Below are 57671 nucleotides of genomic sequence, written 5' to 3'. Positions count from 1 at the left end.
ACGCTGGATGGCACGTTCGGTAATCCGGCCTCGCGATCGCACCGTTTTGGCTGGCAGTCTGAAGAAGCGGTTGATGTTGCGCGTAATCAGATCGCCGAGCTGGTCAATGCCGATCCGCGTGAAATCATCTTTACCTCAGGCGCCACTGAATCCGATAACCTCGCGATTAAAGGCGCAGCTCACGCCCACCAGGCGCGCGGCAAACATATCATAACCAGCCAGACAGAACATAAAGCGGTGCTTGATAGCTGCCAGCAGCTTGAGCGTGAAGGCTTTGCTGTCACTTATCTCACCCCGGCGGCTAACGGCATTATCTCGCCTGACCAGCTGCGTGCGGCGCTGCGCGACGACACGATTTTAGTCACCCTGATGCACGTTAATAATGAAACCGGGGTGATTCAGGATATCGCCGCCTTTGGCGAACTCTGCCGCGAACGTGAGATTCTGTTTCATGTGGATGCGACCCAGAGCGTCGGCAAGCTGCCTATCGATCTCAGCCAGTTACCGGTCGATTTGATGTCCTTTTCTGCCCACAAACTCTATGGCCCGAAAGGCATCGGCGCACTCTATGTCCGGCGTAAACCGCGTGTGCAGATTGCTGCGCAGATCCACGGCGGCGGACATGAGCGCGGTATGCGATCCGGGACATTGCCGGTGCATCAGATTGTCGGCATGGGCGAGGCGTATCGTATCGCAGCAGAAGAGCGCGAAACCGAGATGGCGCGGCTGCAGACTCTGCGCGATCGTCTGTGGCAGGGCATCAGCACACTGCCCGACGTCACCCTCAATGGCGATCTGCATCAGAGCGCACCGAACATTCTTAACCTCAGTTTTGCTGACGTTGAGGGTGAATCACTGATCATGGCGCTGAAAGATCTGGCGCTCTCTTCCGGCTCGGCCTGCACCTCCGCCAGCCTGGAGCCTTCCTATGTATTGCGGGCGCTGGGCCTGAGTGAAGAGCTGGCGCACAGTTCGCTGCGCTTCTCGCTGGGACGCTTCACAACCGAGGAAGAGATCGACTACGCCATTGCCCTGGTGCAGAAATCAGTGACCCGTCTGCGGGCCTTAATGAAATCCTGACACCCGGTCATAGTCCGGAAATTGCGCCTATATTTGCACTTCGCTGGCAACACCTGACGGAATCTGTTATCAGGTCTCTCTGCGAATTATATTTAACATCTTATTAAAGCCGTTATAACAATCAGGCTGGATGAAACAGATAACGATTATGGAGCTTTTCGATGACCACACAACCCATGAATATTACGCTTAGCAGCCAGCCCGCCGATGCGCGCTGGGGCGAAAAAGCGATTCTCAGCAGCAACGACAGCGGCATGACACTGCATCTGACCGGCGCGGATGCGCTGAATAGCATTCAGCGTGCGGCTCACAAAATCGACAGCCAGGGGATCCGCCATGTGGCGCTGACCGGCGAAGGCTGGCACCTTGAGCAGTGCTGGGCATTCTGGCAGGGCTTCCGTGGTCCGAAAGGCCAGCGCCAGGTTGAGTGGCCGGCGCTGGGCGAACATGAGCAGGCGGAGTTTGATCGCCGTCTGAAAATTATCGACTGGGTTCGCAACGTTATTAACCTGCCTGCGGAAGATCTGGGGCCGGAACAGCTGGCGCACAATGCAGTCGATCTGATTAGTGAAGTGGGCGGCAGCGCCGTCAGCTATCGCATCACCAAAGGCGACGATCTGCGGGTACAGGGGTATATGGGCCTGCACACCGTTGGACGCGGTTCAAATCGTCCGCCGGTATTTCTGGCGCTCGATTACAATCCGACCGGCGACGACGATGCCCCGGTCTACGCCTGTCTGGTCGGTAAAGGCATCACCTTTGATACCGGTGGCTACAGCCTGAAGCAGAGCAGCTTCATGGACTCAATGAAATCTGACATGGGCGGCGCGGCGACCGTCACCGGCGCGCTGGCCATGGCGATTTCGCGCGGTCTTAACAAGCGCGTCAAACTCTACCTCTGCTGTGCCGATAATATGGTCAGCAGCAACGCCTTTAAACTGGGCGACATCATTCGCTATCGCAACGGTAAATCGGTGGAAGTGATGAACACCGATGCGGAAGGGCGTCTGGTCCTGGCCGACGGTTTAATCGACGCCAGCGAGCAGAACCCGACGATGATCATCGATGCTGCGACGCTGACCGGTGCGGCCAAGACGGCGCTGGGCAATGATTACCATGCGCTGTTTACCTTTGATGATGTGATGGCACAGTCGCTGATGGGCAGCGCGGTGAGTGAGAACGAACCTTTCTGGCGTCTGCCGCTGGCCGAATTCCATCGCAGCCATCTGCCGTCTAACTTCGCCGATCTCAATAATATCGCCAGCCCGTCACATGCGGCGGGTGCCAGTAGCGCGGCAGCGTTCCTGTCACACTTCGTCAGTAACTATCAGCAGGGCTGGCTGCACATCGACTGCTCCGCGACCTATCGCAAAGGCGCAGTTGACCAGTGGGCGGCGGGTGCAACAGGTCTTGGCGTGCGTACCCTCGCCAATCTGTTACTGAAATAAGCCGATCTCAGCGGTGGCTGATGCCGCCGCTGTTCAAAGGAAAACTATGAATCGTCTTGAAGAGGTGCTGAAGCTGGCGGCCACTGAGCCTGCCCATCGGCCCGAATTTTTTCAGCTGTTGCTGGAATCTGATGCCTGGGTGCCAGGTGAAAGCACCACGCAACAGCTTGATGCCAGCACGCCCGTTGATCTGCAGCACTGGGAAAAAGAGGATGGTAGCAGCATCATTCCTTTTTTCACGTCAGAAGAGGCGATGAGTGAAGCGGTGAGCGGTGAGCAGTCCTGGCTGCGTCTGCCGGTACGAACGCTGTTTGAGATTACACGTGGCGAGACGCTGTTTCTCAATCCCAAACTGCCTTCCGGTAAAGAGTTTACTGCGGCCGAGATCACCCATCTGCTGGCTGAAGAGGGCAGTGCACTAAGCCAGCAAACCGTGCTGGAAGGCGGACAGTCACTATTGCTGTCTGAGGTGGCTGAACCCCCTGCGCAGATGATCGACTCACTGACTCAGCTCTTCAGCAAGCATAAGCAGGTGCGTCGCGCGTTTATCGCCAGTATCCGTGAGCGGGCTGACGAAGCGCCCAATCTGCTGATTGGCATTGAAGCGGACAGCAATATTGAGACGATCATTCAGGCGGCGGGCAGCGTGGCAACCGATACGCTGCCGGACGATGCGCCGGTTGATATCTGTGAGGTGACGCTGAACGATCGCGGCATCAGCCACTTCTTTACCGCCCACATCACGCCATTCTACGAGCGTCGCTGGGGCAGTTTCCTGCGCGACTTCAAGGGCAGTGAGCGGATTATCTGAGACAACAACGTAAACAGGCGGCTCATGGGCCGCCTGTTTTTTATTTCGCGATAGGTAAGTCGTCGCGACTGCCCCATTCGCCCCAGGATCCGTCATACAGCGTGACATCCCGTGCGCCCAGCGCCGTCAGCGCCAGAATCACCACCACCGCCGTCACGCCTGAGCCACAGCTGGCGACCACCGGTTGGGTAATATCGACGCCCGCATCGGCAAACAGCGTCTGAAGTTCCGCCTCCGGCTTGAGTTTTCCCTGTTCAACCAGGCTGTTCCACGGCACGTTCAGGCTGTTGGGAATGTGTCCGCGATGCAATCCGGGACGTGGTTCATCCACTTCGGCGTTAAAGCGATTGGCAGGACGCGCATCAATAATCTGTGCGCCGCCTTCATGGCTGATCAGCAGTACGTCCGTCAGGCGTTTCACCCGGCTTTCATCTGCGTGGGCCTCAAACTCACCTTCCGGCAGATTCACTTCGCCGGTTGCCAGCGCAAAACCAGCTTCTTTCCAGCCCTGCAAGCCCCCGGCCAGAATCGACACCTGAGCCACACCAAAGGTTTTCAGCATCCACCAGGCGCGTGGCGCAGAAAAGAGATTACCCTCGTCATACACCACCAGGTGCTTATCACTGCTGACACCCAGTTCACGCATCGCGACGGCAAAACTTTCGGCGCGGGGCAGCATATGGGGGTAAGGGCTGGTGTGATCGGAAAGCGCTTCAATATCGAAGTAAGGGGCGTCGGGTAAATGACCCGCCAGATATTCGGCCTGGATATCGCGAACCGCTTCCATACCGGGTGGCAACAACCGTGCATCCAGCACCTGAAGCCGCTCATCGTTGTAGTGCTCTTGTAACCAGTCGGCGGACACAAACAGTGGCGTCGTCATAACAACCTCATCTCAGCAATCTGTCATACCAGTGTCAGGGAATGTGCGCACCATCTCAAGAGAAGCGTTGATTAAATGCGAGCATTGATATGAAATTGCGCTGCGTAATCAAACGACACTCCCTGCGTCCCGGTGAAGGAACTACCATGAAGAAACGCAATACCCGGCTGCTGCTCAGCATGCTGATCGGTGGCTCGCTGCTGTCAGCGACCCTGTTACCTGTTTTGCCTCTCCAGGCGGCAGAAGCACCCGCAACCTCCCAGGTCAGCAAACCGCTGACGATTATCGATCTCTCGGAACTGCAGATCGATAATGCCGCTGCGCTGGTCTTAACCTTCAATCAGCCGCTTGATGATAAACAGGATATCGCGCAAAAAGTCAGGCTGACCGACGATAAACAGGGCCGGGTGGATGGCGGCTGGGAGCTTTCTGCTAACCGCAAAACGTTGCGCTTCCGCCATCCCGAGCCGTCGCGTCACTTCACCGTCACGGTGGATGCGGGACTGCGCGCGGCCAGCGGAGAGACGCTTGCCGCCGATTACAGTCAGAAAATCGCCACCCGTGATATCCAGCCGATGGTGGGCTTTGCCAGTCGCGGTTCACTGCTGCCGCTGCGTATCACGCAGGGACTGCCGGTGCTGGCGCTGAATGTTGACCAGGTCGATGTCGATTTCTTCCGGATAAAGAATGCCGGCCTGGCGGAATTTCTCTCGCAGTGGAATTACGGCAACAACCTCTCAAACTGGCAGTCGCAGGAGCTGCTGAAAAGCAGCCAGCTGGTCTATAGCGGACGCTTTGAGCTCAACCCGGCGCGTAACACGCGTGAAAAACTGCAGCTACCGATGCGTGACATTACCGCACTTCAGCAGCCGGGCGTCTATCTGGCGGTGATGAAGCAGGCCGGTACTTATCGCTACAGCCAGCCCGCCACGCTTTTCACCCTCAGCGATATTGGCCTGTCACTGCATCGCTTCCCGACCCGGTTTGAACTGTTCGCCCAGAGTCTGGCAGACGGTCAGCCGCTTTCCGGGGTCAGCGTCAGGTTGCTGGATGAGAAGGGGCAGGTGCTGCAAAGCGGTACCAGTGACAGCACCGGTCATCTGAGCCTCAAGGCGGATGAAAAAGGCAAGCTCCTGCTGGCAATTCAGGGAGAACAGACCTCAATGATCGACCTGGCGCGTCCGGCGCTGGATCTCGCTGAATTCCCGGTCGCGGGGCCGCAGGGCTATGACAAACAGCTGTTTGTTTTTGGTCCGCGCGATATCTATCGTCCTGGCGAAACGGTCATCGTGAATGCGCTGCTTCGCGATGCCGACGGACACCCCTTGCCCGCGCAGCCGATCAAAGCGGAGCTGGTGCAGCCCGATGGCCAGGTGATGCGGACTTTTGTCTGGCAGCCTGAAGCGGGATTCTACCAGCAGCGACTGGCGCTGTCCGCGTCGGCCATGACCGGCGACTGGATGTTGCGACTGAATACCGGCGATAACCTCAAGCGAGAGTGGAAGTTTCACGTCGAAGATTTTCTGCCGGAGCGTATGGCGTTAACCCTGAAAAATGACCCTCAGCCACAGGCCGCTGATGCCAGTGTTGAGTTCGGTATTGAGGGGCGCTATCTCTATGGCGCCCCAGCGGCAGGTAACACGCTACAGGGTCAACTCTATCTGCGACCGGCACGCGAGGCGGTGACTGCACTGCCAGGCTACCAGTTTGGTGACATCACCGAAGAGGGGTTAAAGCGGACGCTGGATGAGGTGGATCTCAAGCTCGATGCCAGCGGTAAAGCACAACTCACGGTAGAAAATCAGTGGGATCAGCTCCACTCTCCGCTCAATCTGATCCTGCAGGCCAGCCTGCTGGAAACCGGCGGACGTCCGGTCACCCGTCGTGCCACCCAGGCCATCTGGCCCGCTGAAGCGCTGCCGGGTATCCGGCCGCTGTTTGGTAACAAGGCGGTTTATGACTACCGCAGTGACAGCTATCACGATGAGCCGACCGTGCCGGAACAGAGCCTGGCCGAATTCGACATTGTCTATGCCAACAGTCAGGGCAAAAAACTGGCGGCAGAGAAGCTGGATGTTCGCCTGATCCGTGAACGCCATGATTACTACTGGAGCTTCTCTGACAGCGAAGGCTGGCAGTCGCAGTATAGCGACAAGGATCTGCAGGAAGATGAACGCGCCATCTCTGTCCCGGCTGATGGCAGCACCAAAGTCAGCTTCCCGGTCGAGTGGGGCCACTACCGGCTGGAAGTGCAGGCGGGCGAGAAGATCGTCAGCAGCGTCCGGTTCCAGGCGGGTTATGACTGGCAGGATAACACCAACGGCACGGGTGCATTGCGCCCGGATCAGGTCAGACTGAAGCTGGATAAAGCGGCTTACCAGCCGGGCGATACCGTGCATCTGCAGGTTGAGTCACCGGCGGCCGGTAAAGGTTACCTGATGGTGGAGTCGAGCAGCGGCACGCTCTGGTGGCAGCCACTGACCGTACCAAAGGGCGGCACAACGGTGGATGTCCCTGTTGCTGAGAGCTGGCAGCGTCACGATCTCTACTTCAGCGCCATCGTGGTGCGTGACGGCGATAAGGTCAGTGGCGCAACGCCAAAACGCGCGGTGGGGCTGTTGCATCTGCCGATGGCGACGGAGGCGCGCCGCTTAAATCTGACGCTGGATGCGCCCGATAAAATCCGTCCTGAGCAACGCCTGACGGTAAAAGTCCACGCCAGTCGTGATGGCGGCCCGCTGCCTGAAAAAGTGAATGTACTGCTGTCAGCGGTGGACAGCGGCGTTCTGAGCGTGACGGATTTTAAAACGCCCGATCCGTGGCAGGCTTTCTTTGGCCGTAAACGCTACAACGTCGATCAGTACGACGTCTTTGGCCAGCTGATCGAAGGCGGTGGCCGGCTCGCGGCGCTGCGTTTTGGTGGTGATGGCGAGGATGAATCGATGACGCGCGGCGGCAAAAAGCCGGTGACGCACGTCAATATCGTGGCGCAGCAGTTACAGGCAGTCACACTGGATAAAGAGGGCAACGGATCGATTACGCTGCCGATCCCGGCCTTTAACGGCGAACTGCGGCTGATGACTCAGGCCTGGAGCGACGACAGCTTCGGCGCGGCAGAGCGCAAACTGGTGGTCGCGGCGCCGCTGATCAGCGAACTGGCCACCCCGCGCTTCCTTGCCAGCGGCGATACAGCCTCACTGGCGCTGGATCTCACTAACCTGACCGATCTGCCGCAAACTCTGAAGGTGGATCTGAGCAGCAGTGGCTTAGTGGATCTGGCCGGGGCTGCCAGCCAGAGTGTGACGCTGGCCAAAGGCGCGCGTACCACACTTCAGATTCCGGTCATGGCGAAAACCGGCTTTGGTGATGGCGAGGTTGCCGTGCAGATTTCCGGTCTGAACCTGCCGGGCGAGCAGGTGAAGCCCAGCAAACAGCAGTGGAAAATCGGCGTCAGGCCACCTTATCCGGCCCGGACGCTGAATTTCGATGCCGTCATCAATTCCGATCAGCCCTGGCAGGTCGCGGCAGCCGCGTTTACCGGGCTGGATGCTCAGACCCTGAGTGGACAACTGACGCTGAGCAATCGTCCGCCGCTCAATATCGCCAGCTATATCAGTGCGCTTTATGCCTATCCCTACGGCTGTCTGGAACAGACCACCAGCGGCCTCTGGCCGTCGCTCTACACCAGCCATGCCGAGCTGACCGCGATGGGGATAAAAACCAGCAGTGATGAGGCGCGCCGGGCCGCCGTCGACACCGGCATTGCCCGTCTGGCGGGCATGCAGCGGGCCAACGGCAGCTTCGGGCTGTGGGACAAGCAGAGTGAGGAGGAGTTCTGGCTGACGCCTTACGTGACCGATTTCCTGCTTCGCGCCAGCGAGGCGGGCTATGCGCTGCCGGATAATGTAGTTGATCGCGCTAACGCACGGCTGCTGCGCTATCTGCAGGATCCCGCGCAGATCAGCGGCGGCGGCAGTGATAACAACGCCGCGCTGCAGTTCAGCGTGCAGGCTTACGCCGGACTGGTGCTGGCGCGTCAGCAGCGTGCGCCGCTGGGTGCGCTGCGCGCCTTGTATGAAAAGCGTGAGAAGGCCCGCTCCGGCCTGGCGCTGATGCAGCTTGGCGTGGCGCTGAAGCTGATGGGTGACGGGCAGCGCGCATCGCTTGCGATCATGCAGGGTGCCAGTCTGACGCGCTCAGATAAAGAGTGGTATGGCGACTATGGCAGCACGGTGCGCGATGAGGGGATGATGATAGCCCTGTTAGCAGAGAATAAGCTGCAGCCTGATTTGCAGAATAGTCTGCTGCTGTCGTTGTCAAAAGAGGTCAACGGCAAGCGCTGGTTCTCGACTCAGGAGAATAACGCGCTCTATTTAGCGGCGCATACGCTGCAGCGTGCGCAGGGCGGAAGCTGGCAGGCGCAACTGTCGGGCAATGCACAGCCTCTGCAGGGCGATGCGCCACTGAATAAAGGGCTGGGGGCTGAACGACTGTTGCAGGGCTTAGCCGTCAGTAATCCGGGCAGTGCGCCGCTGTATGGTCGTCTGGATGTCACCGGTTATCCGCTGGCCGCGCCACTGCCGGAGAGCAATGTGCTCGGGATAAAACGTGAATACTTTACGCTGGATGGCAAAGCCGCCGATCTCAGCAATCTGCGCAGCGGCGAGTTGCTGGTGGTGCGTCTGACCGTTTCGTCGAAGCGCAGCATCACCGATGCGCTGGTGGTGGATCTGCTGCCTGCCGGTCTGGAGCTGGAAAACCAGAACCTGGCAGACAGCAGCGCCAGCCTCGGCGACAGTGCGGATGCGCTGAAGGAGAGCATGGGTGACATGCAGCAGGCTGACATCAGACACATTGAGTTCCGTGACGATCGCTTTGTGGCGGCACTGGCGGTGGATACTTATCGTCCCGCGACGCTGGTCTACCTGGCGCGGGCGGTCACACCGGGGCGCTATCTGATGCCACCACCGCAGGTCGAGTCGATGTATGTGCCGGAGTGGCGCGCCACCGGCAGCACGCCGTCGCAGCTGCATATTCAGTAAGTGACGCGACGCGTGGTAAACGTCAGCAGCATCAAAAAGTGGTGGCTCGCGCTGCCGCTTTTTTTTCTGGCGCTGTGGCTGTCTATATGGGGGCTGGATCGGCTTTTCCCGTTGCCGCTTAAACAGGTGCAGCCTGCGCGGGTGGTTGTTGCCAGCGACGGTACACCATTGTGGCGCTTTGCTGACAGCAAGGGGATCTGGCGCTATCCGGTCACGCCAGAGGAGGTGGCTCCGGCCTATCTGCAGGCGCTGCTGACCTACGAAGATCGCTGGTTCTGGTATCATCCCGGCATCAATCCCCTGGCTCTGCTGCGTGCCGCCTGGCAGGATCTGCGCCATCAGAGCGTGATTTCCGGAGGCAGCACGCTGACCATGCAGGTGGCACGCCTTATCGACCCGCAACCCCGGACGCTGCGCGGCAAGCTGATTCAGGCGTGGCGGGCGCTGCAGCTGGAGTGGCATCTTTCCAAACGTGACATCCTGACGCTCTATCTTAACCGTGCGCCCTTTGGCGGCACGCTGGAAGGGGTGGGCGCGGCCAGCTGGAGCTGGCTGGGAAAAGCCCCGTCACAGCTGACGCCGGGCGAGGCGGCGCTGCTGGCCGTTTTGCCGCAGGCACCCAGCCGTCTGCGACCCGATCGCTGGCCGGAGCGGGCAGAAGCCGCACGCAACAAAGTGCTGGATCGGCTGGCGGAATACCGCATCTGGTCCGCTGAACAGGTGGCGGAAATCCGCCAGGAGCCGGTGTGGCTGCCGCCGCGCCAGATGCCACAGATGGCGCCGCTGCTGGCCCGGCGGCTGCTGTCGATCAGCCACAGCGATAAGATTGTCTCTACGCTTGACCCCTCACTGCAGCGCGAACTGGAAAGCCTGGCGCTGAATGTTAAAAATCAGCTTCCACCACGCACCTCGCTGGCGATGCTGGTGGTGGATCACACCACCATGGCGGTTCGCGGCTACGTCGGCTCGGCTGACTTTACCGATGACAGCCGTTTTGGCCATGTGGATATGATCGCCAGCGTGCGTTCGCCAGGCTCGGTGTTAAAACCCTTTATTTACGGCATGGCGCTGGATGAGGGGCTGATTCATGCTGAATCACTGCTGCAGGATGTGCCGCGTCGCTTTGGTGATTACCGGCCAGGCAACTTCGATACCGGATTTCACGGGCCGGTCAGCGCCAGTGACGCACTGGTGCGGTCGCTGAATCTGCCTGCGGTGCAGCTTCTGGAGGCGCTGGGGCCGAAAAACGTTGCAGCGCGCCTGCGCAATGTCGGTCTGAACTTGCGTTTTCCCCCCGGCGCTGAACCTAATCTTTCCCTGATTCTCGGCGGCACCGGAGCGCGCATGGATGAGATCGTGGCTGCCTACAGCGCCTTTGCCCGCCACGGTAACGCCGGCCAGCTGCGCTGGATGCCCGATCAACCCTTACAGCAGCGGCCGCTGCTTTCGCCTGAGTCGGCGTGGATCATCCGGCGTATCCTGGCCGGGGAAGCGCAGCCCGCGGGCAATGGCAGCGTACCCGATGTGGTGCCACTGGCCTGGAAAACCGGCACCAGTTATGGCTACCGCGACGCCTGGTCGGTGGGGATCAATCCCCGTTATCTGATTGGCGTCTGGGTCGGAAGACCGGATGCGACGCCGGTTGCCGGGCAGTTTGGTTTTGCCTCTGCCGTGCCCGTCATGAATCAGATCAACAGCCTGCTGATGAGTCGCCTCGGCAGACGTGACGTTCCGGGCGATCCGCGGCCGGCCTCGGTGACGGTGGCGACCATTTGCTGGCCTGGCGGTCAGCCGTTGCCCGCCGGAGACGAAAACTGTCGCCAGCGGCGGCAAAGCTGGGTTGCCGCCGACACGCTGCCGCCTACATTGCTGGCTCCCGGTCAGGAGAGCCTCAGCGGATTACGCCTGGGCTACTGGCAGAATGCGCAGGGACTGCGCGTCGCAGCAGACTGCCCCGACGCCACCCGCCATGAACGGCTGGTCTGGCCGCTGCCGCTGGAGGCCTGGCTGCCGCCTCAGGAGCGGCGGGCGCAACGTCTGCCCCCTGTCGATGCCCGGTGTCCGCCGTTACAGCAGGGCAGCAGCGCACCGCTGATCGTTACCGGCGTGATTGAGGGGCAAATTGTCAGACCGCTGCCGGGCAGGAGCGCGCTGACAATGCCGGTCGCGGTGCAGGGAGGGCAGGGCACACAGCGCTGGTGGTTCCTGAATGGTGAGCCTCTGATGACGCAGAACGCCGCAGACAGCCTGTCGCTGCAGCTCGATCATCCGGGCGAGTATCAGCTGGTGGTGATGGATGAAGAGGGGCAACTTGTCTCCGTCACCTTCAGCCGGGGCTGACGCTTTTTTGCGCTAAATCATAACTATGGCGCGTCTGCTTCGACTCAGATCAAGAATTTTCATCAAATTAGGGATCTCTGATAGGCAATGCCGGACTCAGCCCCTATAATCGGCGCCGTTTCTTAACCGGGGCGGACGCCACCGGTTTCTTCAGAACGTTAAGACAGAGGTCATCATGGCAATCGAACGTACTTTTTCTATCATCAAGCCAAACGCCGTCGCTAAAAATGTGATTGGTGCTATCTACAACCGTTTTGAAAGCGCTGGCTTCAAAATCGTTGGCGCAAAAATGCTGCAGCTGAGCAAAGAGCAGGCTGAAGGTTTTTACGCTGAGCACCAGGGCAAGCCATTCTTCGATGGTCTGGTTGAATTCATGACCTCTGGCCCGGTTGTTGTTTCCGTGCTGGAAGGTGAAAATGCCGTTCAGCGTCACCGTGACCTGATGGGTGCCACTAACCCGGCAAACGCACTGGCTGGCACACTGCGTGCTGACTACGCTGACAGCTTCACCGAAAACGCCACGCACGGTTCAGATTCTGCTGAATCCGCTGCCCGCGAAATCGCTTATTTCTTTGGCGAAAACGAAATCTGCCCACGTACCCGTTAATCGCCTGGCGATAAACGTTACGTCGGCTTTACAAAAATCTGCGTAGGGGAGGTCACTCCCGCCTGTTATCAGGCTGCAGATGTTGTACAATATTGCGCCTTCATTGACTCAGCTTAATGAAGGCGCAATTTTTTTCACCTATCCCTGAACAGCGCCATAACGTGTAACAACGAGGCCAGAGAATATTATGTCCGAACAGATTGTGACGTCCGCGTCCGCATCCCCTATTGTCGTCTCCCCCAAAAGCCAGAAAATAAACCTGCTGGATCTCAACCGTCAGCAGATGCGCGAATTCTTCCTGTCGCTGGGCGAAAAGCCTTTCCGCGCCGATCAGGTCATGAAGTGGATTTATCACTACTGCTGCGATGACTTCGAGCAGATGACCGACATCAACAAAAAGCTGCGTAACCGGCTGATGGAGCTGACGGAGATCCGTGCGCCAGAAGTGGCAGAAGAGATGCGCTCTACCGACGGCACCATCAAATGGGCCATTCGCGTGGGCGACCAGCTGGTGGAAACGGTCTATATCCCGGAAGGGGACCGCGCCACGCTCTGTGTCTCTTCACAGGTGGGTTGTGCGCTGGAGTGTAAATTCTGTTCGACCGCACAGCAGGGCTTTAACCGTAACCTGCGGGTGTCAGAAATTATTGGTCAGGTGTGGCGCGCGGCAAAAATTGTCGGCGCAGCGAAAATCACCGGCCAGCGTCCTATCACCAACGTGGTGATGATGGGCATGGGCGAGCCGCTGCTCAACCTCAATAACGTGGTCCCGGCGATGGAGATCATGCTGGATGACTTCGGTTTTGGTCTGTCGAAGCGTCGCGTGACCCTCTCCACTTCGGGTGTGGTGCCCGCGCTGGATAAACTGGGCGATATGATCGACGTCGCGCTGGCGATTTCCCTGCACGCGCCTAACGATAAGTTGCGTGATGATATTGTCCCGATCAACAAAAAGTACAATATCGAAACCTTCCTGGCGGCGGTGAAACGCTACATTGGCAAATCCAACGCCAATCAGGGACGCGTGACCATCGAGTACGTATTGCTGGATCACGTCAATGACAGCACAGATGATGCGCATGAACTCGCCGCATTACTGAAAGAAACACCGTGTAAAATCAACCTGATCCCCTGGAACCCCTTCCCGGGCGCGCCTTATGGCCGTAGCTCCAACAGCCGCATCGATCGTTTCTCCAAAGTCCTGATGGACTATGGTTTTACGACCATCGTGCGTAAAACCCGTGGCGATGATATCGATGCCGCCTGTGGTCAGTTAGCCGGTGAGGTGATCGACCGTACCAAGCGTACGATGCGTAAAAAAATGGCGGGTGAAGCCATCTCTGTGAAGGCTCTCTAGAAGAGTGACTCAGAGCGTTTCCTGAAGTGATGACGCGTGGCAGGCTGCAGCCTGTCAACGTCAACCGGATGGAAACGATTATGCGTAACGGATTACCTGCAGTTTTACTGGCGCTGTTTGTTGTAAGCGGGTGTGTCAGCCAGCATCGCGAACCCGGAGCAGAAGAGGTGCGTCTGCAGTTAGGGATGCACTATCTGGCGGGTGGCGACTATGCCGCAGCTGAGCGAAACTTTCTGCGGGCACAGGCCGCCGCGCCAGAGGATTACCGGGTCTCGCTTGCGCTGGCTCGACTGGCGCAGAAGCAGGGTAATCAGACAGCGGCGCAGGCACGGTTTATACTGGCACAGCAGCAGGCCCCGGATAATGGTTTTGTTGCTAACAATTACGGTGCGTTTCTCTGCGCTTTAAGGCAGTATGGCGAAGCGCATCAACAGTTTAGTCGGGCAAGCGCAGCACCGCAGTTTGATGCACGCAATGACGCGCTTGAACTGGCAGGGTTTTGTTATCTGCAGGCTGGCGATATTGCCGCTGCCCGCAGGACACTACGCCAGGCCATTGAGGCTGACAGACGCAAAGCTGATTCGCTGCTGTCGGAAGCTGAAAAGCAGATGGCAGATAACCATCTGGCGAAGGTGCAGGTTTTGCTTGATGTTTACCAGCAACAGCTGCCCGCAACGGCACGAAGTCTGGCGTTACACTTACGTTTCGCCGCGCTACAGGGAGATGCCGCTGACGTTTCACGTTATGGCGACCAGTTAGCGCGACGTTTTCCGCAATCGATACAGTACCAGCGTTATTTAGCTAATGAATACTGAAGCCACTCAAGAAAACTCTGCATTACATTCAACAGGTGAACGCCTGCGTCTGGCCCGTGAGCAGATGGGGCTGACGCAGCAGAACGTCGCTGAACGCCTGTGCCTGAAACTTTCTACCGTGCGTGATATCGAGGAAGACAAATCGCCTGCCGATCTGGCCTCCACGTTCCTGCGCGGATACATTCGCTCCTACGCGCGTCTGGTGCACATTCCTGAAGAGGAACTGCTGCCGATGATGGCGAAACAGACACCGATTCGGGCTTCAAAGATCGAGCCGATGCAAAGTTTCTCGCTGGGCAAACGCCGCAAGAAACGCGACGGCTGGTTGATGATTTTCACCTGGCTGGTGGTGTTTGTGGTAGTGGGTCTGACCGGTGCCTGGTGGTGGCAGAATCATAAAGAGTCACAGGATGATCTGGTGCCGATGACCGATCAGAACAGCAGCAGCGGTGATAGCGGTCAGTCGATTCCGCTGGGTGAATCCAGCGGTGACAGCGCGGCACCTGCCGCGCCTGACGAAAGCAATACCACCAGTGACAACAGCGCAGCCAGTGCGCCAGCGAGTGCGGCTCCGGCCGCCACTGGCAGCAACAGCGCGACCACCGCACAGCCGGATACCACCAGCAATGCCGTGGTTTCACCGAGCCAGGCGCCCGTGGACAACTCAGCGGCTGCACCTGCGGCCACAAACACGAATACCAATACCAGCACGGCACCTCAGATGCCAGTAGGTGCAGCGGCGGTCAGTGAACCGGCTGCTGACCCTAATGCGGTGGTGATGACCTTTAACGCCGACTGCTGGCTGGAAGTGAGCGATGCCACCGGCAAAAAACTGTTCAGCGGCATTCAGCGCAGTGGTGGTAAACTCAGCCTCGCAGGAACGCCTCCGTATCGTCTGAAAATTGGCGCGCCTTCCGCTGTTCAGGTGCAATATCAGAATCAGCCCGTTGATTTAAGTCGTTTTATCCGTAATAACCAGGTTGCTCGCCTGACGTTGGGTGCGCAATAACAGCGTATCGCGTACCGGGCAATTGTGGAGAAGAAATATGCATAACGAAGCACCCATTATCCGTCGTAAATCCAAACGCATTTACGTCGGCAAGGTGCCGGTCGGTGACGGCGCACCCATCGCTGTCCAGTCGATGACCAACACCCGCACCACTGACGTGGAGGCGACGGTAAATCAGATCAAAGCCCTTGAGCGAGTCGGTGTCGATATCGTTCGTATCTCGGTGCCTACCATGGATGCCGCAGAAGCATTCAGACTGATCAAACAGCAGGTTAACGTCCCGCTGGTTGCAGATATTCATTTTGACTACCGCATCGCCCTGAAAGTCGCCGAGTATGGCGTCGACTGCCTGCGCATCAATCCCGGTAATATCGGGAACAATGAGCGCATCCGTATGGTGGTGGACTGCGCGCGCGACAACAATATTCCGATTCGAATCGGCGTGAACGCCGGTTCGCTGGAGAAAGATCTGCAGGAAAAGTATGGCGAGCCGACGCCGCAGGCGTTGCTGGAATCTGCCATGCGCCATGTCGATCATCTCGACCGTCTTAACTTCGATCAATTCAAAGTCAGCGTTAAAGCCTCTGACGTTTTCCTCGCGGTTGAATCTTATCGTCTGCTGGCGAAACAGATTGAACAGCCACTGCATCTCGGTATCACCGAAGCGGGCGGCGCGCGGGCTGGCGCAGTGAAATCGGCGATTGGACTGGGTCTGCTGCTGTCAGAAGGGATCGGCGATACGCTGCGTATCTCGCTGGCCGCCGATCCGGTAGAAGAAGTCAAAGTCGGTTTCGATATCCTCAAGTCACTGCGCATCCGTTCTCGTGGCATCAACTTCATCGCCTGTCCGACCTGCTCACGTCAGGAGTTCGACGTTATCGGCACGGTCAACGCGCTGGAGCAGCGTCTGGAAGACCTCATCACCCCGATGGATGTCTCCATTATCGGCTGCGTGGTCAACGGACCCGGCGAGGCGACTCTCTCTACGCTGGGCGTGACCGGCGGCAGCAAGAAGAGTGGTTTCTACGAAGATGGTGTGCGTCAGCGCGATCGTCTCGACAACAATGACATGATCGATCAGCTGGAAGCGCGCATTCGTGCTAAAGCGTCGATGCTGGATGCCAGTCGCCGTATTGATGTGCAGCATCTGGAAAAATAATGGCGTACGCGGTTTGCGTGCGTGACTTTTTTGACTGAACCTGTGCGGTTTCATCCTCATAAGGTATGATGCCGGACAGGTTTTTTTGCATTAAGAGATTCTAACGTGGCGAAGAATATTCAGGCGATTCGCGGGATGAACGACTACCTGCCTGCGGATACCGCCCTCTGGCAACGGATTGAAGGCGTTCTCAAGCAGACGCTGGCGAGCTACGGTTACAGCGAAATTCGCTTACCGCTGGTGGAGCAAACCCCACTGTTTAAACGCGCCATCGGTGAAGTCACCGACGTGGTTGAAAAAGAGATGTATACCTTCGAAGACCGCAACGGTGAAAGCCTGACGCTGCGTCCGGAAGGCACTGCAGGTTGCGTGCGAGCCGGTATTGAACACGGTTTACTCTACAACCAGGAGCAGCGCCTGTGGTATATGGGCCCGATGTTCCGCTATGAGCGTCCGCAGAAAGGCCGCTATCGTCAGTTCTACCAGATTGGCGTGGAAGTGTTTGGTCTGCAGGGACCGGACATCGATGCTGAACTGATCATGCTGAACGCCCGCTGGTGGAAAGCCCTGGGTATCTCTGAACACGTTCGTCTGGAACTCAACTCTATCGGTTCGCTGGAAGCACGCGCGCATTACCGCGACGCGCTGGTCGCCTTCCTTGAACAGCACAAAGAGGTTCTGGATGAGGATTGTAAACGCCGCATGTACACCAATCCGATGCGCGTTCTCGACACTAAAAATCCCGATATTCAGCAGTTACTGAATGATGCGCCACAGCTTGGCGACTATCTTGATGACGAATCACGTGAACATTTCAGCGGCCTGTGTGCCCTGCTGGATGACGCCAGGATCAGCTACACCGTCAATCAGCGTCTGGTACGCGGTCTTGATTATTACAATCGCACCGTGATTGAGTGGGTCACCGATAGCCTGGGTTCACAGGGCACGGTATGTGGTGGCGGTCGCTATGATGGCCTGGTTGAGCAGCTCGGTGGCCGCGCAACACCTGCCGTTGGCTTTGCCATGGGCATGGAGCGTCTGGTGCTGCTGGTTCAGGCGGTTAATCCTGAATTTGAACCGACGAGCAATGTGGATGTCTATGTTATCGCTTCAGGTCAGGGCGTGCAGTCTGCAGCAATGCAGCTGGCTGAGAAATTGCGTGATGAAGCGCCAGAACTGAGGCTGATGACCAACTTTGGCGGCGGCAACTTCAAGAAACAGTTTGCCCGTGCTGACAAGTGGGGCGCTCGCGTCGCACTGGTGTTAGGCGAGGACGAGGTCAAAGCCGGTCAGGTCGTGATTAAAGATCTGCGCCGTGGCGAGCAGCAAACGCTGGATCAGGCAGAGGCTGCTGCTGTCTTGCGCTCGCTGTTACAGTAAGCGTGACACAGCACCAACCATAGAAAGGAGAGGGATTGCGTGGAAGTGTATAGCAATGAGAACGAGCAGACCGACGCGCTGCGCAACTTTTTTGCCAACAATGGCAAAGCGTTAGCTATTGGCGTGGTGATCGGCATTGCTGCGCTGGGCGGCTGGCGTTACTGGAGCAGTCATCAGGACGATACGGCGAAGACAGTATCAGCGCAGTATCAGCAGCTCACCAGCGCCATGCAGGCGGGCAAACCGGAGACGCTGGAAGCGGTAAACCGTTTTGCCAGTGAAAACAGCAACACCTACGGTGCGCTGGCTGCGATGGATCTGGCGAAGCAGTATGTTGACGCCGGTCAGCTTGATAAAGCCGCGACGCTGCTGCAAAACGGACTGAAAGATACCAAAGATGCCAATCTGCAGGCGGTGATTAACCTGCGCCTGGCACGCATTCAACTGCAACAGAATCAAGCGGATGCGGCGCTTAAAACCCTTGACGGTGTGAAGGGTGATGGCTGGACAGCCATTGTGGCCGATATTCGCGGCGAAGCGCTGCTGACCAAAGGCGACAAGCAGGGCGCGCGCGATGCCTGGAGTAAAGGGGTTGAATCTGACGCCTCTCCGGCATTGAAGCAAATGATGCAGATGAAGATGAATAACTTAAGCTAAGCCAGTCAAGAGAGAGCGCATGGAATTACGTAAATACCTGCTGCCGGGACTGATTTCAGTCACTTTGCTCAGCGGTTGTTCGCTGTTTAGCGGCGAAGAAGATGTAGTAAAAATGGCCCCGTTGCCGAAGGTGGAAAATCAGTTCACGCCACAGAAAGTGTGGAGCACCTCGGTAGGCGATGGTGTCGGTGATTTCTACTCAAATCTGCATCCTGCCTGGCAGGATAATACGGTTTATGCTGCCGACCGCTTTGGTATCATCAAAGCGCTCGATGCCGCAGACGGTAAAGAAAAATGGAAAGTCGATCTCTCTGAGAAAACCGGCTTCTTCTCTAAAAATCGCTCAGCCATGTTATCAGGTGGCCTGACGGCTGATGGCGATCGGGTCTATGTTGGCAGCGAGCGCGGCCAGGTTTATGCCCTCAACAGCAGTGATGGTAGCCTGGCGTGGCAGACGAAAGTCGCCGGTGAAGCCCTGTCACGTCCGGTAGTCAGCGATGGTCTGGTGCTGGTTCATACCAGCAACGGCATGTTGCAGGGCCTGGATCAGAGCAGCGGTGCCGTGAAGTGGAGCGTTAACCTGGATATGCCAGCGTTGTCTCTGCGCGGTGAATCTGCTCCGGCTGTCGCTTTTGGTGGCGCGATTGTCGGTGGCGACAATGGTCGTGTCAGTGCCGTGGTGCTGAACCAGGGACAACTGGTCTGGCAGCAGCGTATTTCCCAGGTCAGCGGTGCCACTGAGATCGATCGTCTTAACGATGTCGATACCACACCGGTTATCGTCAACGGCGTGGTTTACGCGCTGGCGTATAACGGCAATCTGACAGCACTGGATCTGCGTTCCGGCCAGATTTTGTGGAAACGCGAAATTGGCGGTGTGAAAGATCTGATTGTTGATGCCGGCCGCATCTATCTGGTCGATCAGGACGATCGTGTGATTGCGCTTAACGCTGACGGCGGCGTCGCCATCTGGCGTCAAAGCGATCTGCTGCATCGTAACCTGACTTCGCCGGTGCTCTACAACGGCTATCTGGTTGTCGGCGACAGTGAAGGTTATCTGCACTGGCTGAACACCACGGATGGTCGTTTTGTTGCGCAGCAGAAACTGGATAGCTCAGGCTTCCAGACCGAGCCGGTGGTCGCCAGCGATAAGCTGCTGATCCAGTCGAAAGATGGTGAGGTTTATGCGATTACCCGTTAACGGGTACACGTCTGGCAGGTGAAATCCTCCGTTCCGACGGCTCCTGATTTAATCAGGGGCCGTTTCGTTTTTAGTCAGGCATGGTATTCTTTGCGCCTTAAGCCTGAACTTGACGGCCAGAGCCGTTATAATCACGCCATTCGGGCGGTTAATTATTTATTGAGGCATTTTGTTATGGTACCTGTGGTCGCGCTGGTTGGGCGTCCCAATGTGGGAAAATCTACGCTATTTAACCGCTTAACCCGCACACGTGATGCGCTGGTAGCGGATTTTCCTGGACTGACTCGCGATCGCAAATATGGTCGCGCCGAAGTGGAAGGGCGCGAATTTATTGTTATTGATACCGGTGGTATCGACGGCACCGAAGAGGGTGTTGAAACGCGGATGGCCGAGCAGTCACTGCTGGCGATTGAAGAAGCGGATGTCGTGCTGTTTATGGTCGATGCGCGTGCGGGCATGATGGCCGCCGATCAGCAAATCGCTAAGCATCTCCGTTCCCGCCAGAAAGCGACTTTCCTGGTGGCCAACAAAACTGACGGGATGGATCCTGATCAGGCGGTTGTGGACTTCTATTCACTGGGCCTGGGCGAGATACACGCCATTGCGGCATCGCATGGTCGTGGTGTGAGCAGCCTGATAGAAGAGGCACTGCTGCCATGGATGGACAAAGTTGAGACGGTCGAGCTCACGGAAGAAGAAGAGAACCAGGCGTACTGGGCTGCGCTTGAAGCTGACGAGATTGCTGAGCAGGAAGCCGCCGAGGAAGAAGAAAACTTCGACCCGACGGGCCTGCCGATCAAACTGGCGATTGTTGGCCGTCCTAACGTAGGTAAGTCAACGCTTACCAACCGTATTCTCGGTGAAGACCGCGTGGTGGTCTACGATATGCCGGGCACCACCCGCGACAGCATCTATATTCCGATGGAGCGTGATGGACGTGAATACGTTCTGATCGATACGGCGGGCGTGCGTAAGCGTGCAAAAATCTCTGACACCGTAGAGAAATTCTCGGTGATCAAGACGCTGCAGGCGATTGAAGATGCCAACGTGGTGATGCTGGTGATTGATGCCCATGCCGGTATTTCCGATCAGGATCTGTCGCTGCTTGGCTTCATTCTCAACAGTGGTCGTTCGCTGGTGATTGTGGTCAACAAATGGGATGGCCTGTCGCAGGAAGTGCGTGATGAAGTGAAAGAGACACTGGACTACCGTCTGGGCTTTATCGATTTCGCCCGCATCCACTTTATCTCTGCGCTGCACGGCAGCGGCGTCGGCAATCTGTTTGAGTCGATCACTGAAGCCTATGACTGTTCGACGAAGCGTGTAAACACCTCGCTGCTGACCCGTATCATGAACATGGCGGCAGACGATCACCAGCCACCGCTGGTACGCAGTCGTCGCGTTAAGCTCAAATACGCGCACGCGGGGGGCTATAACCCGCCTATCGTGGTAATCCACGGTAATCAGGTTAAGGATCTGCCAGATTCTTACAAACGCTACCTGATGAACTATTTCCGTAAATCACTCAACGTGATGGGAACGCCAATTCGTATTCAGTTCAAAGAGGGTGATAACCCTTATGAAGGCAAACGTAACCTGCTGACACCAACGCAGCAGCGTAAACGTAAGCGTCTGCTGGCGCATATGAAAAAGAATAAGCGTTAAGAATAGAGGGCCATCTGGCCCTCTTTTTTTTGCCCTGAATAAACCGGAGCAGGGAGAAAATAGTGACTATTATTTGCGAAAAATGTCAGCAACCGCTGTCGCTCAGTGACGGTGAATTTATCTGTAATACCTGCGGTACGCATTACCCCGCACAACCCTGCTGTCCGGCGTGTCATCAGCCGCTTGAGGTGCTCAAAGCCTGCGGCGCGGTGGACTATTTTTGCCGGAACGGACATGGCCTTATCTCCCGCAAGCGCGTCCTTTTCCAGCCGCCAGGTCACTGACGCCGCTTTCAGCTACGCTTAAAACGTCTGAGAATTCAGAGCGACGACTGGCTCATTTTGTAGCAAAAATGCTATTGCGCCGTAACAAATGAGTTGTAGATGTTCACTCTGTAATGTACCAGGTGGTACAATCCTGCCGCGTCGTGGGAGGGGCAAGCCACATCCATGTTCTTCCGGCCCCTCGATCTCACGGACGCGGGTCTGTTTATATTCGATTTGAAACCGAGCGGTGCCTGGCGCGGACTGACTTAACGCGCCGGAGTCCGGATGGCATCTGTCCGGGTGCTCTGTTTATTCAGGAGAGTAAGTATTATGGCTGAAACATCCTCCCGCTCCGGAAAGGGGCTGGGAATAGCATCCGTGCTGCTCGGACTGGTGCTACTTGCCACCGGTCTGTTTTTTGCAATTGGCGGCGGCAAACTGGTTGCACTTGGTGGCAGCGGGTACTTTTTAATTGCGGGTATCGTCACTGTACTCTCCGCAATTCAGTTCTTCCGTCGCAAATCCTCGGCAGTGGTTCTGTTCCTGCTGGTCTTTGTCGGCACCCTGATCTGGTCGCTGTTCGACGCGGGCCTGGAGTTCTGGCCGCTGGTATCACGCCTGATGGTGCCTGCCGGACTGATGCTGCTTGCCTTCCTGATCTGGCCTTCACTGCGTAAGCATGAAGGTAAGCACTCACTGGCAAAACCCTCTTATGCGTTCTCTGCGCTGCTGGCGGCAGGCATGGTTGTTACGCTGGTGCAGATGTTCCAGCCACATCCTACCGTTGCAGGCACGGGCGAAGAGCTGCCGCTGATCCCGGTAGATAAAGCGAAACAGCAGAAAGACTGGGATAACTACGGTAATACCCCGCAGGGCAGCCGCTTTGTGGCGCTGGATCAAATCACCCGCGACAACGTGAAAGATCTGCAGGTGGCCTGGACTTTCCGCACCGGTGATACCCCTGTCAGCCCGACCGGCAACGGCGCAGAAGATCAGCAGACACCGTTGCAGATTGGCAATACCCTTTATCTCTGCACACCGCACAACAACGTCATCGCCGTTGAAGCCAACAGCGGTAAGCAGATCTGGAAACGTGAAATCAATGCCAAAGCGGAAGTCTGGCCGCGCTGTCGTGGTCTGGCTTACTTTGACGCCACAAAACCGCTGCAGCAGCCAGATAAGCCGGGGTCTTCACCTGTGACTGCCGCAGTGTTGCCAGCCGGTGACAGCTGTCAGCGTCGTATTCTGATGAACACCATCGACGCGCGTCTGATTGCGATCAATGCTGACAACGGTGAGTTCTGTGAAAACTTTGGCGATCACGGCATCGTTGATCTCAAAGCGGGCATGGGCAAGGCACCGGATCCGCAATATCAGCTGACCTCAGCGCCAACCCTGGCTGGTACCACTGTGGTGGTCGGCGGTCGCGTAGCGGATAACGTGCAGACGGATATGCCGGGTGGCGTGTTGCGTGGCTTTGACGTTATCACCGGCCAGATGCGCTGGGCGTTTGACCCAGGCAATGTTGACCCGAATGCGATATTGATGCCGGGTAAAGATTATACCCGCAGTACGCCGAACTCATGGGCACCGATGTCTTACGACCCGGCAATGAACACCGTGTTCATTCCAATGGGCAGTTCGTCGGTTGACCTCTGGGGTGCGAACCGTACTGAACTGGATCACAAATATGGCGCATCGGTTCTGGCGCTGGATGCCACGACCGGTAAAGAGAAGTGGGTTTATCAGACCGTGCATAACGATCTGTGGGACTTTGACCTGCCGATGCAGCCAAGCCTGATCGACTTCCCGCAAAAAGATGGCACTACCACACCTGCGGTAGTGATTGGCGGCAAAACCGGCATGATCTTCGTGCTTGACCGTATGACCGGCAAGCCGCTGACCAAAGTCGAAGAACTGCCGATGCCGCAGGGTCATATCCCGAACGAGCAGTACACCAAAACGCAGCCACACTCGACCGGGATGCCGCAGATTGGCAACCAGACGCTGAAAGAGTCTGACATGTGGGGTGCCACGCCGTTTGATCAGCTGGCCTGCCGCATTGGCTTCAAATCCATGCGCTATGATGGCCTGTTCACCGTGCCGGACACCGACAAGTCTCTGAGCTTCCCGGGTTCGCTGGGCGGTATGAACTGGGGCAGCATGTCGGTCGATCCGAACAACCACCTGTTGTTCGTCAATGATATGCGTCTGGGTCTGTGGGTTCAGATGATCCCGGCTGATACCAGCAATATTGCGCGTGGCAGCAACGGCGGCGAAGCGATCAACACCGGTATGGGTGCCGTTCCGCTAAAAGGCACGCCATATGCTGTGAATAAAAATCGCTTTATGTCACCGCTGGGTATCCCATGTCAGAAACCGCCATTTGGTACGCTGTCGGCGATTGACATGAAAACGCAGAAAATCGTCTGGCAGGTGCCGGTCGGCACGGTGCAGGATACCGGACCATTCGGTATCAAGATGCGCGTGAAAATGCCGGTTGGCATGCCAACGCTGGGCGGTACGCTGGCCACGCAGGGCGGCCTGGTGTTCATCGCGGGTACGCAGGATTACTATCTGCGCGCCTTTGATTCTTCAACCGGGAAAGAGGTGTGGAAAGCACGTCTGCCGGTGGGCAGTCAGGGTGGCCCGATGAGCTACGTCTCACCGAAAGATGGAAAGCAGTACATCCTGATCTCGGCAGGTGGCGCACGTCAGTCACCGGACCGTGGTGATTATGTGATTGCTTACGCACTGCCAGACAGCAAGTAACAACGCTTAATGAAAAGGGCCGACATTGTCGGCCCTTTTTTTTGCTTATTTACCGTCGCGCCACAGCGCCTGCAACTCAGGCGGCGCCACCTGTTCCGGAATCAACAGCACTATCGTCCCGACCTCGCGGTGGGTTGCATACTGAATCTGGATGCGAAAATAGCGCTGGTCGCCACTGCCCACCTGCGCGGCTTTCTCCTCAGGTTCGCCCAGCGGCATCGCCTGCTGCAGCGCATGGCAGACGCGCTCTCTTTCTGGCGGCGGCAGCTCGCCCAGCATAAAGCGTCGTTCGGCGCGTAGCCCCGGAATAAAGGCCATGCCGCCTTCACGCGCGACGATGATGGTGGCGTCATCAGTGAGTTCGGGCAGGTCACTCATAGCACGCCAACCTCCTTCCATGCCTGTTCAATGGCACTGCCGACCGATTCGTTAAACCGTTTTTTACCATGCTGAACGGTGAAGCGGGCAAAGGTCTTAAAGTCAGCATCCTGTGGCAGTTCGTCGTCACACACCGTGTCGTACCAGGCATATCCCGCCTGTTCCCACGCATAACCACCCAGCGCTGTTGCTGCCAGATAAAAAGCCCGGTTAGGGATGCCGGAGTTGATATGAACCCCGCCATTATCTTCACGTGTCTTCACGTAGTGATCCATGTGTGCCGGTTGCGGATCTTTGCCCAGCATCGGGTCATCATAGGCAGAGCCAGGTTCAGACATCGATCGCAGACCACGCCCATTGATGCCGCTTACCAGCAGGCCTTCGCCGATAATCCAGTCCGCCTCATCGGCGCGCTGTTTTTTACTGAACTGTTTCACCAGCGAGCCAAACACATCTGACAGCGACTCATTCAGCGCACCGGCCTGCTCGAAGTAGATCAAGCCGGCTTCATTTTCCGTCACGCCATGCGCCAGTTCGTGCGCCACAACGTCAATCGCAATGGTGAAGCGATTAAAGATTTCGCCGTCACCATCACCAAATACCATTTGCTGACCGTTCCAGAAGGCGTTCTGGTATTTGTCACCGTAGTGCACGGTACCGAGCAATTTCAGCCGCTGATTATCCAGCGAATTACGCTGATAAGCCTGCCAGAAGAAGTCATAGGTTACGCCAAGATAGTTCCAGGCTTCCTCAGCCGCCACGTCGTCATTGCCGGGCTGGCCCTCCTGACGAATCAGCTTACCTGGCAGGGTCTGCTGACTTTGCGCATCATAAATTTCACGATCCACGTGGCCGCCTGCCGCGGTTTTTGCCACCGGCTGCTTTTGCCAGTGTTCCGCCATCAGGTGCTGGACGTGTGTCAGGGTGCGACGCGCCTGCTCCTGCTGGTGGCCGGAACCGTGCGCGATGATTTTGCGAAGGATATAGGGAGGAATAACGCAATAAGCCATCTGAAACTCCTTGGCGACAGGGAATGTGCCAGAAAGTATAGACCCGTCAGGCTGGTTAGACCTCATTAGTGAGGCCAGCGTTAAGTGTAAAAGTGTGAGCTGACGGGCAGAGTCAGGAGACGGTTTTGCGGCGGCGCTTTTCTGAGACAACAACGTTGGCAAGCCATCTGAAACGCCCTGGCGACAGGGAATGTGCCAGAAAGTATAGACCCGTCAGGCGGGTTAGACATCATTAGTAAGGCCAGCGTTAAGTGTAAAAGTGTGAGCTGATGGGCAGAGTCAGGAGGCGGTTTTGCGGCGGCGCTTTTCTGAGGCAACAACGTTGGCAAGCCATCTGAAACGCCCTGGCGACAGGGAATGTGCCAGAAAGTATAGAGCCGTCAGGCGGGTTAGACCTCATTAGTCAGGCCAGCGTTAAGTGTAAAAGTGTGAGCTGACGGGCAGAGTCAGGAGGCGGTTTTGCGGCGGCGCTTTTTCTCAGGCAGTAACTGCGTCACCTGGCTTTCAACCCAGCCATCATCAAGACGGGTACGGAGCAGGTCGCCGCTCTGGAGCTGTGCGGTTTTCTTCACCACCTGTCCGGCGGTGTCGGTGGTCACGCTAAAACCGCGCGCCAGCGTCGCCAGCGGGCTGACGCCTTCCAGTTGCGCCACCAACTGACCAAAGTGCTGTTTGCTGGTGCTCAGCTGTTTTGTCATGCTCTGCTGCAGGCGGTAGTGCCAGCTTTGCAGCTGTTTTTGCGCATCGAACAGCCGCTGCTGAGGCTGCTGGGCATTGAGTCGATGCGACAGACGATCCTGCTGACGCGTGGCCTGACGCAGGCGGGTTTCCATCGCTTCTCCCAGTCGCTGCTGCAGGCGGAACAGGGCGGTCTGCTGACGGGCCAGACGCAGCTGCGGATGCTGCTGTTGCAGACGATGTTCAAGGCGGGAGTAAAGCCGCTGCTGACGTGCCAGGTAGTAATCCATCGCCATCTCCAGCCGCTGTTGCTGTGACTGCAACTGACGCAGTAACTCCAGCTGGTTACGGCTGACAATTTCAGCCGCGGCGGAAGGGGTGGGTGCACGTAAATCGGCAACGAAGTCGGCAATGGTGACATCGGTTTCATGACCCACCGCGCTGACGATGGGAATGCGGCTGGCAAAAATGGCGCGCGCCACGCGTTCATCGTTAAAGCCCCACAAATCTTCCAGCGAACCGCCGCCGCGTCCGACAATTAAGACGTCGCACTCGTTGCGCAGGTTGGCGATTTCAATTGCGCGGACGATAGCCGCTGGCGCATCGACGCCCTGAACTACGGTCGGGTAGATGACCACGGGCAGGGAGGGATCACGGCGATGCAGCACGCGTAACACATCGTGCAGCGCCGCGCCGGTGGAAGAGGTGATTACCCCGACCTGACGCGCCGGTTCCGGCAGCGGTTGCTTATGCTGCGGATCAAACAGTCCTTCGGTGGCCAGTTTTGCTTTCAGCAGTTCAAACTGCTGCTGCAGCAAGCCTTCACCCGCCGGATGCATACTTTCGGCAATCAGCTGATAGTCACCGCGTGGCTCATAGAGAGTGATGTTGGCGCGAACCAGCACCTGCTGACCATGCTGCGGACGAAAGGTAACGCGTCGGTTACTGTTGCGGAACATAGCACAGCGAACCTGAGCGCCATCATCTTTCAGCGTGAAGTACCAGTGACCGGATGCCGGTTGCGTGAAGTTGGAGATCTCGGCGCTGATCCAGACCAGGCCCATCTCTTTCTCCAGCAGCTGACGCACTGTCGTATTGAGACGGCTGACGGTAAAAATATTGGCGATGGGTGGCAGCGACATGTGACGAAGATCAAATTCCAAATCAGCAGGTTAATTCATCGATACTACAGGGCTGTCAGTGCGGATCAAGAGTTTTTCGTAAATAATGCTGGAGGCAATCGATTACGGCCTGTATAATGCCGCGGCAATATTTTATCTATTCTCAATCACCCGAGGTGGAGTATTGCCATGTTAAGAATCGCTAAAGAAGCACTCACTTTTGACGACGTTCTGCTCGTCCCTGCACACTCCACCGTCCTGCCGAATACGGCCGATCTCAGCACCCAGCTGACCAAAAATATCCGTTTAAACATTCCTATGCTCTCCGCTGCCATGGATACCGTGACCGAGTCGGGTCTGGCGATTGCGCTGGCACAGGAAGGCGGCCTTGGCTTCATCCATAAAAATATGTCAATCGAACGCCAGGCGGACGAAGTGCGCAAGGTGAAGAAACATGAAAGCGGCGTGGTGACTGAACCACAGACCGTCCTGCCAACCACCCCACTGGCTGACGTTAAAGCGCTGACCGAGCGCAACGGCTTTGCGGGCTATCCGGTAGTTAACCGCGACAACGAACTGGTGGGTATCATCACCGGTCGTGACGTGCGCTTTGTCACTGACCTTTCACAGCCTGTCTCTGCAGTCATGACCCCGAAAGATCGTCTGGTGACGGTGAAAGAGGGCGAAGCGCGCGATGTGGTGCTGCACAGGATGCATGAAAAGCGCGTTGAGAAAGCGCTGGTGGTAGATGACAGCTTCCATCTGCTGGGCATGATCACCGTTAAAGATTTCCAGAAAGCTGAACGTAAACCTAACGCCTGTAAAGATGAGCAGGGCCGTCTGCGTGTCGGTGCGGCAGTTGGCGCAGGTGCAGGTAACGAAGAGCGTATCGATGCGCTGGTTGCAGCGGGCGTTGACGTGCTGCTGATTGACTCTTCACACGGCCATTCTGAAGGCGTGCTGTCACGTATCCGTGAAACCCGTGCCAAATACCCGGACCTTGAAATCGTCGGCGGCAACGTAGCCACCGGTGCCGGCGCACTGGCGCTGGTTGCGGCAGGCGTCAGCGCCGTTAAAGTGGGTATCGGCCCGGGCTCTATCTGTACTACCCGTATCGTAACCGGCGTGGGCGTTCCGCAGATCACTGCCGTCTCTGACGCAGTCACCGCGCTGGAAGGCACCGGTATTCCGGTGATTGCCGATGGCGGTATCCGTTTCTCCGGTGACATCGCGAAAGCGATCGCCGCCGGTGCGTCCTGTGTCATGGTCGGTTCGATGCTGGCGGGGACCGAAGAGTCACCGGGCGAGATCGAACTCTATCAGGGCCGTTCGTTCAAATCCTATCGCGGTATGGGTTCACTGGGCGCGATGTCTAAAGGCTCTTCTGACCGCTACTTCCAGACCGATAACGCCGCTGACAAACTGGTGCCGGAAGGTATCGAAGGTCGCGTGGCCTATAAAGGCCGTCTGAAAGAGATCGTGCATCAGCAGATGGGCGGCCTGCGCTCGTGCATGGGCCTGACCGGTTGCCCGACCATTGATGACCTGCGCACTAAGGCGGAGTTTGTCCGCATCAGCGGCGCCGGCATCAATGAGAGCCACGTGCATGATGTGACCATCACCAAAGAGTCACCGAACTATCGCATGGGTTCATAATCCCGATTTCCCGCCCGGCTTCAGCCGGGCGCTTTTATTGATTAAGTCACCGTTCTGGAAAACCCTCAATGACGACGGAAAATATCCATAAGCATCGCATTCTGATCCTCGATTTCGGCTCACAATATACTCAGCTGGTTGCACGTCGCGTGCGCGAGCTGGGCGTTTACTGTGAACTCTGGGCATGGGATGTCACCGAAGAGCAGATTCGCCAGTTCAATCCAAGCGGCATCATCCTTTCCGGTGGCCCGGAGAGCACCACCGAACTGAACAGCCCGCGTGCGCCTGAATATGTCTTCAGCGCTGGCGTGCCGGTGCTGGGTGTCTGCTACGGTATGCAGACGATGGCGATGCAGCTGGGCGGCACCGTTGCTGGCTCAACTGAGCGCGAGTTTGGTTATGCGCAGGTTGAAGTGACGACGCCAAGCGCCCTGGTTCGCGATATTGAAGATGCGATCAGCGCCGCTGGCAAACCGCTGCTGGATGTCTGGATGAGCCACGGCGACAAAGTCACGGCGATCCCGGCTGACTTCGTGACCGTTGCCAGCACAGAAACCTGTCCGTTCGCCATCATGGCTAACGAAGAGAAGCGTTTCTACGGCGTGCAGTTCCACCCGGAAGTGACCCATACCCGCCAGGGCCTGCGGATGCTTGAGCGCTTCGTTATCGACATCTGTGAATGTGAAGCCCTGTGGACGCCAGCCAAAATCATTGAAGATGCGGTTGAACGCCTGCGTGTGCAGGTCGGCAACGACAAAGTGATCCTCGGCCTGTCAGGTGGTGTTGACTCCTCCGTGACGGCAATGCTGCTGCATCGCGCCATTGGCGACCGTCTGACCTGCGTGTTCGTAGATAACGGGCTGCTGCGCCTGAACGAAGCACAACAGGTTATGGATATGTTTGGCGACCACTTCGGCCTCAACATTATTCACGTTGAAGGCGAAGCGCGCTTCCTCGACGCGCTGGCAGGTGAGAATGAGCCGGAAGCGAAACGTAAAATTATCGGTCGCGTCTTTGTGGAAGTCTTCGACGAAGAAGCGCTGAAGCTGCAGGACGTTAAGTGGCTGGCACAGGGCACCATCTATCCGGATGTTATTGAGTCTGCGGCCTCCGCAACCGGTAAGGCGCACGTCATCAAATCGCATCACAACGTCGGCGGCCTGCCGAAAGAGATGAAGATGGGCCTGGTTGAGCCGCTGCGTGAGCTGTTCAAAGATGAAGTGCGTAAGATTGGTCTGGAGCTGGGCCTGCCTTACGACATGCTCTATCGCCATCCGTTCCCGGGCCCAGGTCTGGGCGTGCGCGTGCTGGGCGAAGTGAAGAAAGAGTATTGCGACCTGCTGCGCCGTGCCGATGCCATCTTCATTGAAGAGCTGCATAAAGCGGATCTCTATAACAAAGTCAGCCAGGCGTTCACCGTCTTCCTGCCGGTACGTTCAGTCGGCGTGATGGGCGATGGCCGTAAATATGACTGGGTTGTCTCGCTGCGTGCGGTGGAAACCATCGACTTTATGACCGCACACTGGGCACACCTGCCGTATGATTTCCTGGGCCGTGTCTCTAACCGCATCATCAATGAAGTCGACGGCATCTCCCGCGTGGTGTATGACATCAGCGGTAAGCCACCAGCGACGATTGAGTGGGAATAACCTGGCCTCAGCCAGTTAATCCCTGATAAGTCTGCAGCCCGCTCCTCAGCGGGCTTTTTTATTGCTCTGACCGTGCGCAGACTCGCTGTTTTAACCTTTCAGCACATCCAGGTCCGTCGCTGGTGTTTTCCTGTTCACTTTGCCGGAAATTACGCTATCCTCCATGCAGTAAAAGCCCGCAACTGACGTCAGTTGTGTCCCGCTTTTATCCGCCGCTTTCACCGATTGTCTGTATCCCAAAGCCGCCGCTTACTGAAATTGCCTGCTGAACAGGCGTTTCGCGATTCTTACGTCACCAGGAATGTTGTCATGCTCTCACTTAAAGTGTTCAGCCTGTTTTTTGTTGCCGTACTGCTGCTATCGCTGGGAGCCAGCATCGCGCAGGCGACGCGTCACAGCGATACCACAGAGCAGGGCGGCTGGTGGTCGGCCCGGCGCGATTCAGCCGGAATAGCGCCCGACCCGCGCGCTTTATATAGCCTGGCTATCGTACAGGTCTATGCTGCGCCGACTTACGGCTGGAAAGGGGCGGTGGCGGTGCATCCGTGGATCATCTTCAAGCGCGCCGGTGAAACGCGTTTCACTCGCTACGAAGTGATTAGCTGGGGCAGCGGCGATAAAGTCCGGCGCAACACCAACCTGCCTGATGGCTACTGGTATGGCGCAAAACCGCGGCTGCTGGTGGAACATCGCGGACCGGAAGCAGAAGCGATGATCCCGCAGATTGAAGCCGCCATTAAATCCTATCCGTGGCCGACAACCTATCGCGCCTGGCCTGGACCAAACAGCAACACCTTCCTGGCGCATATTGGCCGCGAAGTACCCGCTTTAAGGCTTGATCTGCCCGCTAACGCGCTGGGAAAAGATTACCGGCCACTGTGGCGTCCGGTCGGGCTGCCGCCATCCGGGCGCGGCCTGCAGGTGTCGATTCTGGGCGTGGCGGGCGTGACGGTGGGTGCAGAAGAGGGATTTGAAGTCAATCTGCTGGGTCTGAACATGGGAGTCGATTTCACACCGTTCCGGCTGCGTCTGCCGTTTATTGGCGGCCTGGGAAATGACAACCTTCAGCAGGATAAGCCCTGACAGTCTGGCCCCGTCAGGGGCCGTTTCACCTCAGCACACGCCAAAGTCACCCTCTTCGTGATAGAGATTGACGCTCTCTGCTTTCACTTCGATCTCTTTTTTCGCCGCATCATCAACGCGTGCACACCATAAGGTATCGCCTTCTACGCGCAGCACCTGCATTTTCGGGCCGCCGGTTTTCGACTGAACAAAATCCTCTGCTTTAAACATATTGCCTCCGTTGATTATCGCTTCTGCTGCCAGATGACTTCTGGCGCTGATCGTTTTTTGTGTGACGTTTTCCAGTTTATACCCTGACTGTTTTACTGCGAGAAAAAGTCTGCGCATGCTGAGCCGCACTAAGATAATTTCATCAGGTTGTCAGTTGACAACTCATCAATTCGGCGTCAGGATAGGGAAAAACATGGCAAGGAAGCGGCATCCCAACAAAGAGATCGAAACGGCGTTACGTTACGCCGAATCCCATGGCTGGCTGGTCGTCACGGGAGGCCATCATGCCTGGGGCAAAATGTACTGTCCGAAAAATCTGTTGATGTGCCGATGTGGGGAGTTTTGTCTGACCTGTATCTGGAGCACACCAAAAAACGCACATCAGCATGCCCGCGCGCTGCGACGCGTGGTCGACAACTGTCACTATCTGAAGTCCTGATGCAGCACAAGGAGAAGCATATGGAATATCGTTTCACATTACGGTTCAGCCTGCCGGAAGGGCATGCGCCGGTGGATGAACTGCTGGAAACGCTGGCAGCGGCAGGCTGTGATGATGCGCTAATCGGCCTGGGCATGCCGGGCAGAATTGCACTGGAGTTCACCCGGGAGTCCGACTCTGCAACGGATGTATTAAAGCAGGCAGAAGAGGATGTGCTGCGTGCGATACCGGGGGCCACGCTGGTGGAAGCCGCACCCGATTTTGTGGGATTGACGGATGTGGCGGAGATCATCGGCATGACGCGTCAGAATATGCGTAAGCTGATGCTCAGCCACCGCCCGCCGTTTCCGCTGCCGGTGCATGACGGTAAAACCGCCATCTGGCACTTAGCGGATGTGCTGGAGTGGCTGAGTCAGCGTGGTAACTATACGCTGCCTGCGGCGACCCGAGAGCTGGCACAGGTAACGCGGCAGCGCAATCTTAACGGGTCGCTGCAACGTTACGGCCTGCAAGCCTGACGATCAGTGCGGCAGCAGGAAGATTGTCGCCAGCCCCAGGAAAATAAAGAAGCCGCCGGTGTCGGTAAGGGCGGTGATCAATACGCTGGAGCCGACGGCGGGATCGCGATTCATTTTAGTCATGACCAGCGGCACCAGCACGCCCATCAGCGCGGCCAGCAGCAGATTAAGCGCCATGGCCAGCATCATAACGCCGCCCAGCGCCATATTGTCATACATCATCCAGGTGATGCCGCCCATGATGCCGCCCCAGAACAGGCCGTTGATCAGCGCCACGCCAAGCTCGCGGACGATCAAAAACGAAAAGTTGCCCGGTTCAACCTGATGTAAGGCCAGCGCCCGCACAATCATGGTGATGGTCTGATTACCGGTATTGCCGCCGATACCCGCGACGATCGGCATCAGCGTGGCCAGCGCCACGATTTGCGAAATCGTCCCTTCAAACAGCCCGATAACCCGGGAGGCGACAAAGGCGGTGCAGAGGTTAATCGCCAGCCAGGCCCAGCGTTTACGTACCGATTTACGCACCGGCGCGAACACATCCTCTTCTTGGCTGATACCCCCCATTTTACGAATATTGCTTTCGTTTTCGGCATTCACCAGATCGATGATGTCTTCAATGGTCACGCGGCCAATCAGCTTGCCTTTCGCATCGGTGACGGCGGCTGAAATGAGGTTATAACGTTCAAAGGCACTGGCAGCGTCTTCGGCCTTATCATTGAGCTGGAAGGTGGTAGGGCGGGCGTTCATCACGTCGCTCACCAGGGTTTTGGGTTTGTTAAGCAGGATGTCCGTCAGCAGCAGCTCGCCCAGCAGCTGATTATCTTTATTGGTGATGAAGAGTTTATCGGTACCGCCCGGCATGCTTTTGCGCTTGCGCAGAAAGCGTTGCACCGTTGCAAGCGTGACATCTTCACGCACCGTCAGGATATTGAAATCCATTACCCGGCCTACGCGGTCACGGTCAAGCTGCACCATATCGAGCATACGGGCGCGCAGGGCGGGCTCCACCGTTGCCAGCAGGCGTCCGGTCAGGTCACGTGGCAGATAACGCGCCAGCCAGACCTGATCGTCGATATCCAGCGGCTGGATAGCGCGCAGGATATCGCGGTCGCTCATCTCTTCGGTGAGGCTGGCCCAGACCGTTTCAGACGCTTCAACCAGCACATGGCCGCGCCGCTCGTTCGGCACCAGCCGCCACAGCGCCTGACGTTCTTCCTCGGGCAGGGCTTCGAGAATATCCGCGAGGTCAGCGGCATGCAGTTGCAGAATGTCCTGCTCCAGCGCGTCACGCTGGGCCGCATTTTCACGTTGCTGTTCAGGATTGAGCTCGCCCGATTTCTCCAGCAGGGCATCAACCAGATCGTGCTCACTGAGCAGCAGCGTCAGAATGCGATGACGTATTTCACTTAAACGTTGAGAGTGAGAGGCAGACACATTGGATCCCTTAAGTCTGAAAGCACCAGCACGAAGTGTAGCGTTTCGCCTGAAAAAGGGATGCAAAAAAGAGTCCAGTTAGCTGGATAACATTTAAGTTTCAGGTGCGTTTCAGGCGAAATGTCGTTATTGGTTATTCGCTATCGCGTATCGCCTGATGTTATGGCAACCGGTTCAGGAATAGCTTTCTGTTGCTGATGATGCTCGAAGGCAGCAGGCAGGATAAAAATCAGGCGACTAAAAAGAATGATAAAACTAATCAGCAACACAATGCGGGTCATGGTGCCGGTTTTTTGACGTCTTCGGGGAGAAATAGCGCTGTTCACGCGGGGTGGTTCCTGTAATGACCCCATCTGGGGCGACTGCAATATTTAGTCACAGTCGCCTGATGAAATCAATCGCTGTTGAAAAAAACAGCAGATAAAGATCAGTAACTCGCTTTTTGCGCCAGCAGCGTCGCAAACCGACAGGTGATGCGGTTGCCATTTTCATCTGTGCGATGCAACTGGCCAGGGTGCTCGTTGTACTTCACGATGTGCCAGTTGCGGTAGTAGTGGCTGAGCTCGCCTGATTTAAACGCAAAGGAAAAATCAGCCGGACAGGGCATATCGTCCGTGTTCATCGCCGCCACGATCAGGTTAAAACCGTCTCTGACCGTACAGGCCTGCATGTCGGCAATCAGCTGCGGAATGGTCTGCGGCTGCAGGAACATCATCACCACGGTCGACAGCACAAAGTTGAAGCCGCCATTAAAGCGCGTATTGTTCAGATCGCGCTGCTCGGTATGAATGCCGCTGAGATTTTCCTGCGCAATAATCTCCTGCAGGCGCGCCAGGCTTTGCGGATTATGATCCCACGCCGTGACGTCAAAACCGTGCTGATTCAGAAACAGCGTATTGCGTCCCACGCCACAGCCAAGGTCAAGCGCCTTGCCGACGTTGAGCTGGGGCAGCGCCGCAACCACTTCGGAGTGGGGCGGCGTTAAACCATAGGTTTCGGCAAAATAGTTTTCGCCTGAAAGGGGTGCGGTTGGTTGTGTCATATTCATCATTTCAGTTAAACGGGCGCCAGGCGCCCGTGTTGTCAGACTTCTTCTTCGAGGATCAGTTTCCATCCCGTGACGTCATTCCAGTAAACCTGCTCCCGTTCAAGATCGAGCTGAACCAGGTTGTTCTGCGTGAAATAGCCCGCCGGGAAGGTCAGCGTCCAGTGGCCGTCATCGCATTTCAGGGTTAACGCCTCCGGACGCGTGGTGGCCTGTCGCTGATTATTCAGCAGGGTACCCAGGCGAAGCAGGAAGATCAGCGGCACAAACTGCTTTTTCTTGAACAGCGTCACGCGCGGCAGCTCATCAAGTTTTATCGCTTTACGATGAAATCTGACCAGCGCCGCCAGCAGCATCTGCTGATCCTGATTGAAGCCCGGCAGGTTGGTGTTTTGCAGAATATAGGCTGAATGGCGTTGCAGGCCGCTGTGATTGATGGTCAGGCCCACTTCGTGCAGCATCGCCGCCCATTTCAGCAGTGCGGCCAGTTGTGGATTCGCCAGTTTCTGATTCTGCTCGCGCCACTGCAGATAAAGCTGCTCGGTGGTGTCGAGCACGCGTCGTGCCTGATCGCTGTCGATAGCGTAATGGTTCGCCAGACTCTGTGCAGTACGGCTACGAATATCCTGATGGCGGAAACGGCCCTCCATCTCATAGAGCACACCTTCACGCAGCGCACCGTCGGAGAGGCGCAATTCGCGAATGGCCAGCGCATCAAATACGCCGCACAGAATCGCCAGCCCGGGTACAAACACGCCTTTACGCTCTTCCGACAGACCCGGCAGGCTGAGTGCAGCAAAGGATTTGTGTTTCATCACTTCGTCATAGAGCTTTTCGAGGCGCTCAGGCGTAATCAGCTTCTCTTTTTCATCCATCGCCAGCAGCACTTCGCAGGCGGCTTTGATGGTGCCGGACGCGCCCAGCGCATATTGCCAGCCATGCAGACGATATTGCCACGCCAGCGTTTCCAGCTTCTGTGCGGCCGCTAAACGGGCGCGACGGAAGTTTTCACGGCTGATTTCACCTTTCGGGAAATAGAGCTGGGCGAAACTGACGCAACCCATGCGGCGGCTCTCAACCAGTTGCGGTTCAAAATCCTCACCTATGACCAGTTCGGTGGAGCCGCCGCCGATATCGATCACCAGCTTGCGGCCTTTCTCCGGCTGGGTATGTTCAACGCCCATAAAGATCAGGCGAGCCTCTTCATGGCCCGAAATCACCTCGATCGGATAGGGGATCACCTCGGCCGCCCGTTGCAGGAAGGTTTCGGCATTGACCGCCTCGCGCAGCGTGTGGGTACCGACAATCGTCACGTTGCTCGGACTGAACCCCTGCAGGCGCTCGGCGAACAGGGCCAGGCAGGCTAACCCCCGCTCCATCGCTTCCTCGCTGAGGTTGTGCCGGGCATCCAGTCCGTCAGCCAGATGGACGCGCTGCTTAAGGCGGCCCAGTACCTGCATCGCACCATCGACAACCCGCGCAATCACCATATGGAAACTGTTCGAGCCCAGGTCAATCGCCGCAAACTCCTGGGGTTTTGGCGTACTTTTATGAGAAATTGGCATAGGATTTATTCAGGTTGTTCCAGTTTCTTGATGTAATCATAAATGGCCAGCTGCGATCGCACTTTACGACGATTGCCGCGCTGGACGTAATGGTTACTCAACTCTTTATCGACGATGCGGGCTTTCACCGTATCACTCAACTGAATAGCAATAATGTCGAGTATGCGCTGCCGGATGTGGGGATCGAGAATCGCCACTGCCACTTCGATACGGTAATCAATGTTACGTGTCATCCAGTCAGCGGAGGAGAGGAACACCTTCTTATCGCCGCCATTCTCAAAAATATAGACGCGATCGTGTTCCAGATAACGGTCAACAATACTGATGACACGAATATTTTCACTGATCCCGGGCAAGTCAGGGATTAATGAGCACATTCCGCGCACCAGAAGATTGACCTTCACCCCTACGCTGGAGGCTGTATAAAGCCGATCAACCAGACCTTTGTCCACCAGATTGTTGATTTTCAGAGTAATGCCGCAGGGCTTATTCTGCTGCGCATTAGCAATTTCGGTGTCGATTAGCTCATACAGCATCCGGCGCGAGTTCTGCGGCGAGACCATCAGATGATCGAACGTCACGGGCCGGTAGGGATTCTCAATAAAGTTGAACACCCGACGTACTTCATTGGTGATGCGCGCATCCGCGGTCAGCAACGAGTAATCCGTATAGAGACGCGCGGTTTTCTCGTTAAAGTTGCCGGTACCGATATGCGCGTAGCGCACAATCTCTTCGCCTTCGCGGCGTGAAATCAGGAACAGCTTGGCGTGGATCTTCAGGCCTGGTGCGGAGAAAATGACATGCACGCCCGCTTCAGTCAGGCGTTTCGCCCAGTAAATATTGGCTTCTTCATCAAAGCGCGCCTGCAGCTCCACCACCACCGTGACTTTTTTACCGTTATAGGCGGCATGGATCATCGCATCCATGATGCGGGAATGCTTAGCAACGCGGTAGATGTTGATTTTTATCGCAAGCACGCTGGGGTCGAACGACGCCTGACGCAGCAGCTCCAGCACATGCTCAAAGGTGTGGTACGGGTAGTAGAGCAGCACGTCGCGATTGCGAATCGCATCAAAGCCGTTGCGAAAGCCATCAAAGCCGATGTGGCGAATCTGCGGCAGCGGGCGGTTCACCAGGTTATTTTTGCCGACGTTAGGGAAGCCGATAAAGTCTTTGAAGTTGTGGTAGCGGCCGCCTGGCAGGATGGAGTCCAGGTTTGAGATGGAAAGCTTGTGGCACAGCAGCGACACCATCGTGTCTGGCATATCGCGCTGGTAGACGAAACGCACCGGTTCCGCCGTCAGTCGCTGCTTCAGGCTGGAGGACATCAGCTCCAGCAGGCTCGACTCCATCTCCGTGACCAGGTCGTACTCGGCGTCACGCGTCATTTTCATTGAATAGGCGTTGAGCGCGTCGTAGTCGTAGAAACCTTTAAAAATGTCATCCAGGCAGTAGCGCAGAATGTTATCCAGCAGGATCATTGGCTTACGGCGGCGCGGTGGCTCAGCCGGTAAATTGATGAAACGCGGGACTTTGTCGGACGGAATTTCCAGCAGCGCATACTGAATATTGTCACCGCGAATGATCTCTACCGCCAGATAGGTGTAGTCATCTTTAAGGAATTCGGTCAGATCCGTTTCATGGGTGATCAGAATCGGCGAGATATGCTGACGCAGTTCGTGCTTGAAGTAGTGGCGCAGCCACGCCTGCTGATTGGATGAGAGCTGACGTTCGTTGATCAGGAAGATCTGGTTACGTGCCATCTCCAGCAGCAGATCGTTATATAACGCATCAAACTCCTGATCGGACTTCATTACCCGCTGCTGAATTTTCTTAAACAGATGGCGTGGCGTACTGGCGGAACCCTGCTCTTCACCAATCAGAATGCGGCGTTTGAGGTCTGCGAAACGCACTTTATAGAATTCGTCGAGATTATTGGAGTAGATACCCAGAAAGCGCATCCGCTCAATCAGTGGATTGCTTTTGTCTGCTGCTTCCTGCAAAACCCGTTCATTAAAGGATAACCAGCTTAATTCTTTTTCAATATAAAGCTTTACCTGACCCATTCTCACTCCATTTAGCGGTTGCAGGACTGAAGATCCAGTATCCACCAACATTATGGCGAGAGTATGGCAGCGTTGTCCAACGCCAGGAGTTGTCTTATCAATCGGCTACGGGCAACATAGCGGCTTATTTTGGCCTGCTAGCGGAACCGCATGAGCGCAAACCACATTCCTGTCCAATTCAGCGATCGTAAGCGTCGTGCCGTTGACCGTCTGACACGGCGACTGGTCACCTGCTGTGGCGTGGCGATCCTGCTATTGATGCTGCTGCTCTTCTGCTGGCTGATTGGCGTGGTATTACCGCTGTTTAATGCGCCGGGCCTGCAGATTGCGGCCAGCCAGCAACTCTGGGATCGTGCGCCAGCCTTAGCGATTGGCAATCAGGGGAAGGTCGGCTGGCGCATCAGCGAGCGCGGTGCGGCGCGTTTTATTCCGCTGGATGGTCAGCCTGCGGAACCGGCACTGGCCCTGACCCCGCCGCCCGGGGAGATAGTGCGGAGTGCCGATGAGCAGACGTTACTGCTGAATATGCAGGGTGCGCTGACTCTGATTCAGCCAACCGCCGACCAGCAGTGGCGTCTCCCGCTGGGAGACAAACCGTTTCATCTGCCCGATGGCGCAGTGACGAAGATGGCGCTGGCGACGCGCCATGCGGGTCAGTGGCGTATAGCCGCACTCACTGAGGCCGGACTCCGGGTGCTGACGCTCGGCACCGATCGCCAGGCCTCGGTTATCCCGCTGCCGCAACGCCAGCTGGATCTGCTGGCGCTCTCGCCGTCCGGCGATCTGCTCTACACCACCGAAGGCAATCTGCTGCGGGTCTGGCAACTTGACGATGACCGTGCACTATTGCGCGAAACGCACGCCCTGCCGCAGCGGCCAAAAAGTCTGCATCTGCTGGTGGGCGGCACAAGCCTGCTGATCCAGGATGGCAGCGGCGTCACGCAGTGGTTTGCTATCGCCAGCGAACAGGGGCCGCGCCTGCAGCGCATTCGTACTTTTGCCAACAGCGACGGTGAGACCATTCTGGTGACGGAATCACAACGCCGCGTGTTTGCGACGCTCAGTAAACAGGGGATGCTGCGGCTGTTTGCCAGCAAGCAGGATGGCCCGATACTGCAGCGTCAGCTGGAACCTGGCATTGTGCAGGCGCAGTTTTCGCCGCGTGGCGACAGCCTGCTGATTGAACGGGCGGGAAGCTGGCAGACTCTGCGGCTTGATAATCCGTGGCCGGACGTCACCTGGCGCAATTTCTGGCAAAAAATCTGGTATGAAAATTATCCCGGACCGGACTGGATCTGGCAATCGACCGCGGCGGGTGACAGTTATCAGGCCAAGTTCAGCCTGATGCCGATGGTGATGGGTACGCTGAAAGCGGCGAGTTTAGCGCTGCTGTTTGCCACACCGCTGGCGCTGGCGGCGGCGATGTACACCGCCTGGTTTATGGCGCCCGGCCTGCGACGCTGGGTCAAACCGGCCATTGAGATGATGGGTGCGCTGCCAAGCGTGGTCGTGGGGCTGATTGCCGGGATCTGGCTCGCGCCGCATATTGGTCAGGCGCTGGTGGGTGTGCTGCTGCTGCCGCTGACGCTGGCGGGCACGCTGCTGCTGTGCGGCGTATTCAGCGCGCGTTTACCGCCGCGCTGGCGTCAGCCGGGTCGTGAAGTGCTGATTCTGCTGCCGCTGTTGCTGCTGGTCACGCTGCTGACGCTGTGGCTGCCCACGCTGTTGATACCGGATGCGGGCGACTGGCTGCCGCATTACGAACAGCGCAATCTGCTGGTAGCCGCGCTGGCGATGGGCTTTGCGCTGGTACCGCTGATCTTTACCCTCTCTGAGGATGCGCTGTTCAGCGTGCCTGCTGCACTGGGGCAGGGCTCGCTGGCACTGGGCGCGACGCCGTGGCAAACCCTGACCCGCGTCGTGCTGCCGGGTGCTTCCGCCGGTATTTTTGCCGCTCTGATGATTGGTCTGGGGCGTGCCGTAGGAGAAACCATGATTTTGCTGATGGCGACCGGCAACACGCCGCAAAGTGAAGGTGGCCTGTTCAGCGGCCTGCGCGCACTGTCCGCCAATATCGCCATTGAGATGCCGGAAGCGGCGGCGGGGAGTGCTCATTATCGCGTGCTGTTTCTCAGCGCCCTGATGCTGCTGCTGTTTACGCTGGTGATCAACACGGTTGCCGAGCTGATCCGTCAGCGACTGCGCCAGCGCTACAGCCAGCACGAGGAGCAGGCATGAAAGCGATGCGACAGAACGATCGCTGGCGCTGGCTAACCGCCGGTGCCGTAGCCGTCTGCCTGCTGGCCTTTACGCTGCTGATTGGGTTACTGGCCTGGCAGGGCGTGCGCGCTTTCTGGCCGCAGCGCGTCGATCTTTACACGTTTAGCCAGCCTGAAGGGGGCGAGACGCGGCTGCTGGGTGAAACCCTGGAACATCAGCGGCGCTTTCCGGCCCCGGCAGATGAGCAGGGCAACAGCGGCGGACAGGTTAATCGCTATCTGATTAAAACCGGTAACCGTGACTGGGACGCACCCGATTTCCGGGTGGTTTACAGTCGCACGGCGGCGCAGGTCAGCCAGCCAGCGGACATCATGGTGCTGCAGCGCCGCAGCCACGGTCAGGCATACGGCTGGTTTGTCGGCCTGCGTGAGGATAATGAAGAGCTGACTGCGCAGGATCCCGATGCACTGCTGCATCAGCGGCTCGGACAGGTGCAGATGCTGGTGCGGCAGGCTAATCAGATTCGCCGGGTCGATATGGCGCGCCTCAACAGCCAGCGTGAGCAGCTTGATGAGCAGGCGGCCACAAACCGTGCTGCCGGGCGCTTTGATCTGCAGGCCGAGTCAGAATATCAGGCCAATCAGGCCGCTTTGCAGCGCCGGTTTAATCAGCTGAGCGAGACACTGGCTTCGCTGCAACAGCAGAGTCAGCGCGATCTGTTAATCCTGCGGGATGTGCATGGCACCGGACATGCGATCCCGCTGACCGAAATCGTTGACAGCTGGAAGCCGAACGCGATGACGCTGACCGGCAAAACGCTGCATTTTCTGCATCAGCTGTGGCGTTTCGTCAGTGATTCACCCGCTGAAGGCGAGAGTGAATCCGGGGCGTTCCCGGCGATCTTTGGCACCGTGCTGATGGTGCTGCTGATGTCGGTGGTCGTGATGCCGCTGGGTGTCATCGCCGCCATCTGGCTGCATGAATATGCCGGACGCAATGCGCTGACCAGACTGGTGCGCATCGCGGTGGTCAATCTGGCAGGCGTTCCTTCAATCGTCTATGGCGTATTTGGTCTGGGCTTCTTTGTCTGGCTGGTGGGCGGCACGATAGACCAGCTCTTCTTCGCCAGCGCGCTGCCCAATCCCACCTTCGGGACACCTGGTTTGCTGTGGGCGTCGCTGACTCTGGCGTTACTAACGCTGCCGGTGGTGATTGTGGCGACCGAAGAGGGACTATCCCGCATTCCCAACAGCCTGCGGCAGGGGTCGCTGGCGCTGGGCGCGACTCAGGCGGAAACCCTGTGGAACGTGGTGCTGCCGATGGCGGTGCCTGCCATGTTGACCGGCCTGATTCTGGCGGTGGCGCGTGCCGCCGGTGAAACCGCGCCGCTGATGCTGGTTGGCGTGGTAAAAATGGTGCCGGAACTGCCCGTCGACGCGGTGTTTCCTTATCTGCATCTGGATCGCAAGTTTATGCATCTGGGCTTCCAGATTTACGATCTGGCGTTTCAGAGTCCGAATATTGAAGCTGACCGGCCGCTGGTGTTCGCCACCGCGCTGCTGCTGGTGCTGATTATTCTGTCGCTTAATCTGCTGGCGATGGGCCTGCGTCACCGTCTGCGTGAACGCTATCGCCTTATGACTCAATAACAGGCTATGACTATGACGTCCGACACGGATATCGCGCTGACCGTTAACCAGCTGTCGCTGTGGTATGGCGAGCGCCAGGCGCTGCAGGCTATTTCGCTGCAGGTGCCGAAAAACAAGATTACCGCGCTGATTGGCCCTTCGGGCTGTGGAAAATCGACGCTGCTGCGTTGCTTTAATCGCATGAATGATGTGATTGATCATTGCCGGGTCGAGGGTGAGGTGTTGCTGGGATCGCAGCCGATCCTGCGACCCGAGCAGGATCTCTCGGCGCTGCGTCGTCGGGTCGGCATGGTGTTTCAGCGGCCCAATCCTTTTCCAAAATCGATCTATGAAAATGTGGTCTACGGGCTGCGTTTACAGGGTGTACGCGACCGGCGGGTGCTGAACGAAGCCTGTGAACGTGCGCTGCGCGCGGCGGCGCTGTGGAGTGAGGTCAAAGATCAGCTGTCACAGAATGCGCTGACGCTCTCTACCGGACAGCAGCAGCGGCTGGTGATTGCCCGCGCCATTGCGATTGAACCGGAAGTTCTGCTGCTGGATGAGCCGACCTCCGCGCTCGATCCCATCTCCACGCTGGTGATTGAAGAGCTGATGACCACGCTCAAGCAGCATTTCACGCTGGTGCTGGTGACGCACAACATGCAGCAGGCTTCTCGCGTGTCAGATTACACCGCGTTTATGCATCAGGGCGCGTTAGTGGAGTTTGATGAGACTGACCGTATCTTTACCGCGCCAAAACAGCGACGGACCGAAGATTATATTACGGGGCGCTACGGTTAAGTCAGTAACGGGAGCAGAGCAGGTTGTTATGTCAGACGGCTCAATGGTTCCCTGAGCCTTTACCCCGACCGCCAGCACTTCAGGGGAAGCCCCGGCTTCCCCTGTCGGGTCAGTCGTTAGCATAACCCTGCGGCGGCAGCGGTTCGCCATCCAGCCAGGCCTTGCCGTCACGCATCGCCAGACGACCCTCAACAAACCAGCCGATTACCATCGGATAGATGGCATGCTCCTGATGCTGCACCCGCTCCGTAATCTCCGCTTCGCTGTCGCCGGGAAAAACCGGGACTTTGGCCTGCAGGATCACCGGACCTCCATCCAGCTCGTCAGTGACGAAATGTACGGAGGTGCCATGTTCGCTATCGCCATTTTCCAGAGCCTGACGATGCGTATGCAGACCCGGATATTTCGGCAACAGAGAAGGGTGGATATTCAGCAGGCGATCGTGAAAATGGGCCACGAACGCGCTGCTGAGAATGCGCATATATCCTGCCAGCACAATCAGGTCTGGACTGTAGGCTTCGATTTCAGCGATGAGCTGGCGATCGAAGGCTTCGCGGTCAGTGAAGTCGCTGGCGGCAAGCGAGTGGGCAGGAATACCTGCCTCCTGCGCCCGCGTAAGGCCATAAGCGGCGGCGCGGTTGCTGAACACGGCAGCCACGCTGCCGTGAATCCGCCCGCTTGCACAGGCGTCAAGGATGGACTGAAGGTTACTTCCGTTGCCGGAAATCAGTACAACCAGCTTTTTCATCCGTTGATGACCACACGCTCTTCGGCATCAGACGCTTTAATTACGCCGAGCTTCCAGGCTTTCTCGCCCGCAGCCTGCATCAGCGCAATCGCGTTGTCCGCGTCTGCCGGACTCAGGGCGATGATCATGCCGACGCCGCAGTTAAAGGTACGGTACATCTCGAAACGGCTGACGTTGCCTGCCTGCTGTAACCAGCTGAAGACGGCCGGCCATTGCCAGCTCTTCTCGTCGATGACGGCCTGAGTGTTGTCGGGCAGCACGCGCGGAATATTCTCCCAGAAGCCGCCGCCGGTCAGGTGTGCGATAGCGTGCACATCGACCTGCTCAATCAGGCTCAGGATATTTTTCACGTAGATGCGGGTCGGTTCCAGCAGATGATCGGCCAGCGGTTTGCCTTCCAGCTGTTCAGCCAGCGGATCGGTATTGCTGACTTCCAGAATCTTACGCACCAGCGAATAGCCGTTGGAGTGCGGGCCGCTGGAGCCGAGGGCAATCAGTACGTCGCCATCCTGCACCTTGCTGCCATCAATGATCTCTGACTTTTCCACCACGCCAACACAGAAACCGGCCACATCGTAATCTTCGCCGTGATACATGCCTGGCATCTCAGCGGTTTCACCGCCCACCAGCGCACAACCCGACTGCAGACAACCTTCGGCGATGCCGGTGATCACCGCAGAGGCGGTATCCACATCCAGTTTGCCGGTAGCGTAGTAGTCGAGGAAGAAGAGGGGCTCGGCGCCCTGTACCACCAGGTCGTTGACACACATCGCCACCAGGTCAACACCAATGGCATCGTGACGTTTGAGATCCATCGCCAGACGCAGCTTGGTGCCAACGCCATCGGTGCCGGAGACCAGCACCGGTTCACGGTATTTCTGCGGCAGCGCGCAAAGCGCACCAAAACCGCCCAGTCCACCCATCACTTCCGGGCGACGCGTCTTTTTCACTACGCCTTTAATACGGTCAACCAGAGCGTTACCAGCATCAATATCAACACCGGCGTCTTTGTAACTGAGAGAGGTTTTGTCGGTCACTGCGAGGTCCCCACGCGAGTTGCGGTTGGTGGTTTAAAATAAAGCGCGGCAATTCTATCAGTGCAGGCAAACGTTTGCGAGTCCGGGATTGCGCATCGGGCGATTTTCATTAATCCTCTATTTGTCCCGGTAAAACCCGCGGCTTTGCGCAAGAGCAGGTGGCGCGGAGCGTAAAAGGCGGTATAATCCCGCGATTTTTTTTAGCTCAACTCATTCCGGGAGAACACCAATGAAGATCGTGGAAGTCAGACACCCGCTGGTCAAACATAAACTGGGCTTGATGCGTGAGCATGATATCAGTACAAAGCGTTTTCGCGAGCTGGCGTCTGAAGTGGGCAGCCTGCTGACCTACGAAGCGACCGCCGATCTGGAAACAGAGCGCGTAACCATTGAGGGCTGGAACGGCCCGGTAGAGATCGATCAGATCAAAGGCAAAAAAATCACGGTGGTGCCGATTCTGCGTGCCGGCCTGGGCATGATGGAAGGGGTGCTAGAGCACGTTCCCAGCGCCCGTATCAGCGTGGTGGGTGTTTACCGTGATGAAGAGACACTGGAGCCGGTTCCCTATTTCCAGAAGCTGGTCTCTAACATCGAAGAGCGCCTGGCGCTGGTCGTCGATCCTATGCTGGCGACCGGCGGTTCCATGATCGCCACCATCGACCTGCTGAAGAAAGCGGGCTGCACCAGTATTAAAGTGCTGGTACTGGTTGCCGCACCAGAAGGGATTGCCGCGCTGGAGAAAGCGCATCCTGACGTTGAGCTTTACACCGCGTCAGTGGATCAGGGACTGAATGAGAAGGGTTACATCATTCCCGGGCTCGGCGATGCCGGGGACAAGATTTTCGGAACCAAATAAATCGCACAGCCGACCAGAGAGTCGGCTTTTTTTTGGCAAAAAAAAGATCCCCGAACGGGTTTGGTGTGGCTGCGAGGCTCACCGGCGTGCCTGCTGCTGTGCCAGAGGCGCGCGCCCTGGGGGATAAATAACATAAGGGGATAAATGATGACTCGTCGCGCCATTGGCGTCAGTGAACGACCGCCGTTACTGCAAACCATTCCACTCAGCCTGCAACACCTGTTCGCCATGTTTGGTGCCACGGTACTGGTACCGATTCTGTTCCACATCAACCCGGCGACGGTGCTGTTATTCAACGGCGTAGGCACGCTGATCTACCTCTTTATCTGTAAAGGCAAAATTCCCGCTTACCTCGGTTCCAGTTTTGCCTTTATCTCGCCAGTACTGCTATTGCTGCCGCTGGGTTATGAGGTCGCGCTGGGCGGATTTATCCTGTGCGGCGTGCTGTTCTGTCTGGTGGCGCTGATTGTCAAACGCGCGGGCACCGGCTGGCTCGATGTGATGTTTCCCCCGGCGGCGATGGGCGCGATTGTCGCCGTCATCGGTCTGGAGCTGGCGGGTGTTGCCGCCAATATGGCAGGTCTGCTGCCCGCGGAAGGCAGTGCGCCCGACAGTACAACCGTGCTGATTTCGCTGGTCACGCTGGCAGTGACGGTATTCGGTTCCGTGCTGTTTCGTGGCTTCCTGGCGATCATCCCGATTCTGGTCGGGGTGGTGGCGGGTTATCTGCTCTCTGCATTTATGGGCATCGTTGACTGGAGCGGCGTGGTCAAAGCCCCCTGGTTTGCGCTGCCAACCTTCTATACCCCGCGCTTTGAGTGGGTGGCGATGCTGACGATCCTGCCTGCGGCGCTGGTGGTGATTGCCGAGCATATCGGTCATCTGGTGGTCACCGCCAACATCGTAAAGAAAGATCTGATTCGCGACCCTGGCCTGCATCGTTCGATGTTCGCCAACGGCTTATCAACGGTCATCTCCGGCTTCTTTGGTTCAACGCCTAACACCACCTACGGCGAAAACATCGGTGTGATGGCAATTACCCGCGTCTACAGTACCTGGGTGATTGGCGGCGCGGCGATTCTGGCGATCCTGCTCTCCTGTGTCGGCAAACTGGCGGCGGTGATCCAGGCGATCCCGGTACCGGTAATGGGCGGCGTGTCGCTGCTGCTGTATGGCGTGATCGGCGCATCCGGTATCCGGGTGTTGATCGAATCCAAAGTCGATTACAACAAAGCGCAAAATCTGATCCTGACCTCGGTGATCCTGATCATCGGCGTCAGCGGTGCGAAGGTGCATATCGGTGCTGCAGAGCTGAAAGGCATGGCGCTGGCGACAATCGTAGGGGTTGGATTAGCGCTGATCTTCCGTGTGATCTCGCTGTTGCGTCCGGAAGAAGTGGTGCTGGAGGCTGAAGAATCGCGCGAGCCGTGATCGCAGCAAGCCTGACAGGATCGGGGCAGGGACGCCCCATTCATCTCTTTCTGAAAACTGTGTTAGACTTCCCCCGATTTTTTGCTTGTTCTCTTGCTGAGGTGCTTCTGAACACGCCGGCACAATTGTCATTGCCACTCTATTTACCTGACGATGAAACCTTCTCCAGCTTCTGGCCGGGGGAAAACCCGTCGCTGATTGCCGCGCTGAAAGGCGCTCTCAACCAACAACATGGCAGCTATCTCTACTTCTGGTCACGCGAAGGCGGAGGGCGGAGCCATTTGCTGCACGCCGCGTGCGCCGAGATGTCAGCGCGCAGCGAAGCGGTCGGTTACGTTCCGCTGGATAAACGCACCTGGTTTGTACCGGAAGTACTGGAAGGGATGGAGCAGCTGTCACTGGTCTGCATCGATAACATCGAGTGCATTGCAGGCGAGCCTGAATGGGAAATGGCGATCTTCGATCTCTATAACCGTATTCTGGAAACCGGCAATACGCGCCTGTTTATTACCGGCGATCGTCCACCACGCCAGCTTAATCTGCAACTGCCCGATCTCGCCTCGCGGCTGGACTGGGGGCAGATCTATCGCCTGCAGCCTCTCTCCGACGAAGATAAATTACAGGCGCTGCAACTGCGCGCCGGGTTACGCGGATTTGAGCTGCCGGAAGATGTGGGACGCTTCCTGCTGAAGCGACTGGATCGTGAAATGCGCACCCTGTTTGATACGCTGGATCGGCTTGATCGCGCCTCGATCAGCGCCCAGCGTAAACTCACCATTCCGTTTGTGAAAGAGACACTCGGCCTTTAAAACAGGTCGAGCACCGCTTCGGGCGGACGCCCGATCCGCGCCTTGTCGCCATTGATCACTATCGGCCTTTCAATCAGCACCGGATGTTCCACCAGCGCATCCAGCAGCGCACTTTCGCTTTTGTCGCTGAGTGCCAGTTCGCTATAGATCGCCTCTTTAGTCCGCATCAACTGTTGTGCACTCTGCATTCCCAGTTTCTGTAACAGGATTTGCAGCGTCTCGCGATCGGGCGGCGTTTGCAGATAGAGCACCACTTCCGGCTCTATCCCGCGGGCGCTCAGCAGTGCCAGCGTCTCGCGGCTCTTGCTGCAGCGCGGGTTGTGGTAAATCGTCACCATCTCAGACTCTCCTTTATTCGCAGCGTGAATGCTCAACCTTTCTGATATTGCTTAAAGCGCTGTTGTAACTGGCGCAGCTGATCGATACGGGCATCGTAGCGCGCCTGTTTCAGGCTGCCGAGCGGCACCTGTGCGCTGGCGCTGCCAAGCGCGGTGATCGCCTGATCGAGCTGGCCATTCAGCGCCAGACTCTCTGCCCGCGCCGATAACTCTTCATCATTCAGTCCCTGCTGTGCAGACGCCTGGGCCAGCAAATCCCAGCCGTTGGGATCATCTTTATTAGCCCAGGTGTAGCGATTCAGAATGCGGCTGGCGTTGGCATACTGTTTCGCTTCAACGTAGGCATTGGCCAGATTGAGCTGCACCACCGGGCTGTTTTTTGCACTGGTGGCGGCGCTGAGCAGAGCGATCGCCTGTTGTGGCTGATTCAGACCGATATCGATGTCTGACATAAGATCCAGGAACCAGACGTTATTCGGCTGCTTCGCCAGCAGCGGCGTCATAATCCGCTTCGCATCGGCAAAGCTTTTCGCCTGCAAAAACTGTATGGCTTTGCCATATTGTGACGCCAGCTGCTCACGAGAATTGCCGCTGGCATACTGGTTCAGCAGTTCGTCGGTAAGCTGATTACGCCCGGTCGAGTACATGCCCAGTGAACGCACCTTTGCCAGATAGAAATCTTCTGTAGATTGCACCACCACCGGCCGCATCTGGTTAGCGCGGTTACGGGCATCCGCCAGACGGCTGTCGGGCAGGGGATGCGTCAGCAGAATTTCAGGTGGCTTCGAGGAGAAGCGGCTCTGATCGGCCAGCTTCTGTAAAAAGTTCGGCATCGCCTGGGGATCAAACCCGGCGCGCTGCAGTACCTGAATTCCGATGCGGTCAGCTTCCTGCTCATTACCCTGGGTAAAACTGATAATCCCCTGCTGAGTTCCCGCCAGAGTGCCGGTCAGTGCTGCCATGCCCGCCTGCGGATTGGCCATCGCCAGCAGAATAGAGCCCAGCGCACCGACCCATGTCAGTGGCGCATTGCGCTTCTGATCTTCCATTGCGCGCGCCAGATGGCGCTGGGTAACGTGTGAGATCTCATGCGCCATTACTGATGCCAGCTGGCTTTCATTTTCGGTATAGCGGAACAGCGCTGAGTGCAGCACCACGTTGCCACCAAAAAAGGCAAAGGCGTTGAGCTCATCGTTCTGAATCAGAAAGAAGTGGAACGGGGTTTTCACTGAGTCGGCATGCGACACCAGTCGCTGACCCAGCTGATTAATATACTGATTAAGCAGCGGATCGTTGATCAGCGGCGCACTGGCACGCAGCTGGCGCACATAAAAGTCGCCCATCTGCAGTTCCTGATTAATCGACAGCGTCGAACCGGCCGTAGTGCCAATATCGGGAAGTGAATCACTGACATCGGCATAAGCAGGTGACAGAGTAGTGAAAATGAGCGTCGGAAGGAGCGCGGCGATCAGCGTTTTCTTTAACCGGTTCAACATGCCTTAATCCTGTAGAGAGGCCCTGAAAATGGACAGGTGCGCAGCGGGAATGTTCCATTTTTCGCAGATAACGACGGTTCGTGACTATCTTAACCAGAGCATCAAAAGAATGAAATGTCGTTTTCTGGCAAACGACCAACGTAATTTGTGCAAGATCGCCCATTTTGACGAAAAAAACTGAACATCCTGCCAACTTAAACCGCGGTTAAACGAATAAAAACCGGCGGAGTATCGCCGGGTTTGTGAGCGGTTAAGTAATGCCTTATTCATTTATTCCCAATGCGCTTCGGCAGAATAAAGCAGAATCTGCTGCCGCGCAGATTTAGCCTGTGAGCGGATTTTTTTAAAGTTATGTAAATTCACTCAAAAAAACTGACTATGGCATGAGTTTTTCCAGGTCTACTCTGAAAAAATAGCCCTCTCTGAGCCGTGAATCTCCTCTTCGCCATTGATAAATTAAATCGTAGCTCCCGCCTTTATCCTGCTTATTCCAGCTACGCCTGGCTGTTATTTATTGCTGTTAATGTCACAGAAATGGAAAAAAGCACAAAAAGTCAGGTCCATTCTGATTAAGACCTTTTTTTCCTCATAATGAAACTTTTCGATTAATACGGAAGGTGAATAATTTCAGCAGTTATCAGCCGCGCGCTGACCTGAATTTACGCAGGCGAGAATTATGCCTGCGCTGTGATATAGATAGCCGACCTGATTCAGTCCTGAATCTGCCAGCCATTATTTGCCGGAGAGAAGTGTTATGCGTTCAGTTGTTTCATACGCGTTAATCGCCATTATTGGCGGAGTCGTTGGCGCGGCTGTCACACAGAGTGGCGAGATTTATGACAAAGTGACACGCCATTTTGCAACCGAGCCACAGGAAGCCCCGGGATTCTGGAGTACACCGGCGATTGAAGGTTACGGCAAAATTCATTATGAGCCCGACGCTGCGTTTAAACCGGTGGCAGGCCTGAGCAATAAAATTGTTTTTCAGATTACCCGAAGCGATGGCGCGATGACCGCGCCCAATCTGGGACTGGAGCGTGTGGCGCGCGTGGTGAATTTATATATCGCCTCCGGCATTCCGGCCGATCAGCTGAAGTTTGTCGTTTCGGTCACCGGCGATGCGACGCCCGCCATGCTGGATAACGCCCATTTTAAAAAGTTTTATGGCATCGAAAATCCAAACCTGAAGCTGATTAATGAGCTGAATCAGGCGGGAGTGAAAGTCTCGGTCTGCGATCAGTCCGTGGCATTCCATCACTATCCTAATAACTGGATTGATAAATCTGTGGTCCATGCGCTTTCCAGTCCGACCACCGTATCAACCCTGCAAAACCAGGGATACGCGTGGCTGGCAATGTAATTGATGTTTTAAACGATCGGGAGAAGAGTTAATGCGTCCAGCAGCTTTAGTGGTGATGGCAGCCGTAGCGGGATTTATCGGCGGCAATGTTTTACAGTTGCCGGAATTATTCGATAAGGTCAGCGGGAAAATGGCGGATAATAAATCCGAACCTGCTGATTTCTGGAGTACGCCAGCGATTGAAGGCTACGGAAAAATACATTATGTCGATACGCCTGCATTTAAACCCGGCACGACAGCGGGCCTGAGTAATAAAATAGTATTTCAGATCAACCGCAGTGAAGGGGATATTCGTAAGCCGAATCTCGGTCTGGAGCGCGTAGCGCGCGTCACCAACCTCTATTATGCGGCAGGTGTGCCACTCGACCAGCTGAAATTTGTGGTGTCAATTAACGGCGACGCGGTTTCATCAGCGCTGAATAATGACCAGTTCAGCAAAGCCTACGGCGTCGATAACCCGAACCTGAAGCTGATCAGCGAGCTGAAAAAAGCGGGCGTTCAGGTCACTATCTGCGATCAGTCAGTGGCGTTTCATCAGCTTGAGCGCAACTGGATCGACCCGATGGTCACTCACACTATCTCCAGCGGCACCACCGTTGCGACCCTGGAAAACAGCGGTTACGCCTTCCTGATGCTTTAATTCCCCCACAGCGGCGTCACTGCCGCTGTCACCTTCCCGTCAAATTGCTGTGATGTCCCTGTCATAGAACGCCGCTAGTGTTGTCGCAATGAGATCGATCTCATCGACAATAAACGAGGCAGTCATGACCGATTTAATCAGCGTAGCCAGACTGGCAGGGGTCTCCCGCGCAACCGCTGCGCGCGCCTTTTCTGACCCTCATCTGCTAAAACCGGGCACGCTGCAAAAGGTGCTTGCCGCCTCGGAACAGATCGGTTTCCGCCCGAATCATATTGCCCGTCAGCTCCGCACCCAGCACTCCACCACGCTTGGCGTCCTGTTGCCTTCACTGCTCAATCCGGTTTTTGCCATGCAATTACAGGCGATGGAGCAGCAGGCTCGTCTGGCGGGATATGGCCTGCTGGTAGCAACCAGTGATTATCAGGCTGAGCGGGAAGCGGCCATTGTCGAACATATGCTGCACCAGCGTGTCGCCGGTCTGGTACTGACGGTGGCAGATGCCGACAGCAGTGCGCTGCTGCCGACACTGGCGGCGGCGAAGATGCCCTTCGTGCTGACCCACAACGTACCGCAACAGCACGAATGGCCCGCGCTGTGCGTAGATAACCGCAAAGCCATTGCCGAAGCGACCGTCCATCTGGTGTCACTGGGCCACCGCCACATCGTGATGGCTGCGGGCCCTATGCAGCAATCTGACCGCGCCCGTCTGCGCTATCTCGGCTACTGCGATGCCATGCAGCAGGCCGGTCTGACGCCGCAGGCGATGATTGAGATGCCCAGCCATATCCAGTCCGATTTCCATCCGTTGCTGCCGCTGATTAATTCACCTTCGCCGCTGACGGCGGTGATTTGCAGTAACGATCTGCTGGCTATCAGCCTTCTGGGCGCCGCTGCGCGTGCCGGCGTCAGCGTTCCGAATCAGCTCTCCGTGGTCGGCTTCGATGGCATTGAGCTGGGCGAACAGCTTTCACCTTCACTGGCCAGCGTGGTGCAGCCGATTGCGCTAATGGGCGCGCGCGCCATTGACCTGCTTCTGAATCCCGTCGGCGGTAAAACCCATCTGCTGGCTCATCATTTACGTCTCGGGGAGAGTGTCGCCCCGGCATTTCATGGCTCTTTTTCAGGGAAACATCATGTCACTCACCGTTAACTTCAAACCTATCGCCAGCGCTGCGCTGCTGGCCGGATGCACGCTTGCCTCATCGTGGGCGCAGGCGGCTGAAAATGCTATCTGCTACAACTGCCCGCCAGAGTGGGCCGACTGGGCGACACAGCTCCAGGCGATCGAAAAAACGACGGGCATTCATGTGCCGCAGGACAATAAAAATTCGGGTCAGGCGCTGGCGCAGCTGGTTGCCGAGAAAAGCAATCCGGTCGCCGACGTGGTCTATTATGGCGTCAGCTTCGGCATTCAGGCAGTCAGTGCAGACGTGGTCAGCGCTTACAAACCGGCAAACTGGGATCAGATCCCGGCAGGCATGAAAGATCCTGCTGGCAAGTGGGTGGCGCTGCACTCCGGTACCATGGGCTTTATGGTCAATGTTGATGCGCTGGGTGGCGCGCCGGTGCCGCGCTCCTGGGACGATCTGCTGAAGCCGGAATATAAAGGCATGGTGGGTTATCTTGATCCGGCCAGCGCCTTTGTCGGCTACGTTGCAGCCGTCGCGGTGAATCAGGCGAAAGGCGGCAGCCTGCATGACTTCACCCCGGCTATCAACTGGTTCAAAGCGCTGCAACGCAACCAGCCGATTGTGCCTAAGCAGACCGCCTATGCCCGGCTGATTTCAGGCGAAATCCCGATTCTGATCGACTACGACTTCAACGCCTATCGCGCCCGCTACAAAGATCACGCCAATGTGGAATTTGTGATCCCCAGCGAGGGGACGGTCACGGTGCCTTACGTCATCAGCCTGGTGAAAAATGCGCCGCATCCGGCCAACGGTAAGAAAGTGATCGATTTCGTGCTGTCAGATGCCGGTCAGGCGATCTGGGCTAATGCCTGGCTGCGTCCGGTCCGGGCGGGCGCGATGTCACCCGAAGCGAAGAAATATTTTCTGCCTGACAGCGACTATGCGCGCGCTCACACGGTTGATTATCAGCAGATGGCCGATGCGCAGAAGAGCTTCTCCGCCCGTTACCTGAGCGAGATCCGCTGATGTCACTCTCAGAGATCAATCCGTTTGCTGCTGGCGACTCAGTTCGCCACCGCCTTCGGCCGCTGGGGGCAAACTGGCCGTGGATGCTGCTGCCTGCGCTGCTGTTCTTTGCTGCCTTCTGGCTGTTGCCGTTTGCTCGTCTGTTGCAGATCGGTATGACGGAAGATCGTACAACTCACCACAGCGGCTACTGGACGGTAATCAGCCAGCCGCAATATCTGCAAAGCCTGCTGAATACCGTGCTGCTCTCGGCAGCGGTCACACTGGTGACGCTGCTGATTGCTGCGGTGGTGGGCTGCTTTCTGGCACGGCAGCGCTTTACCGGGCGAGGCACGCTGCTGGCGCTGCTGACCTTTCCGCTGGCCTTTCCGGGCGTGGTGGTGGGATTTCTGATGGTCATGCTGGCGGGGCGTCAGGGTGTTCTGGCGCAACTCAGTCTCAGCCTGTTTCATGAGCGCTGGGTCCTTGCCTATTCGCTCAGCGGCTTATTTATTGGCTATCTCTATTTTTCGCTGCCGCGCGCCATCGTGACGCTGGTGGCGGCCAGTGAAAAGCTGGACCGTTCGCTGGAAGAGGCCGCCCGATCGCTGGGTGCCAGCCAGTGGCGCATCATCATTGACGTCATCATTCCTGGGCTGAAACCGGCGCTGCTCTCCTGCGGCGCGCTCTGTTTCGCCACCAGCATGGGCGCCTTTGGCACCGCATTTACCCTTGGCACAGAGCTCGCGGTGCTGCCGCTGACCATTTATGGTGAGTTCACTAATTACGCCAACTTTGCCACCGCAGCGGCGCTTTCGGTGGTGATGGGGGCGGTGGCCTGGCTGGCGCTGATGCTGGCGAACGGACTGGCTGCCCGCCGTAAGGAGAAGGCATGAAACGCCGGGGGCTGTTCTGGCTGCAGGTGGTGATCACCAGCCTCACCGCGCTGTTTATGATTGTGCCGGTTGTGCTCTCGATGCTGGCGGGCGTCACGCAGAACTATTTCACTGGCCTGCACAGCGGCCTGACGCTGAAGTGGGTGGAACAGGTGTGGCAGATGTATGCCGACACCTTCTGGCTGTCGCTGCTGATCGCTCTGAGTTGCCTGGCGGTGACGGTTATCGCTGGCGTGCCGGCCGCCTGGGGCTTACTGAAATCACCGTCACGCTGGGCCAGCCGCATTGAGGAGTGCCTGATGCTGCCAGTCGCATTGCCGGGCCTCGCCACCGCTCTGGGCATCATTCTGCTTTATGGTCAGTTCAGCGCGTTGCGCGACAGCTGGCTCTTCATCCTTATCGGCCATGTGCTCTTTACCTTGCCCTTTATGATCCGACCGGTGCTGTCGGTGATGCAGGCGATTGATCTGCCGCGCCTTGAAGAAGCCGCCGCCAGCCTGGGGGCGGGCTTCTGGCGCCGCTTCTTTACCGTGGTCGTCCCGAACTGCCGCAACGGCATTCTGGCGGGCGCATTTATGGTGATCACCCTGTCGGTGGGGGAGTTCAACATTACCTGGATGCTGCACACGCCACTGACCAAAACCCTGCCGGTCGGTCTGGCCGACAGCTACACCTCGATGCGGCTGGAAGTCGGGTCCGCCTATACCCTGATCTTTATTATGATGATTTTACCGCTGCTGCTGTTGCTCAACGCCTGTAATCACTGGCTGGAACGGCAATCTTCGCGGCAGCAGAGAGAGGAAACCGTATGAATGAGGCCGTCAACGTGACGCTGAGCCACTGCTCGCGTCGCTTTAATCAGCAGGTCGCGCTGCATCCGCTCGACCTGCGGGTTCACGCCGGTGAAACACTGGTATTGCTGGGGCCGTCAGGCTGTGGCAAAACCACGCTGCTGCGTATTATCAGCGGTCTGGATAGCAGCGATCCCCCGGGAGAGATCTGGTTTGACAAGCGTAACGTCACCGCGCTGCCGATTGAGAAACGCAATGTTGGCATGGTGTTTCAGAACTACGCGCTGTTCCCGACGCTCAACGTGGCGCAGAACGTCGCCTATGGTCTGAAGGTGCAGGGCGTGCCACGTGCCGAGCGTGATGCGCGGGTCGCGGAGATGCTGGCACTGGTTGACCTGACACATCTGTCCCACCGGGCGATTGATAAATTGTCCGGCGGGCAGAAGCAGCGGGTGGCGCTGGCACGTGCGCTGGCCGCCCGGCCTAAAGTTCTGTTGTTCGATGAGCCGCTGGCGGCGCTTGACGCCAGGCTGCGCGATCGACTGCGGCTGGAGATCGGCGCGCTGCTCAAGCGGCTGGCGATCACTGCGGTTTACGTCACCCACGATCAGCAGGAGGCGATGGCGCTGGGCGATCGCATCGCGGTGATGGAGCAGGGCCGTCTGGTGCAGTTGGATACTCCGCAGGGAATTTATCAGCGCCCGGCCTCCCGCTTTGTGGCGGATTTTGTGGGCGCCATAAACTGCATTGCGCACGATCCCGACGGTCATCCCCTGCGTTTTTGCCGCCCGGAAGATGTGTTGCTGGCCGACGACACCCGCTATGCCCAGCGCGGTGTGGTGGTGGGCAGTACGTTTCTTGGCGCCTCGCAGCGCTTACTGATCGATATCGGGCTGGATAACCCCATTCAGGTCGAGCGTCATGCCCGCGAAATCTGGCAGGCGGGACAGCGCATCAGCTGGTCGCTGACCCGCCAGGCCGCGCTGGAATTTAGTTGCTAAGGAGTCTGTTGTGTCTGTTCAACCCACGGTCATCGCTCAAATCAGCGATCTGCATATCAAGGCTTTTGGTCGTCTCTCTTATAAACAGGTCGATACCCATGCCGCTTTACTGCAGGTTATCGATACCCTTAACGCGC

49 protein-coding genes (2 of these 49 running past the window's edge) are annotated in these 57671 nt (G+C 57.1%); 35 read left to right on the top strand and 14 right to left on the bottom strand.

Annotation, left to right across the window (positions count from 1 at the left end):
• The 3 genes from PAG01S_RS12115 to sseB form a co-directional block, all read left to right on the top strand.
• On the top strand, positions 1-1080 hold the 3' portion of the coding sequence (locus PAG01S_RS12115; protein WP_031592489.1) for an IscS subfamily cysteine desulfurase. The gene continues 81 nt to the left of window position 1, outside the view; 1080 of the gene's 1161 nt are visible here — the last part of the coding sequence; its start codon lies off the left edge, out of view; it ends in the stop codon at positions 1078-1080.
• Positions 1081-1241: 161 nt separating this feature from the next.
• Complete coding sequence (gene pepB, locus PAG01S_RS12110) at positions 1242-2528, top strand: aminopeptidase PepB (protein WP_039389617.1); 1287 nt, start codon at positions 1242-1244, stop codon at positions 2526-2528.
• Positions 2529-2574: 46 nt separating this feature from the next.
• Positions 2575-3339, top strand: coding sequence for an enhanced serine sensitivity protein SseB (sseB, locus tag PAG01S_RS12105; RefSeq protein WP_010257582.1), 765 nt, complete (start codon positions 2575-2577; stop codon positions 3337-3339).
• 40 nt (positions 3340-3379) lie between these two features.
• Here sseB and sseA read toward each other — a convergent pair whose 3' ends face one another.
• Entirely contained in the window at positions 3380-4222 is an 843-nt protein-coding gene (sseA, locus tag PAG01S_RS12100; protein ID WP_010257579.1) for a 3-mercaptopyruvate sulfurtransferase, read from the bottom strand.
• Positions 4223-4368: 146 nt separating this feature from the next.
• On the opposite strand from sseA, the gene PAG01S_RS12095 reads away from it, so the two are divergent.
• The 13 genes from PAG01S_RS12095 (at position 4369) to PAG01S_RS12035 (ending at position 24492) form a co-directional block, all read left to right on the top strand.
• Positions 4369-9264 carry an alpha-2-macroglobulin family protein gene (locus PAG01S_RS12095; protein ID WP_062758818.1) on the top strand — a complete coding sequence of 1632 codons (4896 nt, stop codon included), beginning with the start codon at positions 4369-4371 and terminating at the stop codon, positions 9262-9264.
• Positions 9265-11604 (top strand): peptidoglycan glycosyltransferase PbpC, encoded by a 2340-nt coding sequence (pbpC, locus tag PAG01S_RS12090; RefSeq protein WP_062758816.1) that lies wholly within the window; start codon positions 9265-9267, stop codon positions 11602-11604.
• A 175-nt stretch (positions 11605-11779) separates the two neighbouring features.
• Complete coding sequence (gene ndk / locus PAG01S_RS12085; RefSeq protein ID WP_003848684.1) at positions 11780-12211, top strand: nucleoside-diphosphate kinase; 432 nt, start codon at positions 11780-11782, stop codon at positions 12209-12211.
• Positions 12212-12398: 187 nt separating this feature from the next.
• Positions 12399-13568: a dual-specificity RNA methyltransferase RlmN gene (gene rlmN / locus PAG01S_RS12080; RefSeq protein ID WP_010257560.1), complete on the top strand. Its 1170-nt coding sequence runs from the start codon at positions 12399-12401 to the stop codon at positions 13566-13568.
• 80 nt (positions 13569-13648) lie between these two features.
• Positions 13649-14383: a type IV pilus biogenesis/stability protein PilW gene (gene pilW, locus PAG01S_RS12075; RefSeq protein WP_062758867.1), complete on the top strand. Its 735-nt coding sequence runs from the start codon at positions 13649-13651 to the stop codon at positions 14381-14383.
• On the top strand, positions 14373-15392 hold the full coding sequence (gene rodZ, locus PAG01S_RS12070; RefSeq protein ID WP_010257552.1) for a cytoskeleton protein RodZ: 1020 nt from the start codon (positions 14373-14375) through the stop codon (positions 15390-15392). The genes pilW and rodZ overlap by 11 nt, the downstream gene beginning before the upstream one ends.
• Before the next feature lie 37 nt (positions 15393-15429).
• Positions 15430-16551, top strand: coding sequence for a flavodoxin-dependent (E)-4-hydroxy-3-methylbut-2-enyl-diphosphate synthase (gene ispG / locus PAG01S_RS12065; RefSeq protein WP_003848692.1), 1122 nt, complete (start codon positions 15430-15432; stop codon positions 16549-16551).
• A gap of 105 nt (positions 16552-16656) precedes the next feature.
• Positions 16657-17931, top strand: coding sequence for a histidine--tRNA ligase (hisS, locus tag PAG01S_RS12060; RefSeq protein WP_062758815.1), 1275 nt, complete (start codon positions 16657-16659; stop codon positions 17929-17931).
• Positions 17932-17970: 39 nt separating this feature from the next.
• Positions 17971-18588, top strand: coding sequence for a YfgM family protein (locus PAG01S_RS12055; protein WP_010257542.1), 618 nt, complete (start codon positions 17971-17973; stop codon positions 18586-18588).
• Positions 18589-18607: 19 nt separating this feature from the next.
• Positions 18608-19789, top strand: coding sequence for an outer membrane protein assembly factor BamB (gene bamB, locus PAG01S_RS12050; protein WP_062758813.1), 1182 nt, complete (start codon positions 18608-18610; stop codon positions 19787-19789).
• Between the two features lie 174 nt (positions 19790-19963).
• Entirely contained in the window at positions 19964-21454 is a 1491-nt protein-coding gene (gene der, locus PAG01S_RS12045; RefSeq protein WP_010257536.1) for a ribosome biogenesis GTPase Der, read from the top strand.
• Positions 21455-21516: 62 nt separating this feature from the next.
• Positions 21517-21738 carry a zinc ribbon domain-containing protein gene (locus tag PAG01S_RS21710; protein WP_010257531.1) on the top strand — a complete coding sequence of 74 codons (222 nt, stop codon included), beginning with the start codon at positions 21517-21519 and terminating at the stop codon, positions 21736-21738.
• 312 nt (positions 21739-22050) lie between these two features.
• Positions 22051-24492 (top strand): glucose/quinate/shikimate family membrane-bound PQQ-dependent dehydrogenase, encoded by a 2442-nt coding sequence (locus PAG01S_RS12035; RefSeq protein WP_010257526.1) that lies wholly within the window; start codon positions 22051-22053, stop codon positions 24490-24492.
• Positions 24493-24537: 45 nt separating this feature from the next.
• Here the strand turns inward: PAG01S_RS12035 and PAG01S_RS12030 are convergent, their stop codons facing one another.
• The 3 genes from PAG01S_RS12030 to xseA form a co-directional block, all read right to left on the bottom strand.
• The gene (locus PAG01S_RS12030; protein ID WP_060680735.1) at positions 24538-24870 is read right to left on the bottom strand and encodes a protealysin inhibitor emfourin; all 333 of its coding nucleotides are present in this window, start codon (positions 24868-24870) and stop codon (positions 24538-24540) included.
• Positions 24867-25880, bottom strand: coding sequence for a M4 family metallopeptidase (locus PAG01S_RS12025; protein WP_062758811.1), 1014 nt, complete (start codon positions 25878-25880; stop codon positions 24867-24869). The genes PAG01S_RS12030 and PAG01S_RS12025 overlap by 4 nt, the downstream gene beginning before the upstream one ends.
• Before the next feature lie 446 nt (positions 25881-26326).
• Complete coding sequence (gene xseA, locus PAG01S_RS12020; RefSeq protein WP_033758621.1) at positions 26327-27700, bottom strand: exodeoxyribonuclease VII large subunit; 1374 nt, start codon at positions 27698-27700, stop codon at positions 26327-26329.
• 168 nt (positions 27701-27868) lie between these two features.
• Here xseA and guaB point away from each other — a divergent pair, with 168 nt between their 5' ends.
• From guaB to PAG01S_RS12005, 3 genes are all read left to right on the top strand, one after another.
• Positions 27869-29335, top strand: a complete 1467-nt coding sequence (gene guaB, locus PAG01S_RS12015) for an IMP dehydrogenase (RefSeq protein WP_010671324.1) — start codon at positions 27869-27871, stop codon at positions 29333-29335.
• 68 nt (positions 29336-29403) lie between these two features.
• A complete protein-coding gene (gene guaA / locus PAG01S_RS12010) occupies positions 29404-30984 on the top strand; it encodes a glutamine-hydrolyzing GMP synthase (protein WP_010671325.1) in 1581 nt (526 codons plus the stop codon).
• Positions 30985-31293: 309 nt separating this feature from the next.
• On the top strand, positions 31294-32067 hold the full coding sequence (locus PAG01S_RS12005) for a DUF3750 domain-containing protein (RefSeq protein WP_062758809.1): 774 nt from the start codon (positions 31294-31296) through the stop codon (positions 32065-32067).
• A gap of 30 nt (positions 32068-32097) precedes the next feature.
• Here the strand turns inward: PAG01S_RS12005 and PAG01S_RS12000 are convergent, their stop codons facing one another.
• Positions 32098-32277 carry a GDFGVC terminal motif YodC-like protein gene (locus tag PAG01S_RS12000; RefSeq protein WP_022624131.1) on the bottom strand — a complete coding sequence of 60 codons (180 nt, stop codon included), beginning with the start codon at positions 32275-32277 and terminating at the stop codon, positions 32098-32100.
• Between the two features lie 193 nt (positions 32278-32470).
• Between PAG01S_RS12000 and PAG01S_RS11995 the strand changes: the two genes are divergently transcribed.
• Both PAG01S_RS11995 and PAG01S_RS11990 read left to right on the top strand, forming a co-directional pair.
• A complete protein-coding gene (locus PAG01S_RS11995) occupies positions 32471-32716 on the top strand; it encodes a hypothetical protein (RefSeq protein ID WP_010671328.1) in 246 nt (81 codons plus the stop codon).
• Positions 32717-32736: 20 nt separating this feature from the next.
• Positions 32737-33234: a helix-turn-helix transcriptional regulator gene (locus tag PAG01S_RS11990; RefSeq protein WP_062758807.1), complete on the top strand. Its 498-nt coding sequence runs from the start codon at positions 32737-32739 to the stop codon at positions 33232-33234.
• Between the two features lie 3 nt (positions 33235-33237).
• On the opposite strand, the gene mgtE is transcribed toward PAG01S_RS11990, so the two are convergent.
• The 5 genes from mgtE to ppk1 all read right to left on the bottom strand — a co-directional run bounded on the left by mgtE (position 33238) and on the right by ppk1 (position 39347).
• Positions 33238-34671 (bottom strand): magnesium transporter, encoded by a 1434-nt coding sequence (gene mgtE, locus PAG01S_RS11985; protein ID WP_062758804.1) that lies wholly within the window; start codon positions 34669-34671, stop codon positions 33238-33240.
• A gap of 140 nt (positions 34672-34811) precedes the next feature.
• A complete protein-coding gene (locus tag PAG01S_RS21705; protein WP_010671331.1) occupies positions 34812-34997 on the bottom strand; it encodes a YfgG family protein in 186 nt (61 codons plus the stop codon).
• A gap of 101 nt (positions 34998-35098) precedes the next feature.
• Complete coding sequence (tehB, locus tag PAG01S_RS11980) at positions 35099-35713, bottom strand: tellurite resistance methyltransferase TehB (RefSeq protein ID WP_010671332.1); 615 nt, start codon at positions 35711-35713, stop codon at positions 35099-35101.
• 41 nt (positions 35714-35754) lie between these two features.
• A complete protein-coding gene (gene ppx, locus PAG01S_RS11975; RefSeq protein WP_010260078.1) occupies positions 35755-37281 on the bottom strand; it encodes an exopolyphosphatase in 1527 nt (508 codons plus the stop codon).
• Positions 37282-37286: 5 nt separating this feature from the next.
• Entirely contained in the window at positions 37287-39347 is a 2061-nt protein-coding gene (ppk1, locus tag PAG01S_RS11970) for a polyphosphate kinase 1 (RefSeq protein ID WP_010260075.1), read from the bottom strand.
• A gap of 150 nt (positions 39348-39497) precedes the next feature.
• Between ppk1 and PAG01S_RS11965 the strand changes: the two genes are divergently transcribed.
• Genes PAG01S_RS11965 through pstB form a run of 3 tightly spaced genes read left to right on the top strand, consistent with a single transcriptional unit; the run spans position 39498 to position 43996 of the window.
• Positions 39498-41585, top strand: a complete 2088-nt coding sequence (locus tag PAG01S_RS11965; protein WP_062758801.1) for an ABC transporter permease subunit — start codon at positions 39498-39500, stop codon at positions 41583-41585.
• Positions 41582-43216, top strand: a complete 1635-nt coding sequence (gene pstA / locus PAG01S_RS11960; RefSeq protein WP_062758798.1) for a phosphate ABC transporter permease PstA — start codon at positions 41582-41584, stop codon at positions 43214-43216. The genes PAG01S_RS11965 and pstA overlap by 4 nt, the downstream gene beginning before the upstream one ends.
• 12 nt (positions 43217-43228) lie before the next feature.
• A complete protein-coding gene (pstB, locus tag PAG01S_RS11955; RefSeq protein WP_010260068.1) occupies positions 43229-43996 on the top strand; it encodes a phosphate ABC transporter ATP-binding protein PstB in 768 nt (255 codons plus the stop codon).
• Positions 43997-44105: 109 nt separating this feature from the next.
• Here the strand turns inward: pstB and purN are convergent, their stop codons facing one another.
• Both purN and purM read right to left on the bottom strand, forming a co-directional pair.
• Positions 44106-44744 carry a phosphoribosylglycinamide formyltransferase gene (gene purN, locus PAG01S_RS11950; RefSeq protein ID WP_033788088.1) on the bottom strand — a complete coding sequence of 213 codons (639 nt, stop codon included), beginning with the start codon at positions 44742-44744 and terminating at the stop codon, positions 44106-44108.
• Positions 44741-45781, bottom strand: coding sequence for a phosphoribosylformylglycinamidine cyclo-ligase (purM, locus tag PAG01S_RS11945; protein WP_010671337.1), 1041 nt, complete (start codon positions 45779-45781; stop codon positions 44741-44743). Before purM ends, purN begins: the two co-directional genes overlap by 4 nt.
• Positions 45782-46010: 229 nt before the next feature.
• On the opposite strand from purM, the gene upp reads away from it, so the two are divergent.
• From upp to hda, 3 genes are all read left to right on the top strand, one after another.
• Entirely contained in the window at positions 46011-46637 is a 627-nt protein-coding gene (gene upp, locus PAG01S_RS11940) for a uracil phosphoribosyltransferase (RefSeq protein WP_009088774.1), read from the top strand.
• Between the two features lie 147 nt (positions 46638-46784).
• A complete protein-coding gene (uraA, locus tag PAG01S_RS11935) occupies positions 46785-48068 on the top strand; it encodes a uracil permease (RefSeq protein ID WP_010671338.1) in 1284 nt (427 codons plus the stop codon).
• Between the two features lie 107 nt (positions 48069-48175).
• Positions 48176-48877: a DnaA inactivator Hda gene (hda, locus tag PAG01S_RS11930; protein WP_195719715.1), complete on the top strand. Its 702-nt coding sequence runs from the start codon at positions 48176-48178 to the stop codon at positions 48875-48877.
• Here hda and arsC read toward each other — a convergent pair.
• Positions 48874-49215, bottom strand: a complete 342-nt coding sequence (gene arsC, locus PAG01S_RS11925) for an arsenate reductase (glutaredoxin) (protein WP_062758795.1) — start codon at positions 49213-49215, stop codon at positions 48874-48876. The two genes, hda and arsC, sit on opposite strands and share 4 nt — an antisense overlap.
• A 32-nt stretch (positions 49216-49247) precedes the next feature.
• Entirely contained in the window at positions 49248-50711 is a 1464-nt protein-coding gene (bepA, locus tag PAG01S_RS11920) for a beta-barrel assembly-enhancing protease (protein WP_039390812.1), read from the bottom strand.
• Between the two features lie 754 nt (positions 50712-51465).
• Between bepA and PAG01S_RS11915 the strand changes: the two genes are divergently transcribed.
• The 8 genes from PAG01S_RS11915 to PAG01S_RS11880 form a co-directional block, all read left to right on the top strand.
• Positions 51466-52071 (top strand): DsrE family protein, encoded by a 606-nt coding sequence (locus PAG01S_RS11915; protein ID WP_010671340.1) that lies wholly within the window; start codon positions 51466-51468, stop codon positions 52069-52071.
• 31 nt (positions 52072-52102) lie between these two features.
• Complete coding sequence (locus PAG01S_RS11910; RefSeq protein ID WP_010671341.1) at positions 52103-52711, top strand: DsrE family protein; 609 nt, start codon at positions 52103-52105, stop codon at positions 52709-52711.
• Positions 52712-52835: 124 nt separating this feature from the next.
• A complete protein-coding gene (locus PAG01S_RS11905) occupies positions 52836-53861 on the top strand; it encodes a substrate-binding domain-containing protein (RefSeq protein WP_062758792.1) in 1026 nt (341 codons plus the stop codon).
• Positions 53845-54867 carry an ABC transporter substrate-binding protein gene (locus PAG01S_RS11900; RefSeq protein ID WP_033769710.1) on the top strand — a complete coding sequence of 341 codons (1023 nt, stop codon included), beginning with the start codon at positions 53845-53847 and terminating at the stop codon, positions 54865-54867. The genes PAG01S_RS11905 and PAG01S_RS11900 overlap by 17 nt, the downstream gene beginning before the upstream one ends.
• On the top strand, positions 54867-55742 hold the full coding sequence (locus PAG01S_RS11895) for an ABC transporter permease (RefSeq protein WP_050482729.1): 876 nt from the start codon (positions 54867-54869) through the stop codon (positions 55740-55742). Before PAG01S_RS11900 ends, PAG01S_RS11895 begins: the two co-directional genes overlap by 1 nt.
• On the top strand, positions 55739-56554 hold the full coding sequence (locus PAG01S_RS11890) for an ABC transporter permease (protein WP_062758789.1): 816 nt from the start codon (positions 55739-55741) through the stop codon (positions 56552-56554). The genes PAG01S_RS11895 and PAG01S_RS11890 overlap by 4 nt, the downstream gene beginning before the upstream one ends.
• Positions 56551-57534 (top strand): ABC transporter ATP-binding protein, encoded by a 984-nt coding sequence (locus PAG01S_RS11885; protein ID WP_062758785.1) that lies wholly within the window; start codon positions 56551-56553, stop codon positions 57532-57534. Before PAG01S_RS11890 ends, PAG01S_RS11885 begins: the two co-directional genes overlap by 4 nt.
• Positions 57535-57544: 10 nt before the next feature.
• On the top strand, positions 57545-57671 hold the 5' portion of the coding sequence (locus PAG01S_RS11880) for a phosphodiesterase (RefSeq protein ID WP_022624147.1). 704 nt of this gene lie beyond the right edge of the window; only the first 127 of its 831 coding nucleotides appear in the window; its start codon is at positions 57545-57547; its stop codon lies beyond the right edge, outside the window.

This window comes from Pantoea agglomerans NBRC 102470 (assembly GCF_001598475.1).
Classification (GTDB): domain Bacteria; phylum Pseudomonadota; class Gammaproteobacteria; order Enterobacterales; family Enterobacteriaceae; genus Pantoea; species Pantoea agglomerans.
This window is presented reverse-complemented; position numbering and strand designations above follow the sequence as displayed.

Coding starts and splice junctions, on each gene's coding strand:
- bamB (WP_062758813.1), top strand. CDS start 18,608: ATGGAATTACGTAAATACCTGCTGCCGGGACTGATTTCAGTCACTTTG.
- upp (WP_009088774.1), top strand. CDS start 46,011: ATGAAGATCGTGGAAGTCAGACACCCGCTGGTCAAACATAAACTGGGC.
- guaA (WP_010671325.1), top strand. CDS start 29,404: ATGACGACGGAAAATATCCATAAGCATCGCATTCTGATCCTCGATTTC.
- xseA (WP_033758621.1), bottom strand. CDS start 27,700: ATGTCGCTGCCACCCATCGCCAATATTTTTACCGTCAGCCGTCTCAAT.
- PAG01S_RS12005 (WP_062758809.1), top strand. CDS start 31,294: ATGCTCTCACTTAAAGTGTTCAGCCTGTTTTTTGTTGCCGTACTGCTG.
- PAG01S_RS12095 (WP_062758818.1), top strand. CDS start 4,369: ATGAAGAAACGCAATACCCGGCTGCTGCTCAGCATGCTGATCGGTGGC.
- rlmN (WP_010257560.1), top strand. CDS start 12,399: ATGTCCGAACAGATTGTGACGTCCGCGTCCGCATCCCCTATTGTCGTC.
- PAG01S_RS11885 (WP_062758785.1), top strand. CDS start 56,551: ATGAATGAGGCCGTCAACGTGACGCTGAGCCACTGCTCGCGTCGCTTT.
- purN (WP_033788088.1), bottom strand. CDS start 44,744: ATGAAAAAGCTGGTTGTACTGATTTCCGGCAACGGAAGTAACCTTCAG.
- rodZ (WP_010257552.1), top strand. CDS start 14,373: ATGAATACTGAAGCCACTCAAGAAAACTCTGCATTACATTCAACAGGT.
- pstA (WP_062758798.1), top strand. CDS start 41,582: ATGAAAGCGATGCGACAGAACGATCGCTGGCGCTGGCTAACCGCCGGT.
- pilW (WP_062758867.1), top strand. CDS start 13,649: ATGCGTAACGGATTACCTGCAGTTTTACTGGCGCTGTTTGTTGTAAGC.
- PAG01S_RS11895 (WP_050482729.1), top strand. CDS start 54,867: ATGTCACTCTCAGAGATCAATCCGTTTGCTGCTGGCGACTCAGTTCGC.
- sseA (WP_010257579.1), bottom strand. CDS start 4,222: ATGACGACGCCACTGTTTGTGTCCGCCGACTGGTTACAAGAGCACTAC.
- PAG01S_RS11990 (WP_062758807.1), top strand. CDS start 32,737: ATGGAATATCGTTTCACATTACGGTTCAGCCTGCCGGAAGGGCATGCG.
- PAG01S_RS12035 (WP_010257526.1), top strand. CDS start 22,051: ATGGCTGAAACATCCTCCCGCTCCGGAAAGGGGCTGGGAATAGCATCC.
- uraA (WP_010671338.1), top strand. CDS start 46,785: ATGACTCGTCGCGCCATTGGCGTCAGTGAACGACCGCCGTTACTGCAA.
- PAG01S_RS11890 (WP_062758789.1), top strand. CDS start 55,739: ATGAAACGCCGGGGGCTGTTCTGGCTGCAGGTGGTGATCACCAGCCTC.
- PAG01S_RS11995 (WP_010671328.1), top strand. CDS start 32,471: ATGGCAAGGAAGCGGCATCCCAACAAAGAGATCGAAACGGCGTTACGT.
- arsC (WP_062758795.1), bottom strand. CDS start 49,215: ATGGTGACGATTTACCACAACCCGCGCTGCAGCAAGAGCCGCGAGACG.
- PAG01S_RS11900 (WP_033769710.1), top strand. CDS start 53,845: ATGTCACTCACCGTTAACTTCAAACCTATCGCCAGCGCTGCGCTGCTG.
- PAG01S_RS11915 (WP_010671340.1), top strand. CDS start 51,466: ATGCGTTCAGTTGTTTCATACGCGTTAATCGCCATTATTGGCGGAGTC.
- ppk1 (WP_010260075.1), bottom strand. CDS start 39,347: ATGGGTCAGGTAAAGCTTTATATTGAAAAAGAATTAAGCTGGTTATCC.
- pstB (WP_010260068.1), top strand. CDS start 43,229: ATGACGTCCGACACGGATATCGCGCTGACCGTTAACCAGCTGTCGCTG.
- bepA (WP_039390812.1), bottom strand. CDS start 50,711: ATGTTGAACCGGTTAAAGAAAACGCTGATCGCCGCGCTCCTTCCGACG.
- PAG01S_RS12025 (WP_062758811.1), bottom strand. CDS start 25,880: ATGGCTTATTGCGTTATTCCTCCCTATATCCTTCGCAAAATCATCGCG.
- ndk (WP_003848684.1), top strand. CDS start 11,780: ATGGCAATCGAACGTACTTTTTCTATCATCAAGCCAAACGCCGTCGCT.
- tehB (WP_010671332.1), bottom strand. CDS start 35,713: ATGACACAACCAACCGCACCCCTTTCAGGCGAAAACTATTTTGCCGAA.
- der (WP_010257536.1), top strand. CDS start 19,964: ATGGTACCTGTGGTCGCGCTGGTTGGGCGTCCCAATGTGGGAAAATCT.
- PAG01S_RS11965 (WP_062758801.1), top strand. CDS start 39,498: ATGAGCGCAAACCACATTCCTGTCCAATTCAGCGATCGTAAGCGTCGT.
- PAG01S_RS12000 (WP_022624131.1), bottom strand. CDS start 32,277: ATGTTTAAAGCAGAGGATTTTGTTCAGTCGAAAACCGGCGGCCCGAAA.
- PAG01S_RS11910 (WP_010671341.1), top strand. CDS start 52,103: ATGCGTCCAGCAGCTTTAGTGGTGATGGCAGCCGTAGCGGGATTTATC.
- ispG (WP_003848692.1), top strand. CDS start 15,430: ATGCATAACGAAGCACCCATTATCCGTCGTAAATCCAAACGCATTTAC.
- PAG01S_RS12030 (WP_060680735.1), bottom strand. CDS start 24,870: ATGAGTGACCTGCCCGAACTCACTGATGACGCCACCATCATCGTCGCG.
- sseB (WP_010257582.1), top strand. CDS start 2,575: ATGAATCGTCTTGAAGAGGTGCTGAAGCTGGCGGCCACTGAGCCTGCC.
- guaB (WP_010671324.1), top strand. CDS start 27,869: ATGTTAAGAATCGCTAAAGAAGCACTCACTTTTGACGACGTTCTGCTC.
- PAG01S_RS11905 (WP_062758792.1), top strand. CDS start 52,836: ATGACCGATTTAATCAGCGTAGCCAGACTGGCAGGGGTCTCCCGCGCA.
- pepB (WP_039389617.1), top strand. CDS start 1,242: ATGACCACACAACCCATGAATATTACGCTTAGCAGCCAGCCCGCCGAT.
- ppx (WP_010260078.1), bottom strand. CDS start 37,281: ATGCCAATTTCTCATAAAAGTACGCCAAAACCCCAGGAGTTTGCGGCG.